This is a genomic window from Pseudomonas sp. PSB18 (assembly GCF_014596565.1).
Classification (GTDB): Bacteria; Pseudomonadota; Gammaproteobacteria; order Pseudomonadales; family Pseudomonadaceae; genus Aquipseudomonas.
The window spans coordinates 114,081-169,446 of sequence record NZ_NOIN01000003.1; the positions used below are offsets into that span (position 1 = coordinate 114,081).

At 60.9% G+C, this 55,366-nt stretch carries 56 protein-coding genes and 2 tRNA genes (1 of these 58 running past the window's edge); 33 read left to right on the forward strand and 25 right to left on the reverse strand.

The annotated features are described in order from the left end of the window. Positions 1 to 26: 26 nt before the first annotated feature. The 3 genes from CGA22_RS08195 to CGA22_RS08205 form a co-directional block, all read right to left on the reverse strand. The gene (locus tag CGA22_RS08195; RefSeq protein ID WP_041024508.1) at positions 27 to 785 is read right to left on the reverse strand and encodes a hypothetical protein; all 759 of its coding nucleotides are present in this window, start codon (positions 783 to 785) and stop codon (positions 27 to 29) included. After that, a complete protein-coding gene (locus CGA22_RS08200; RefSeq protein WP_041024509.1) occupies positions 778 to 1,050 on the reverse strand; it encodes a DUF1145 domain-containing protein in 273 nt (90 codons plus the stop codon). The genes CGA22_RS08195 and CGA22_RS08200 overlap by 8 nt, the downstream gene beginning before the upstream one ends. Before the next feature lie 172 nt (positions 1,051 to 1,222). After that, positions 1,223 to 1,918 carry an OmpA family protein gene (locus CGA22_RS08205; RefSeq protein ID WP_041024510.1) on the reverse strand — a complete coding sequence of 232 codons (696 nt, stop codon included), beginning with the start codon at positions 1,916 to 1,918 and terminating at the stop codon, positions 1,223 to 1,225. Between the two features lie 191 nt (positions 1,919 to 2,109). Here CGA22_RS08205 and CGA22_RS08210 point away from each other — a divergent pair, with 191 nt between their 5' ends. From CGA22_RS08210 to CGA22_RS08225, 4 genes are all read left to right on the forward strand, one after another. Then, positions 2,110 to 2,607 carry a DUF6231 family protein gene (locus CGA22_RS08210; protein ID WP_041024511.1) on the forward strand — a complete coding sequence of 166 codons (498 nt, stop codon included), beginning with the start codon at positions 2,110 to 2,112 and terminating at the stop codon, positions 2,605 to 2,607. A gap of 14 nt (positions 2,608 to 2,621) precedes the next feature. Continuing rightward, positions 2,622 to 3,098 carry a YchJ family protein gene (locus CGA22_RS08215; protein WP_041024518.1) on the forward strand — a complete coding sequence of 159 codons (477 nt, stop codon included), beginning with the start codon at positions 2,622 to 2,624 and terminating at the stop codon, positions 3,096 to 3,098. Positions 3,099 to 3,162: 64 nt separating this feature from the next. Then, a complete protein-coding gene (locus CGA22_RS08220; RefSeq protein ID WP_041024512.1) occupies positions 3,163 to 3,648 on the forward strand; it encodes an LEA type 2 family protein in 486 nt (161 codons plus the stop codon). Between the two features lie 5 nt (positions 3,649 to 3,653). Beyond that, complete coding sequence (locus CGA22_RS08225) at positions 3,654 to 3,857, forward strand: SEC-C metal-binding domain-containing protein (RefSeq protein WP_003198420.1); 204 nt, start codon at positions 3,654 to 3,656, stop codon at positions 3,855 to 3,857. Between the two features lie 156 nt (positions 3,858 to 4,013). On the opposite strand, the gene CGA22_RS08230 is transcribed toward CGA22_RS08225, so the two are convergent. Further along, positions 4,014 to 4,571, reverse strand: a complete 558-nt coding sequence (locus tag CGA22_RS08230; protein ID WP_041024513.1) for a cysteine hydrolase family protein — start codon at positions 4,569 to 4,571, stop codon at positions 4,014 to 4,016. A gap of 156 nt (positions 4,572 to 4,727) precedes the next feature. On the opposite strand from CGA22_RS08230, the gene CGA22_RS08235 reads away from it, so the two are divergent. From CGA22_RS08235 to pdeM, 11 genes are all read left to right on the forward strand, one after another. Next, the gene (locus tag CGA22_RS08235) at positions 4,728 to 5,372 is read left to right on the forward strand and encodes a glutathione binding-like protein (RefSeq protein WP_041024514.1); all 645 of its coding nucleotides are present in this window, start codon (positions 4,728 to 4,730) and stop codon (positions 5,370 to 5,372) included. A 172-nt stretch (positions 5,373 to 5,544) separates the two neighbouring features. Next, positions 5,545 to 7,995 (forward strand): penicillin acylase family protein, encoded by a 2,451-nt coding sequence (locus CGA22_RS08240; RefSeq protein ID WP_041024515.1) that lies wholly within the window; start codon positions 5,545 to 5,547, stop codon positions 7,993 to 7,995. Positions 7,996 to 8,141: 146 nt separating this feature from the next. Further along, positions 8,142 to 9,167: a ligase-associated DNA damage response exonuclease gene (locus CGA22_RS08245; RefSeq protein WP_041024516.1), complete on the forward strand. Its 1,026-nt coding sequence runs from the start codon at positions 8,142 to 8,144 to the stop codon at positions 9,165 to 9,167. Continuing rightward, positions 9,164 to 10,852: an ATP-dependent DNA ligase gene (locus CGA22_RS08250; protein ID WP_041024517.1), complete on the forward strand. Its 1,689-nt coding sequence runs from the start codon at positions 9,164 to 9,166 to the stop codon at positions 10,850 to 10,852. The genes CGA22_RS08245 and CGA22_RS08250 overlap by 4 nt, the downstream gene beginning before the upstream one ends. Positions 10,853 to 11,227: 375 nt before the next feature. Next, entirely contained in the window at positions 11,228 to 12,010 is a 783-nt protein-coding gene (locus tag CGA22_RS08255) for a transporter substrate-binding domain-containing protein (protein WP_041022873.1), read from the forward strand. A 57-nt stretch (positions 12,011 to 12,067) separates the two neighbouring features. Further along, the gene (locus CGA22_RS08260) at positions 12,068 to 12,796 is read left to right on the forward strand and encodes an ABC transporter permease (RefSeq protein ID WP_041022874.1); all 729 of its coding nucleotides are present in this window, start codon (positions 12,068 to 12,070) and stop codon (positions 12,794 to 12,796) included. Next, positions 12,793 to 13,503 carry an ABC transporter permease gene (locus CGA22_RS08265; RefSeq protein WP_024780118.1) on the forward strand — a complete coding sequence of 237 codons (711 nt, stop codon included), beginning with the start codon at positions 12,793 to 12,795 and terminating at the stop codon, positions 13,501 to 13,503. The genes CGA22_RS08260 and CGA22_RS08265 overlap by 4 nt, the downstream gene beginning before the upstream one ends. A gap of 18 nt (positions 13,504 to 13,521) precedes the next feature. Beyond that, positions 13,522 to 14,640 (forward strand): succinylglutamate desuccinylase/aspartoacylase family protein, encoded by a 1,119-nt coding sequence (locus CGA22_RS08270; protein WP_041022875.1) that lies wholly within the window; start codon positions 13,522 to 13,524, stop codon positions 14,638 to 14,640. Positions 14,641 to 14,653: 13 nt separating this feature from the next. Further along, positions 14,654 to 15,418: an ABC transporter ATP-binding protein gene (locus CGA22_RS08275; protein ID WP_041022876.1), complete on the forward strand. Its 765-nt coding sequence runs from the start codon at positions 14,654 to 14,656 to the stop codon at positions 15,416 to 15,418. Between the two features lie 119 nt (positions 15,419 to 15,537). Beyond that, the gene (locus CGA22_RS08280) at positions 15,538 to 18,024 is read left to right on the forward strand and encodes a ligase-associated DNA damage response DEXH box helicase (protein WP_041022877.1); all 2,487 of its coding nucleotides are present in this window, start codon (positions 15,538 to 15,540) and stop codon (positions 18,022 to 18,024) included. Beyond that, a complete protein-coding gene (gene pdeM, locus CGA22_RS08285) occupies positions 18,024 to 18,680 on the forward strand; it encodes a ligase-associated DNA damage response endonuclease PdeM (protein ID WP_188258541.1) in 657 nt (218 codons plus the stop codon). The genes CGA22_RS08280 and pdeM overlap by 1 nt, the downstream gene beginning before the upstream one ends. A 25-nt stretch (positions 18,681 to 18,705) precedes the next feature. On the opposite strand, the gene CGA22_RS08290 is transcribed toward pdeM, so the two are convergent. Together CGA22_RS08290 and dcd are read right to left on the reverse strand one after the other, a co-directional pair. Beyond that, positions 18,706 to 18,912, reverse strand: coding sequence for a hypothetical protein (locus CGA22_RS08290; protein WP_041022879.1), 207 nt, complete (start codon positions 18,910 to 18,912; stop codon positions 18,706 to 18,708). A 102-nt stretch (positions 18,913 to 19,014) separates the two neighbouring features. After that, on the reverse strand, positions 19,015 to 19,581 hold the full coding sequence (dcd, locus tag CGA22_RS08295) for a dCTP deaminase (RefSeq protein ID WP_017126297.1): 567 nt from the start codon (positions 19,579 to 19,581) through the stop codon (positions 19,015 to 19,017). Between the two features lie 342 nt (positions 19,582 to 19,923). On the opposite strand from dcd, the gene CGA22_RS08300 reads away from it, so the two are divergent. Beyond that, entirely contained in the window at positions 19,924 to 20,133 is a 210-nt protein-coding gene (locus CGA22_RS08300; protein ID WP_024780123.1) for a cold-shock protein, read from the forward strand. A gap of 139 nt (positions 20,134 to 20,272) precedes the next feature. Here the strand turns inward: CGA22_RS08300 and CGA22_RS08305 are convergent, their stop codons facing one another. Beyond that, the gene (locus CGA22_RS08305; protein ID WP_041022880.1) at positions 20,273 to 21,280 is read right to left on the reverse strand and encodes a DUF481 domain-containing protein; all 1,008 of its coding nucleotides are present in this window, start codon (positions 21,278 to 21,280) and stop codon (positions 20,273 to 20,275) included. A gap of 137 nt (positions 21,281 to 21,417) precedes the next feature. Here CGA22_RS08305 and CGA22_RS08310 point away from each other — a divergent pair, with 137 nt between their 5' ends. From CGA22_RS08310 to CGA22_RS08325, 4 genes are all read left to right on the forward strand, one after another. Beyond that, entirely contained in the window at positions 21,418 to 21,798 is a 381-nt protein-coding gene (locus CGA22_RS08310) for an MGMT family protein (protein WP_052435142.1), read from the forward strand. A gap of 44 nt (positions 21,799 to 21,842) precedes the next feature. Continuing rightward, positions 21,843 to 23,402 carry an AmpG family muropeptide MFS transporter gene (locus CGA22_RS08315; RefSeq protein WP_041022882.1) on the forward strand — a complete coding sequence of 520 codons (1,560 nt, stop codon included), beginning with the start codon at positions 21,843 to 21,845 and terminating at the stop codon, positions 23,400 to 23,402. Between the two features lie 129 nt (positions 23,403 to 23,531). Next, positions 23,532 to 25,247: a proline--tRNA ligase gene (locus CGA22_RS08320; protein ID WP_188258542.1), complete on the forward strand. Its 1,716-nt coding sequence runs from the start codon at positions 23,532 to 23,534 to the stop codon at positions 25,245 to 25,247. A gap of 17 nt (positions 25,248 to 25,264) precedes the next feature. Then, positions 25,265 to 26,218 carry a lipoprotein gene (locus tag CGA22_RS08325; protein WP_041023577.1) on the forward strand — a complete coding sequence of 318 codons (954 nt, stop codon included), beginning with the start codon at positions 25,265 to 25,267 and terminating at the stop codon, positions 26,216 to 26,218. Between the two features lie 42 nt (positions 26,219 to 26,260). Here CGA22_RS08325 and dinB read toward each other — a convergent pair whose 3' ends face one another. Beyond that, positions 26,261 to 27,322: a DNA polymerase IV gene (gene dinB / locus CGA22_RS08330; protein ID WP_041023578.1), complete on the reverse strand. Its 1,062-nt coding sequence runs from the start codon at positions 27,320 to 27,322 to the stop codon at positions 26,261 to 26,263. Between the two features lie 282 nt (positions 27,323 to 27,604). Between dinB and CGA22_RS08335 the strand changes: the two genes are divergently transcribed. From CGA22_RS08335 to CGA22_RS08350, 4 genes are all read left to right on the forward strand, one after another. Further along, a tRNA-Met gene (locus tag CGA22_RS08335) sits at positions 27,605 to 27,681 on the forward strand. Positions 27,682 to 27,942: 261 nt separating this feature from the next. Further along, a tRNA-Met gene (locus CGA22_RS08340) sits at positions 27,943 to 28,019 on the forward strand. A gap of 167 nt (positions 28,020 to 28,186) precedes the next feature. Then, positions 28,187 to 30,826, forward strand: a complete 2,640-nt coding sequence (gene mprF / locus CGA22_RS08345; RefSeq protein WP_041023579.1) for a bifunctional lysylphosphatidylglycerol flippase/synthetase MprF — start codon at positions 28,187 to 28,189, stop codon at positions 30,824 to 30,826. Further along, a complete protein-coding gene (locus tag CGA22_RS08350; protein ID WP_041023580.1) occupies positions 30,826 to 32,115 on the forward strand; it encodes a virulence factor family protein in 1,290 nt (429 codons plus the stop codon). The genes mprF and CGA22_RS08350 overlap by 1 nt, the downstream gene beginning before the upstream one ends. A gap of 113 nt (positions 32,116 to 32,228) precedes the next feature. On the opposite strand, the gene CGA22_RS08355 is transcribed toward CGA22_RS08350, so the two are convergent. The 4 genes from CGA22_RS08355 to CGA22_RS08370 form a co-directional block, all read right to left on the reverse strand. Further along, positions 32,229 to 33,989 (reverse strand): isocyanide synthase family protein, encoded by a 1,761-nt coding sequence (locus tag CGA22_RS08355; RefSeq protein ID WP_188258543.1) that lies wholly within the window; start codon positions 33,987 to 33,989, stop codon positions 32,229 to 32,231. Between the two features lie 27 nt (positions 33,990 to 34,016). Then, on the reverse strand, positions 34,017 to 34,721 hold the full coding sequence (locus CGA22_RS08360) for an HAD family hydrolase (protein ID WP_223194717.1): 705 nt from the start codon (positions 34,719 to 34,721) through the stop codon (positions 34,017 to 34,019). 11 nt (positions 34,722 to 34,732) lie between these two features. Continuing rightward, entirely contained in the window at positions 34,733 to 35,728 is a 996-nt protein-coding gene (locus tag CGA22_RS08365) for an isocyanide synthase family protein (RefSeq protein WP_041023582.1), read from the reverse strand. Positions 35,729 to 35,945: 217 nt separating this feature from the next. Next, positions 35,946 to 37,787: a potassium transporter Kup gene (locus tag CGA22_RS08370; RefSeq protein WP_370444529.1), complete on the reverse strand. Its 1,842-nt coding sequence runs from the start codon at positions 37,785 to 37,787 to the stop codon at positions 35,946 to 35,948. A gap of 333 nt (positions 37,788 to 38,120) precedes the next feature. Between CGA22_RS08370 and rimO the strand changes: the two genes are divergently transcribed. The 5 genes from rimO to tsaA all read left to right on the forward strand — a co-directional run bounded on the left by rimO (position 38,121) and on the right by tsaA (position 42,171). Continuing rightward, positions 38,121 to 39,461 carry a 30S ribosomal protein S12 methylthiotransferase RimO gene (gene rimO / locus CGA22_RS08375; RefSeq protein ID WP_041023584.1) on the forward strand — a complete coding sequence of 447 codons (1,341 nt, stop codon included), beginning with the start codon at positions 38,121 to 38,123 and terminating at the stop codon, positions 39,459 to 39,461. Positions 39,462 to 39,683: 222 nt separating this feature from the next. Further along, complete coding sequence (locus CGA22_RS08380) at positions 39,684 to 40,157, forward strand: GNAT family N-acetyltransferase (RefSeq protein WP_041023585.1); 474 nt, start codon at positions 39,684 to 39,686, stop codon at positions 40,155 to 40,157. 75 nt (positions 40,158 to 40,232) lie between these two features. Continuing rightward, positions 40,233 to 40,943: an rRNA pseudouridine synthase gene (locus CGA22_RS08385; RefSeq protein WP_041023586.1), complete on the forward strand. Its 711-nt coding sequence runs from the start codon at positions 40,233 to 40,235 to the stop codon at positions 40,941 to 40,943. A gap of 58 nt (positions 40,944 to 41,001) precedes the next feature. Beyond that, entirely contained in the window at positions 41,002 to 41,463 is a 462-nt protein-coding gene (locus tag CGA22_RS08390; protein WP_041023587.1) for a DUF1456 family protein, read from the forward strand. A gap of 9 nt (positions 41,464 to 41,472) precedes the next feature. Further along, positions 41,473 to 42,171: a tRNA (N6-threonylcarbamoyladenosine(37)-N6)-methyltransferase TrmO gene (gene tsaA, locus CGA22_RS08395; protein ID WP_041023588.1), complete on the forward strand. Its 699-nt coding sequence runs from the start codon at positions 41,473 to 41,475 to the stop codon at positions 42,169 to 42,171. 178 nt (positions 42,172 to 42,349) lie between these two features. Here the strand turns inward: tsaA and fpr are convergent, their stop codons facing one another. Next, the gene (gene fpr / locus CGA22_RS08400) at positions 42,350 to 43,129 is read right to left on the reverse strand and encodes a ferredoxin-NADP reductase (protein WP_003184787.1); all 780 of its coding nucleotides are present in this window, start codon (positions 43,127 to 43,129) and stop codon (positions 42,350 to 42,352) included. 121 nt (positions 43,130 to 43,250) lie between these two features. On the opposite strand from fpr, the gene CGA22_RS08405 reads away from it, so the two are divergent. Next, positions 43,251 to 44,177 carry a LysR family transcriptional regulator gene (locus CGA22_RS08405; protein ID WP_041023589.1) on the forward strand — a complete coding sequence of 309 codons (927 nt, stop codon included), beginning with the start codon at positions 43,251 to 43,253 and terminating at the stop codon, positions 44,175 to 44,177. Here the strand turns inward: CGA22_RS08405 and CGA22_RS08410 are convergent, their stop codons facing one another. The 3 genes from CGA22_RS08410 to CGA22_RS08420 all read right to left on the reverse strand — a co-directional run bounded on the left by CGA22_RS08410 (position 44,178) and on the right by CGA22_RS08420 (position 46,185). Then, complete coding sequence (locus CGA22_RS08410; protein ID WP_041023590.1) at positions 44,178 to 44,540, reverse strand: diacylglycerol kinase; 363 nt, start codon at positions 44,538 to 44,540, stop codon at positions 44,178 to 44,180. Positions 44,541 to 44,611: 71 nt separating this feature from the next. After that, positions 44,612 to 45,265, reverse strand: coding sequence for a response regulator transcription factor ErdR (gene erdR, locus CGA22_RS08415; RefSeq protein ID WP_041023591.1), 654 nt, complete (start codon positions 45,263 to 45,265; stop codon positions 44,612 to 44,614). 173 nt (positions 45,266 to 45,438) lie between these two features. Further along, positions 45,439 to 46,185 (reverse strand): tRNA-uridine aminocarboxypropyltransferase, encoded by a 747-nt coding sequence (locus CGA22_RS08420; RefSeq protein ID WP_041023592.1) that lies wholly within the window; start codon positions 46,183 to 46,185, stop codon positions 45,439 to 45,441. A gap of 184 nt (positions 46,186 to 46,369) precedes the next feature. Here CGA22_RS08420 and CGA22_RS08425 point away from each other — a divergent pair, with 184 nt between their 5' ends. Then, positions 46,370 to 46,792 (forward strand): quorum-sensing-regulated virulence factor family protein, encoded by a 423-nt coding sequence (locus CGA22_RS08425; protein ID WP_041023593.1) that lies wholly within the window; start codon positions 46,370 to 46,372, stop codon positions 46,790 to 46,792. 43 nt (positions 46,793 to 46,835) lie between these two features. Here CGA22_RS08425 and CGA22_RS08430 read toward each other — a convergent pair whose 3' ends face one another. After that, complete coding sequence (locus CGA22_RS08430) at positions 46,836 to 47,036, reverse strand: hypothetical protein (protein ID WP_024780146.1); 201 nt, start codon at positions 47,034 to 47,036, stop codon at positions 46,836 to 46,838. Between the two features lie 235 nt (positions 47,037 to 47,271). Between CGA22_RS08430 and CGA22_RS08435 the strand changes: the two genes are divergently transcribed. Then, complete coding sequence (locus tag CGA22_RS08435) at positions 47,272 to 48,390, forward strand: TIGR00730 family Rossman fold protein (protein WP_041023594.1); 1,119 nt, start codon at positions 47,272 to 47,274, stop codon at positions 48,388 to 48,390. 44 nt (positions 48,391 to 48,434) lie between these two features. Here the strand turns inward: CGA22_RS08435 and recX are convergent, their stop codons facing one another. The 5 genes from recX to CGA22_RS08460 form a co-directional block, all read right to left on the reverse strand. Then, entirely contained in the window at positions 48,435 to 48,902 is a 468-nt protein-coding gene (gene recX, locus CGA22_RS08440; RefSeq protein WP_041023595.1) for a recombination regulator RecX, read from the reverse strand. 8 nt (positions 48,903 to 48,910) lie between these two features. Continuing rightward, positions 48,911 to 49,963 carry a recombinase RecA gene (gene recA / locus CGA22_RS08445; protein ID WP_024780149.1) on the reverse strand — a complete coding sequence of 351 codons (1,053 nt, stop codon included), beginning with the start codon at positions 49,961 to 49,963 and terminating at the stop codon, positions 48,911 to 48,913. An 83-nt stretch (positions 49,964 to 50,046) separates the two neighbouring features. After that, complete coding sequence (locus tag CGA22_RS08450) at positions 50,047 to 50,547, reverse strand: CinA family protein (RefSeq protein WP_041023596.1); 501 nt, start codon at positions 50,545 to 50,547, stop codon at positions 50,047 to 50,049. Positions 50,548 to 50,618: 71 nt separating this feature from the next. Continuing rightward, positions 50,619 to 51,113 (reverse strand): lysis system i-spanin subunit Rz, encoded by a 495-nt coding sequence (locus CGA22_RS08455; protein WP_041023602.1) that lies wholly within the window; start codon positions 51,111 to 51,113, stop codon positions 50,619 to 50,621. Positions 51,114 to 51,124: 11 nt separating this feature from the next. After that, a complete protein-coding gene (locus CGA22_RS08460; RefSeq protein WP_041023597.1) occupies positions 51,125 to 51,547 on the reverse strand; it encodes a cell wall hydrolase in 423 nt (140 codons plus the stop codon). Positions 51,548 to 51,659: 112 nt separating this feature from the next. Here CGA22_RS08460 and CGA22_RS08465 point away from each other — a divergent pair, with 112 nt between their 5' ends. After that, entirely contained in the window at positions 51,660 to 53,633 is a 1,974-nt protein-coding gene (locus CGA22_RS08465) for an acyltransferase family protein (protein WP_052435163.1), read from the forward strand. Here CGA22_RS08465 and CGA22_RS08470 read toward each other — a convergent pair. The 3 genes in view from CGA22_RS08470 to CGA22_RS08480 are tightly spaced (at most 11 nt apart) and all read right to left on the reverse strand, a layout consistent with a single transcriptional unit that may run on beyond the window. Then, complete coding sequence (locus CGA22_RS08470; RefSeq protein WP_052435164.1) at positions 53,627 to 54,052, reverse strand: tail fiber assembly protein; 426 nt, start codon at positions 54,050 to 54,052, stop codon at positions 53,627 to 53,629. The genes CGA22_RS08465 and CGA22_RS08470 overlap by 7 nt on opposite strands. Next, positions 54,049 to 54,915, reverse strand: a complete 867-nt coding sequence (locus CGA22_RS08475; protein WP_052435165.1) for a hypothetical protein — start codon at positions 54,913 to 54,915, stop codon at positions 54,049 to 54,051. The genes CGA22_RS08470 and CGA22_RS08475 overlap by 4 nt, the downstream gene beginning before the upstream one ends. 11 nt (positions 54,916 to 54,926) lie before the next feature. Next, positions 54,927 to 55,366: the 3' portion of a YmfQ family protein gene (locus tag CGA22_RS08480; protein ID WP_041023598.1), read on the reverse strand. Its footprint extends 160 nt past the window's final position; 440 of the gene's 600 nt are visible here — the last part of the coding sequence; its start codon lies beyond the right edge, outside the window; the stop codon is at positions 54,927 to 54,929.

Below are 55,366 nucleotides of genomic sequence, written 5' to 3' on the forward strand. Positions count from 1 at the left end.
GCACCCACAGGGTTTATTTCCTGAATTCAGAACCGTTGCACCGTCACCGTCCCCGCCGCTCCGGCAGGCCCTGGTTGGCCAGCGGCTCCGGGGTGGCCACTTTTACCGCCGTCGGCGGTGTAGACGAAACAACCCTTGGCCTTGCCACCGGCCCCAGGCTTGCCACCGGGACCCGGCGCACCGCCGGCACCGCCATCGACCACGACCTTGATCCTCTCGGTGGGGTAATCACCGGGCAGTTCGAGGCGCACCAATGCACCGGCCGCCCCCGGCTGGCCATCACTGCCATTGCTGCCGTCGGCACCGCGCCCGGCCGAACCCCAGGTGCAACCCGGAGCCTGACCGTTGGCGCCATCGAGGCCCACATAACCTGGTGCACCCGTGCCGCCACGGGCATCCACCGACAGCACCGGCGCATTCAACGCATTGAAACGCAGGTTGAGATCTCGCCCCGGCCGCGCAGCCTTCGTATAGGTGCCCGGCGCGCCACGGGAAGTGATCTGGCTGCCATCAGCCAGTTCAGCCTGGGTAACACTCATCGCCAACGGCTGTTGCGAAGGCACGATGGCGATCCGCGCCTCGCGTCCCAGGTGCAATTGGCCGATGGACAATTGAGTGACGTTCGACGGCACCAGCAACGTGCCGTAATCGGCCACGTCCAGCCGCTCCAGGGTCAGGGTACTGGCGGTATTGGGCAGGCGCATCAACGAGTGGGTTTCCACCTGGAGCACTTGAGCACAAGCCCATGGGCACACGAGTGCAGCGAGCAGACACAATTTACGCATGGGAGGCCTCTGCGGCGGTCGGGAGGGTTTGCAGATGAAAGATGCCGAACAGCAGCACTCTGAGGCGTTCACGACCGGGAGAAGGCAAGCCACGAAAACTGGCCCTGAAGAGCAGCAGTTCGAGCAAATGGACCGCCAACAACAATACGCCGGCGAGGTTGACCAGCACATGCAGCGGATGGACGAACGGCACGACCAGATTGACCAGCACAACCAGCCAGAACAACAGGGTCAACAAGCGCCCCAACCCCCAAAACACCTTCATACGTCCCCCGGGTGAACATTATTCTTTGCACGCACAGTAACGGCATGCGCGCCGGTTAAGCCAGAGGGGGGAGCAAATTTAATCCAGGTGACAAGAGCAAGGGTAATGGCTGCAAAGCTTGCCGTGGCGAGAGCACTTCCCCCACCACGGCAAGCTCCCCATTACTGGAGGTTCAGCGGTTTATCTTGATTTCAGTGCGACGGTTCATGGCGCGTCCCTCGGCGGTTTTGTTGTCGGCCACCGGCTGACTCTCACCGGCACCGGCCACCGAAACGAAACTGGCGCGAGGCACGCCGCTTTCGACCAGGTATTGCACCACTGAATTGGCCCGTTTCTCCGACAGTCGCTGGTTGTAGGCATTGCTGCCAACACTGTCGGTATGACCGGTCACCCGAAGCTGAGCAGTGGACGACTCCTGTTTCAGGCGGGTTGCGACGCCACTCAGCACCTCTTTGTCGGCCGCCGTCAACGTGGACTTGTTGAATTCGAAATGCACATCGCGAACCACGATGGTTTCCTCTTTGACGACAACCGGCTCCTCTGCCATCGGCGCCGGGGCAGGCGGCGGGCAACCATCCGCGTCGACCTGCACACCTTTCGGTGTACCCGGGCACTTGTCGCGGCTGTCCGGCACACCATCGCCGTCTTCGTCACCGTCTCCGTGCACCCAGCAATAGGCGGCCGCCATGCTGCCGGCGAACAACGCACCGTAGCCTGCCCAGGAGGTGCTTTCAGTGGCGCCCAGTCCCGCACCGACCACGCCGCCGACGGCCGCACAGGTCGGCCAGTCGGTTTTTTGCAAACCTGCGCAACCAGTCAACACACCGGTTAGCAGAACCAGGGGTAACGCTGTCCGAACTATGCTCATTGGGTTTCTCCTTGAGGGATCGGCTTAGCACCGATTCAGGGGAGTAAAGACCCGAGTGCGGATCTGCGCCAGCACCGCGTTATCGCGGATATCGCCCAGTGTTTGCGGCCGTTCGGCACCTTTTAATGCAAACCGCTCTAGGCCACGTTGTCCAGGCAGGCTATCGTGGCGATTCTGATCGAGGAATTTCAATGACCGTTGCCATTTCATCGCGCACGCCCCAGCAAGCACTGGCCGCCGTGCTTGACCGTTACGCCCCGCGGAAACTGCTGTTGATCGGTGCCAGCAGCTTTCCCGCACTCGAGGCATTCCAGCAGGCGCACCCCGGTACCGAAGTGGTTCAGGTCGCTCCTGGCCCACTGCCGACGGAGGTGGCCGGACAGCGCTTCGACCTGGCCCTGGCACTCGATTGCCTGGAGCACGTGCCCAAGCGCGACGGTCTGAACCTGCTGGGCGGCATCCGTAATCTCAACGCCAGCCGTATCGCCGTGTTGGCGGACCTCGATGCCTGCGGCTGGCAGGAAACGGACTTCTTTTCCCTGGCCCTGCAAGCCAGTGAGCGGTTCCAGCGCGAAGAACAGGTGCTGACCCTGTTCACCTACGATCTGCTTGAATACAAACAAGTCCCCGATTGGCTCAATTCACGTTTTTGGGCCAACCCCGAAAACTTCGGAAAATACTGGTGGTAGCTGTGAACACAAGCCTGCACGCAACCATTTGTCCCTGCGGCAGTGGCAACCCGTTGAATGCCTGCTGCGGCCATTACCACGACGGCCACCCGGCCCCCTGCGCCGAGGCCCTGATGCGCTCGCGCTACAGCGCCTATGTGCTAGGGCTGGTGGATTACCTGGTGAACACCACCTTGCCAGCCCAGCAAGCGGGTCTCGATCGCCTGTCCATCACTGAGTGGAGCAGCAGAAGCACCTGGTTGGGACTGGAGGTGGAAAGCAGCGAGGTATTCGGCGGGCAGCCGGAGCATGCCTTTGTCACCTTCACCGCGCGTTGGCACGACGGCCAGGGGGAACACGCTCATCGCGAACAGTCGTCGTTTGTACAGAACAATGGGCGCTGGTATTTCATCGACCCCACCGTGCCGGTCAAGACCGGACGCAACGACAGTTGCCCGTGTGGCAGTGGGCACAAATTCAAGAAGTGCTGTGCAGGCTACTTCGCTCGCTGATTTCGGAAACGTCCGACGCTCGCCCCTGCATCAGCGGGCTAGACTGGAAGCAGAGGCGCGGACAATGACCCTTCCATTACACACGCTACGCATCACCTGCCTGCTGCTGTTCATCGGGCTAGGCGGCTGCTCGTCCTGGCAAACCGACGAGACCGCTGAACCGCAGGTGCACCTGGTCAAGGTCGAGGTGGTGCGAGCCCGGCTGCTGGAACAGCGGTTCATGCTGCATTTGCGAGTCGACAACCCCAGCGACAGCGATCTGACCGTGCGCGGCCTGACCTACCGGATCCACCTGGGCGACCTGCTGTTGACCGAAGGTGAGCATGAGCACTGGTTCACCGTCCCTCCCGGACAAAGTGGCTACTTCAAGATACCGATCCGCACCAACCTGTGGCCCCAGGTGCGAGAAGTGGTGAAGTTGCTCGAAAAACCCCGCCAACAGATCCCCTATCGTCTGGAAGGTGAGCTGGAAACCGGATTATTCATCGCCCACTACGTGCACCTGAACCGCAATGGCGTGATAATCGCCGCCGATTTTATTGCGGAGTAACCCCGATGACCCAACAACCCCACGTTCACGGCCCTGATTGCAACCACGATCACGACCATCATCACGACCATGACCACGGCCACGTCCACGGTCCGAACTGCGGCCATGCCCACCAGGAGCCGGTGCGCAACGCCTTGAAGGATGTCGGCCGCAACGACCCTTGCCCATGCGGCAACGGCAAGAAATTCAAGAAGTGCCACGGGGCTTAACGGCTGCGGCGGAGCGTATCTTCGCCGGTTGAATCGTCATCGCGAGCAGGCTCGCTCCCACAGGAATCAGGACAGGCGTCAGATGCGTGAACGCCGCAAATCCCCTGTGGGAGCGAGCCTGCTCGCGATGAGGCCGACACATCCAGCGCGGCCTTGTCAGCCCGCCTCCAGAACCCGCTTCACACTGACCACCGTCGCATACTCGCCGTGCAAGTTGCCCAGCGACATGGCGTGCACCTCATCGGCCGAACGGGCCCGGCCGAAATAATCGGCCTTGTCGAAGGTGAAACAGGCGTCCTCGGCCACCCAGGTGTCGAAGCCCAGGTTGCCTGCCGTACGCGCCGTGGACTCCACCGAGTTGTTCGTCGCCACGCCGACGATCACCAGTTGTCCGATCCCCGCCTGACGCAAGTCAGCCTCCAGGTGAGTGGCGCAGAACGCGTCCGGCACGTCCTTGTGGATCAGCCACTCCCCTTCCTGCGGTTCGAACCGCTCCTGGACTTCCACTCCCTGCTGCCCTGGCCAGAACACCGAATCCGGCGAGCGGGACAGGTGATGGACATGGATCACCGTCCGCGCCGAATCTCGCCAGAAAGCCAGCAGTTCGAGCATGCGCAGCTCTGCCTCGGGGTTGTTGCGAGGACCGAGCCTGGGATGCAGGATACCTTTCTGTTGATCGATGAGGACCAACGCTGCATTGCTTTCTAGCTCCATCTCTATCACTCCATTCCGTTTTTTCGCTTGCCCGGTCATTGAATTTCCCACACTGGAACATCACCTCTTTCCACAGGCAAGCCTTCGGGCAAAAGAGGACAACCTCCTGCCGTCGTTTGTTGTCCACCCATCACGCTGTCTCATCTGGAGCCTTCCATGATCGACTTGTATTACTGGACCACCCCCAACGGCCATAAAATCTCGCTGTTCCTCGAAGAGGCCGGCCTGCCCTACAAAGTACATCCGGTCAACATCGGCCAGGGCGAACAATTCAAACCGGATTTCCTGAAGATCGCCCCCAACAACCGCATTCCGGCCATCGTCGACCCTGAGCCCGCCGACGGTGGCGAGCCGATCTCGCTGTTCGAGTCAGGCGCGATCCTGCTGTACCTGGCAGAAAAAACCGGTCGTTTCATTCCACAGGACCTGCGCGGACGACAGGAAGCCCTGCAATGGCTGTTCTGGCAGATGGGCGGCCTGGGGCCGATGGCCGGACAGAATCACCACTTCAGCCGGTTCGCTCCGGAAAAGATTCCCTACGCGATCAAGCGCTATGTCGACGAAACCGCTCGCCTGTATGGCGTGCTGGATCGACGCCTGGCAGACCGCGATTTCGTGGCGGGCAGCGAGTACAGCATCGCCGACATGGCGATCTACCCCTGGACGGTGTCCCACCAATGGCAAAGCCAGCGCCTGGAGGACTTCCCGAACCTGCAGCGTTGGTTCAATCGCATCAAGGAGCGCCCGGCCACGGTAAGGGCCTATGCGCTGGTGGATAAGATCAATCCACCAAAGCCCTGAGCAACCTGTGGCGAGGGGATTTATCCCCTCGCCACAGATAACCAGGCGTACCGTCGAGTACGGGGTTTCATCGCCAAATCCACAAATAACCCCCGCGCCGGCTTGCGCGGCCCCCTCCTGCTCACTAACGTAGCGCCTTTATTTGCCGCCCCCCTCCCGCAGGAGCTTCGTCATGGCCTCGCCAGCCTCTAATTTCTTCTTTCCCCGGCTCGGCTGTGCTGCCGCCGTGGCCAGTGTGCTCGGTTTGAGCGGTTGCCAGGCCTGGAATACCCAGGACACTGTCCCACCGACTTCCGGCGTGCAACCACTCAAGGGGCTGGCGCAGAACGTCTCGGTTCGGCGCAATGCCATGGGCATGCCGCTGATCGAGAGCAACAGCTTCCATGATGCGTTGTTCGCCCTCGGCTATGTCCACGCCAGCGACCGCATCACCCAGATGGTGACCATGCGCCTGCTGGCCCAGGGCCGACTGGCGGAAATGTCCGGGGCCGAACGGCTGGACGTCGACCGCTACATGCGTGCGGTCAATCTGAAGAAAAGTGCCGATGAGCTGTACAAGGCCTCTTCGCCGCGGCTCAAGCGCTTCTTCGAAGTCTACGCCCGCGGCGTCAACGCCTACCTGTTCCGCTACCGCGACAAACTGCCGACGGACCTGGCCGCCACCGGTTACAAGCCCGAGTACTGGAAACCGGAAGATTCGGCGCTGATGTTCTGCCTGCTGAACTTCACCCAGTCGGCCAACCTGCCGGAAGAAATCGCGGCCCTGGTCATGGCCCAGACGGTCAGCCAGGACAAACTGGCCTGGCTGAACCCTTCCTACCCGGACGAACCCCTGCCCCAGGGCGAAGCCGACAAGTTCCAGGGTGTCCGGCTCAACGGCCAGATCCCGGGCCTGAACGAAATCAACAACGCCACCCGCCAGTTGACCGAACTGAACCTGTTGGGTGCCACGTCTTCGAACAGCTGGGCCATGGCCCCGCAACGCAGCCGCAACGGCAAGAGCCTGCTGGCGAGCGACAGCCATGGACCGCTGAGCGTGCCGTCGTTGTGGAGCGTGGTGCAGATCCGCGCGCCCAAGTATCAGGCGGCCGGGGTCTCCGTGGCCGGTATTCCCCTGATTCTGGCGGGCTACAACGGTGACGTGGCCTGGAGCATGAGCAGTGTGCAGGGGGACAACCAGGACCTGTTCCTGGAGAAAATCCGACGCCAGGGCAATGGCTTATCCTACGAGGTCAACGGCAAATGGCAGCCGGCGACGGTGCGCAACGAAACCTACTTCGTCAAAGGTCAGCGGTCGATTCGCGAAGCCGTGTACGAAACCCGTCATGGCCCACTGCTCAACAGCGTCCAGGGGCCGACCATGGCCAATGGCTTCGGCCTGGCCTTGCAGACGCCGGGCTTCACCGACGACAAGACCCTAGACGCGTTCTTCGACCTGTCCCGGGCTCAGAACGCCGAGAAAGCCTCCGATGCGAGCCGTGAAATCCGGGCCATGGCGGTGAACCTGGTGTTTGCCGACGCCAGCCACATCGGCTGGCAAGTCACCGGGCGCTATCCGAACCGCCGTGAAGGCGAAGGCCTGTTGCCGTCGCCGGGCTGGGACGGGCGCTACGACTGGGAGGGCTACGCCGATCCGATGGCGCACCCCTACGATCAGGATCCGAGCCAGGGCTGGCTGGGTAACGCCAACCAGCGGGTCATTCCCCACGGCTACGGCATGCAGTTGTCCAACTCCTGGGCCGCACCGGAACGTGGCGAGCGCCTGGCCGAACTGGCCGGCGCCAGCAAACACGACGTCCGCAGCCTGACCGCCATGCAATACGACCAGGTCACGACGTTCGCGGCCAAGCTCAAGAAAGTCTTTGAAGCCCCTGGCATGGCCCAGCCTCTCAAACAGGCCATCGAAGCCCTGCCAGTGGCTGACCGGGCCAAGGCCCGCGAAGCCTATACCCGCCTGATGGCGTTCGATGGCCGGCTCAACCCGACCTCCGCCGACGCGGCCCTCTATGAACTGTTCCTGCAAGAAAGCATGAAGCAGATTTTCCTCGACGAACTGGGCCCGGAAAGCAGCCCGGCGTGGAAAGCGCTGGTTGCCAACGGCCAACTGTCCTATTCGGCCCAGGCCGATCACTTGCTGGGTCGCGAAGACAGCCCGTTCTGGGATGACGTGCGTACCCCGCAAAAAGAAGACAAGGCCGTTATCCTCGCCCGCAGTCTTGCGGCGACCATCAGCGCCGGTGACAGCCAATTGGGCGGTGACCACAAGGCCTGGCAGTGGGGCAAATTGCACAGCTACGCGTGGAAAAACGGCAGCGGCCAGGTCGTACGTGGCCCGCTATCGGCCGGCGGCGATGCCACCACGCTCAACGTTGCGGCATTCGCCTGGGGCCAGGATTTCAACACCACACAGGCGCCGGACATGCGCTTTATCGTCGATTTCGGCCAACCCGAACCGTTGATGGTCCAGGGCGGTATCGGCCAGTCAGGCAACGCGGCCAGCCCCAACTACCTCATCGGCATCGATCCGTGGATCAAGGGGCAGTACCAGAACCTGCCGCTGCAACCGCAGAACTTTGACCGGGCGTATGGCAAGGCTCGGTTGACCCTGGTGCCGGGTAAGTAACAGCAATACTCCTCCCTGTGGCGAGGGGATTTATCCCCTCGCCACATTTGTCTATCTTGTCTCCTGATCTTGTCGTACCCAAACCCGATAGAACTTCTCTTCCCGCCATCGTCTCTACCTGACAAGCCCATCGCCCCGGTGATTGCATGGATCTTGTCATTGCCCGCCCCGAAGGCCTGTATTGCCCGCCCGGGGATTTTTACATTGACCCCTGGCGTCCGGTTGAGCGCTCAGTCATCACCCATGCCCACGGTGACCATGCCCGCGGCGGAAATCAACACTACCTGGCAGCCGCCCCGGGTGAAGGCATTCTGCGCTCGCGACTGGGCCACGATATCAATCTGCAGACCCTGCCCTACGGCGAGCGCCTGCGACATCACGGTGTGACCTTGAGTTTTCACCCCGCCGGCCACGTGCTGGGATCGGCCCAGGTACGGTTGGAACATGAAGGTGAGGTCTGGGTGGCATCCGGGGATTACAAAGTCGAACCCGACGGCACCTGCACGCCGTTCGAGCCGGTGAAGTGTCATACATTCATCACCGAATCCACGTTCGGCCTGCCCATCTATCGCTGGCAGCCCCAGGCGCAGATATTCGCTGAGATCAATCAGTGGTGGCGCGCAAACATCGCCGCCAACCGGGCCAGCGTGCTGTTCTGCTATTCCTTCGGCAAGGCCCAGCGGATTCTCCATGGCATCGACGCCAGCCTGGGCCCGATTCTGGCTCACGGGGCGGTGGAGCCGTTGAACCGGGTCTACCGTGAGGCAGGGGTTCATTTGCCGCCGACGATTTATGCCGGTGACATCAAGAAAAACGACCCGATCATGGGCCAGGCCCTGGTCATCGCCCCGCCGTCGGCCGGTGGCAGCACCTGGATGCGCCGTTTCGGCGACTACAGCGATGCTTTCGCCAGCGGCTGGATGCGCCTGCGGGGCACTCGACGGCGGCGTGGCGTGGATCGGGGCTTCGTGCTTTCCGATCACGCCGACTGGCCCGGCCTGCTCTGGGCCATCGAACAGACCGGCGCCGAGCGGGTCATGGTCACGCACGGGTCGGTGGGTGTGCTGGTGCGGCATTTGTGCGAGCTCGGCCTCGATGCCCAGGGTTTCAGCACCGAGTACGGCGACGATGAAGAAGACGTCATCGCCGCCACTGGCGAGGACGCATCGTGAAAGCCTTCGCCGAACTCTACGCCGACCTGGACGCCACCACCTCCAGCAATGCCAAGCTGGCCGCCATGCAACGCTACTTTACCCAGGCTCCGCCCCAAGACGCAGCGTGGGCCGTGTACTTCCTGTCCGGTGGCCGCCCCCGGCAACTGGTGCCGGTGAAAATCCTCCGGGACCTGGCCGTACAGGTGTCCGGTTTGTCGCCCTGGCTGTTCGAAGAAAGTTATCAGGCCGTGGGCGACCTCGCCGAAACCATTTCCCTGGTGTTGCCGGAGTCCCCCCACACCTCTGCCGACGGACTGGCGCTGTGGATAGAAGAGAAACTGCTGCCGCTGCGCGGCGAGACGCCTGAGGTATTGGCGCGACAGCTACCCACCTTGTGGGCCCAACTCGACCGCTCGAGCCTGATGCTCTGCATCAAGCTTATCACCGGCAGTTTCCGTGTCGGGGTGTCCAAGCTGCTGGTGACCCGGGCCCTGGCCGGAATGGCCGGGCTCGACAGCAAACGAGTCGCCCAGCGCCTGGTGGGTTACACCGACCTGTCCCATCGCCCGACGGCCGAGGGATATCTCAAGTTGATTGCCGCCGAATCCGAGGATGAGCATGCTCAGCGCGGCGGTCAGCCGTACCCGTTTTTCCTGGCCCACGCCTTGTCCGCCCCGGTAGAGCAGTTCGACACGCTGCTGGGGCCGGCCAGTGATTGGCAAGTGGAATGGAAGTGGGATGGCATCCGCTCCCAGGTGATCAAGCGCGATGGCCATCTATGGGTCTGGTCCCGGGGCGAAGAGCTGGTGACCGAGCGCTTCCCTGAATTGCACGCCCTGGCATCGGTGCTGCCCGACGGCACGGTGATCGACGGCGAAATCGTGGTCTGGAAAACCTCGCAACCGGTGACCGAGGAGACCTTCGATGCCGATGCACCGCTGCAACCGGCCGTACAACCGTTCGCCCTGCTGCAACAGCGCATCGGCCGCAAGACCCTGAGCAAAAAAGTCCTCGAAGACGCGCCCGTGGTGGTGATGGCCTACGACCTCCTGGAATGGCAAGGAGAGGATTGGCGCAGCCGTCCCCAGGCCGAGCGCCGTGAGCAATTGGAGGCGCTGATTGCAGACTCCCGAAGCCCGGTACTGCTGCCGTCGCCGATCGTCTCCGGCCAGGACTGGCTCGACCTCGCCCGGCAGCGCGAAGCGTCCCGTAGCCTCGGCGTCGAAGGCATGATGCTCAAGGCACGCAACGCGCTGTACGGCGTCGGCCGGACCAAAGACATGGGCGTGTGGTGGAAATGGAAAATCGATCCGTTCAGCGTCGACGCCGTGCTGATCTACGCCCAGCGCGGTCATGGCCGACGCGCCAGCCTGTACAGCGACTACACCTTCGCCGTATGGGACAACCCGCCGGGCAGCCGCGAGCGCAGCCTGGTGCCGTTCGCCAAGGCCTACTCGGGGCTGACCGATGAAGAAATGCGCCAGGTCGACAGCATCGTGCGCAAGACTACCGTGGAGAAGTTCGGTCCGGTCAGCAGTGTCACGCCCACCCTGGTCTTCGAGTTGGGTTTCGAAGGCATTGCCTTGTCCAAGCGCCACAAGAGCGGGATCGCGGTGCGCTTTCCGCGAATGCTGCGCTGGCGCCAGGACAAGACCGTTGACGAGGCCGATACCCTGGCAACGCTCCAGGATCTGCTGAAATAACCTCTCTGGCTGCACTATCAATTGTGGCGAGGGGATTTATCCCCGCTGGGCTGCGAAGCGGCCCCCCTCCAGACACAGGCTGGCACACCGAGTTGCTGGGGTTGGGGCCGCTACGCGCCCCAGCGGGGATAAATCCCCTCGCCACAGAACATGCTCCTGGCCGACCCTACAGAGCACCATCCCGGTGCACCTTTTGTTGTACGATCTCCTTCGCGCACCAACGCGTTCCGCAACCTGCCGACGAAGCTTTTTAAAACGCCTGTTCGGCACCTTGGTTCGGAAATTGCTATCTTTGTGCCGTCATACCGTTCTCACCTTCACCGGTAACAAAACTTCTGCGCCACAAGCGCCCATCATGGTTTTAGGGACTCGATAATGAAAAAAGCACTGCTGACCCTTTCTGCACTGGCATTGTGCATGGCCGCCGGCGCCGCCACGGCCAAGGAATACAAGGAACTGCGTTTTGGTGTCGACCCGTCCTATGCCCCATTTGAATCCAAGGCAGCCGATGGCAGCCTGGTAGGTTTCGATATCGACCTGGGCAATGCGATCTGCGAAGAACTGAAGGTCAAATGCAAGTGGGTCGAAAGCGATTTCGACGGCATGATCCCGGGCCTCAAGGCGAAGAAATTCGACGGCGTGATCTCGTCCATGACCGTGACCCCGGCCCGTGAGAAAGTCATCGACTTCTCCAGCGAGCTGTTCTCCGGCCCAACGGCTTATGTGTTCAAGAAAGGTTCGGGCCTGAGCGCAGACATCGCTTCGCTCAAAGGCAAGACCGTCGGCTATGAACAAGGCACAATCCAGGAAGCCTACGCCAAGGCCGTGCTGGACAAGGCCGGCGTCAAGACCCAGGCCTACGCCAACCAGGACCAGGTCTATGCCGACCTGACCTCCGGTCGCCTCGATGCGGCGATCCAGGACATGCTGCAAGCCGAGCTGGGCTTCATGAAGTCGCCGAAGGGCGCCGACTATGAAGTCAGCAAACCGGTGGACAGCGAACTGCTGCCGGCCAAGACGGCCATCGGTATCAACAAAGGTAACAAAGAGCTGAAGGCTCTTTTGGATAAAGGTATCAAAGCGTTACACGACGACGGCAAATACGCCGAAATCCAGAAAAAACACTTTGGCGATCTGAATCTGTACAGCGGCAAATAATGCGTGGCGCCCATCCGATTACGGATGGGCGCTTTTTGACTGCCAAAGGCCTCTTCCATGCTCGAACAACTCCTACAAAATCTGGGGCTCTCCGCCTTCAGCCTGCAGGGCTTTGGCCCGCTGCTGATGCAAGGCACCTGGATGACCATCAAATTGGCGGCCCTGTCGCTATTATTGAGCATCTTGCTCGGCCTGCTGGGCGCCAGCGCCAAGCTGTCCCCGGTCAAACTGCTGCGAATCCCGGCCCAGCTCTACACCACGCTGATTCGCGGCGTGCCGGACCTGGTGCTGATGCTGCTGATTTTCTACAGCCTGCAAACCTGGCTGACCTCTTTTACCGACTTCATGGAATGGGAATACATCGAGATCGACCCATTCGGCGCCGGGGTGATTACCCTGGGCTTCATCTATGGCGCGTACTTCACCGAGACCTTTCGCGGCGCGATCCTTGCGGTGCCAAGGGGCCAGGTCGAAGCCGCCACCGCGTATGGCCTCAAGCGTGGCCAGCGTTTCCGCTTCGTGGTGTTTCCGCAAATGATGCGCTTTGCCCTGCCGGGTATCGGCAATAACTGGATGGTGATGCTCAAGGCCACCGCGCTGGTGTCGATCATCGGCCTGGCCGATCTGGTCAAGGCGGCCCAGGATGCGGGCAAGAGCACCTATCAATTGTTTTACTTCCTGGTACTGGCCGCGCTGATCTACCTGCTGATTACCAGCGCCTCCAACTTCATTCTGCGCAGGCTTGAACGCCGCTACGCCGCCGGAGCACGGGAGGCGGTGCGATGATCGAGCTTCTACAAGAATACTGGCGGCCGTTCCTCTACAGCGACGGCGTCAACGTCACTGGCCTGGCGATGACCCTGTGGCTGCTCAGCGCTTCTCTGCTGATCGGCTTCCTGGTCTCGATCCCGCTGTCCATCGCCCGGGTTTCGCCCAAGCGCTCCGTGCGCTGGCCGGTGCAGTTCTACACGTACCTGTTCCGCGGCACACCGCTCTATATCCAGCTGCTGATTTGCTACACCGGTATCTACAGCATCGCGGCGGTGCGCGCCCAACCCCTGCTCGACAGTTTCTTTCGCGATGCGATGAACTGCACGATCCTGGCCTTCGCCCTGAACACCTGCGCCTACACCACGGAGATCTTTGCCGGGGCGATCCGCAGCATGAACCACGGCGAAGTCGAAGCGGCCAAAGCCTACGGCCTGACCGGCTGGAAGCTGTATGCCTATGTGATCATGCCTTCGGCACTGCGGCGTTCGCTGCCTTACTACAGCAACGAAGTGATCCTGATGCTGCACTCGACGACCGTGGCGTTCACCGCTACCGTTCCAGACGTGCTGAAAGTGGCCCGGGATGCCAACTCGGCTACCTTCCTGACCTTCCAGTCGTTCGGGATCGCCGCGTTGATCTACCTGACCGTCACCTTCGCACTGGTAGGCCTCTTCCGCCTCGCCGAGCGCCGCTGGCTGGCCTTTCTCGGGCCGACTCATTAGTCCAGGACACACAAGCAAATGCGCCACCAGATCCATGACTTGCTGGCCCCGCTGCCGGGGACCGCACGCAAGATCCACAGTTTTCACTTCGGCCCGGAAAAAGCCGTCGGAAAAATCTATATCCAGTCGTCCCTGCATGCCGATGAACTACCCGGCATGCTGGTGGCCTGGCATCTCAAGCAACGCCTGGCGGAGCTTGAAGCATCCGGCCACCTGCGACACGAAATCGTCCTGGTGCCCGTGGCCAACCCCATCGGCCTCGAACAAGTGTTGATGGACGTGCCACTGGGTCGCTACGAATTGGAAAGCGGGCAAAACTTCAACCGTCGCTTTCTCGACCTGAGCGAGGAAGTCGGCAACGAGATCGAAGACCTGCTCACCCAGGATCCGCAGCACAACGTGATGCTGATCCGCACCAGCCTGCGCGATGCCCTTGCCCGGCAGGCCGCTTCCACGCAACTGCAGTCCCAGCGCCTGGTCCTGCAACGGCTGGCCTGCGACGCCGACATGGTGCTGGACCTGCATTGCGATTTCGAAGCCGTGGCGCACCTCTACACCACGCCGGAAGCCTGGCCCCAGGTCGAGCCGCTGGCCCGCTACATCGGCGCCGAGGCCAGCCTGTTGGCCACCGACTCGGGTGGCCAGTCGTTCGATGAATGCTTCACCCTGCTCTGGTGGCAACTCAAGGAGCGTTTCGGCGAACGCTTCGAGATTCCCCTGGGCAGCTTTTCGGTCACCGTCGAATTGCGCGGCCAGGGCGACGTCAACCATGGGTTGGCGAGTCTCGACTGTCAGGCCCTGATCGAATACCTGATCCATTACGGCGCCATCGATGGCGAACCGGTGCCCCTGCCGGAGCTGCCTTATCCAGCCACACCGCTGGCCGGCGTCGAGCCGGTGGCGACCCCGGTGGGTGGGCTGCTGGTCTACAGTGCCCTGCCGGGCGAGTACCTGGAGGCCGGTCAATTGGTGGCGGAAATCATCGACCCGGTCAACGACACCGTTACCCCCGTTCACTGCTGCAATGCCGGGCTGATGTATGCCCGCTCGCTGCGCCGCATGGCCACCGCCGGGATGGTCATCGCCCACGTCGCCGGCGCCGAAGCCTATCGCAGCGGCTACCTACTTTCGCCTTGAGGATGCCTGTTCCATGTACAAACTGACCATCGAAGGCCTGCATAAAAGCTACGGCGAACATGAGGTGCTCAAGGGCGTTTCGCTCAAGGCCAAGACGGGCGATGTCATCAGCCTGATCGGCGCCAGCGGCTCGGGCAAGAGTACCTTCCTGCGCTGCATCAATTTCCTGGAACAACCCAACGACGGTGCCATGAGCCTGGACGGCCAGTCGGTCCAGATGATCAAGGACCGCCACGGCATGCACGTGGCCGACGCCGATGAACTGCAACGCATCCGCACGCGCCTGGCCATGGTGTTCCAGCACTTCAACCTGTGGAGCCACATGACCGTGCTGGAAAACATCACCATGGCGCCACGCCGGGTGCTGGGCATCAGCAAGCAGGAAGCCGATGAACGCGCCCGTCGCTACCTCGACAAGGTCGGCCTGGCGCCGCGCGTGGCCGAGCAGTACCCGGCGTTCCTGTCCGGCGGCCAGCAGCAACGCGTGGCCATCGCCCGTGCCCTGGCGATGGAACCGGAGGTGATGCTGTTCGACGAACCGACTTCGGCCCTTGACCCGGAACTGGTAGGGGAAGTCTTGAAGGTCATCCAGGGGCTGGCCGAAGAAGGCCGGACCATGATCATGGTGACCCACGAAATGAGCTTCGCCCGCAAAGTCTCGAACCAGGTGCTCTTTCTGCACCAGGGTCGGGTGGAAGAAGAAGGCGCGCCGGAAGACGTGCTGGGCAACCCGAAGAGCGAGCGGCTGAAGCAGTTTCTCAGTGGCAATCTGAAATAGAACCCTATACCGGAACAGGGTTCTGCAGGGCTATCTGCGGCAACTCTATTCGCCTATTTAAACCTTTCCCCTGCCGCCGTGGTCACTGAAAGAGGACTTCCAGGGCGCACGCGGCAGGCATGGCGACATCCAGCAACTTCGCAAACCAATGGTTCAGCGCCCGCGGCTGGAAGCCGTTCGCCTTTCAGAAACAGGTATGGGCCGCGGTCAAGCGTGGGGAGTCCGGGTTGCTGCACGCCAACACCGGAGCCGGCAAGACCTACGCGGTGTGGTTTGCCGCCCTCAACCGTTTCGCCCGCACCGCCCCGCCCCCGGATAAACCGCGCAAACGCAAACCTGCGGCCGAACCGCTGACCGTCCTGTGGATCACGCCGATGCGTGCGCTGGCCGCCGACACGGGCAAAGCCCTCGAAACACCGTTGGCGGAACTGCAGATTCCCTGGAGTGTTGGCCTGCGCACCGGCGATACCAGCGCCAACGAACGGGTCCGCCAGGGCCGGCGCTTACCCACGGCACTGATCACCACCCCCGAAAGCCTGACCCTGATGCTCGCCCGGGCCGATGCGCAAACGGCGACGGCGACACTGCGGATGGTCGTGGTGGACGAATGGCATGAACTGCTGGGCAACAAGCGAGGCGTGCAATTGCAGCTGGCGTTGGCGCGGCTGCGGCACTGGCATCCCGAGCTCATCGTCTGGGGCGTGTCCGCCACCTTGGGTAACCAGGCCCATGCCGAGCAGGTGCTGATCCCCCAGGGCAACGGGATCAGCGTCCAAGGGGCCAATGACAAAACGTTGCGGGTCGATACCCTGCTGCCCCCCGCCCTCGAACGTTTTCCGTGGGCCGGGCATATCGGCCTGAAAATGCTGCCCCAGGTCATCGCGCAAATCGACGCCAGCAGCAGTTGCCTGGTCTTTACCAACACCCGGGCGCAATCCGAAATCTGGTATCAGGCACTCCTTGAGGCTCGCCCGGACTGGGCCGGGCTGATCGCGCTGCATCACAGCTCGCTGTCCCGCGATACCCGGGATTGGGTCGAACGCGCGCTCAAGGACGGTCAACTCAAGGCGGTGGTGTGCACGTCCAGCCTGGACCTGGGCGTGGACTTTCTGCCCGTCGAGCGGGTGTTGCAGATCGGCTCGGCCAAGGGCGTGGCGCGATTGATGCAACGCGCCGGGCGCTCCGGTCACGCGCCGGGGCGAACCTCGCGGATCACCCTGGTGCCGACCCACAGCCTGGAACTGATCGAGGCCGCCGCTGCCCAGGATGCCGTGGCCCAGCGGCGCATCGAACCTCGCGAATCGCCTCACAAGCCTCTGGATGTGCTGGTGCAACATTTGGTCAGCATGGCCTTGGGTGGCGGCTTCGTACCCGCTGAGCTGTACCGGGAAGTGCGCGGCGCCTGGGCCTACCGTGACCTGAACGAAGCGGAGTGGGCTTGGGCCCTGGCCTTTGTGCGCCATGGTGGCCTGTCGTTGACCGCCTACCCCGATTACCGTCGGGTCGAGCCGGACGAGCACGGCATCTGGCGAGTCCCTGATGCACGCCTGGCCCGGCGTCACCGCATGAGCATCGGCACCATCGTCAGCGATGCCAGCCTGCAGTTGAAATTCTGGAGCAAGGGCGGTGGCGGCAAGACCCTGGGCAGCGTGGAGGAAGGCTTCATTGCCCGCCTGCGGCCGGGGGATGGCTTCCTGTTCGCCGGACGCTTGCTGGAGCTGGTCCGGGTCGAAGACATGACCGCCTACGTGCGCCGCAGCCAGGCGAAAAAAGCCGCCGTGCCGCGCTGGAACGGCGGGCGGATGCCGCTTTCCAACGAGCTGGCCGCCGCCGTCGTGGCACGCCTGAGCGAAGCCGCCAATGGCCGCTTCGAGGGCCCGGAGATGCAAGCCGTGCAGCCCTTGTTGCTGACCCAGCAGCGCTGGTCCGGCCTGCCCACGCAAACGTCATTGCTGGCCGAAGCCTTGAAATCCCGGGAAGGCTGGCACCTGTTCCTGTACCCGTTTGCCGGACGCCAGGTGCACCTGGGGTTGGCGAGCCTGTTGGCTTGGCGCGTCAGCCAGCGAGAACCGGTGACCTTTTCCATTGCGGTCAACGACTACGGTCTGGAGTTGCTCAGCGCCACGGCGCTGGATTGGTCGCACTACCTGAACCCCGCGCTCTTGAGCACCGACAACCTGCTGGCCGACGTACTCGCCAGCCTGAACGCCGGCGAGTTGGCCCTTCGACGCTTTCGCGAAATCGCCCGGATCGCCGGCCTGGTCTTCGCCGGCTACCCCGGCGCACCGAAAAGCACCCGGCAGGTCCAGGCCTCCAGCGGGTTGTTCTTTCAAGTGTTCAAGCAATACGACGCCGACAACCTCTTGCTGGCCCAGGCCGGGGAAGAAGTCTTGCGTGAAGAACTGGATATACGTCGCCTGGAGCAGACCTTGGAACGCCTCAATACCTTGAAGCTGGACCTGCACATCATCAAGCGCCCCACTCCGCTGGGCTTCCCGTTGCTGGTGGAGCGGTTCAGGGAAAGCATGAGCTCGGAAAAACTTGCCGATCGTATCCGGCGGATGGTCAGCGAGCTGGAAAAAACCGCCGATCGGGGTGACGCCTGATGCCCGCGCCTTATCCTGTCAATCTGGCCGGTGAAGAGCTCTGGTTGCTGCCGGAAAAAGCCCTCTACTGGCCCGCCCAGGAGACCCTGATGGTGGCAGATGTGCATTTCGGCAAGGCCGCCGCCTATCGCAGCCTCGGCCAACCGGTCCCCCACGGCACCACCGCCAGCAACATCACGATCCTGGACGGATTACTGGCGCACCTGCCATGTCGACAGCTGATCTTCCTCGGGGATTTTCTCCACGGCCCTGGCTCCCACGCGCCAGGCACCTTGAAGGCCCTTTCCGAATGGCGTGACAGGCATCCGCACCTGGCCATGACGCTGATTCGCGGCAACCACGACAAACACGCCGGCGACCCACCACCCTCGCTGAACATTCGCGTCGTACCAGAACCTCTGCTGCTCGGGCCCTTCGCGGTACAACACGAGCCTGACCCGCACCCGAGCCGCCATGTGCTGGCCGGTCATGTACACCCGGTGTATCACCTGAGCGGAAAGGGCCGGCAGCGCCTGCGCCTGGCGTGCTTCCGGCTGGGCAGCGACCTAAGCCTGCTACCGGCCTTCGGCGCCTTCACCGGCGGCTATCGGGTCGAGCAGGACAACGACTGCAGGATTTTTGTCATTGGCGATAACGAAATATGGCCCGTTAGCTGAAGATCGCTAACGGGCCATATTCTGATCAGGCAACGGGCGCAGGAGGCGGCTCGTCCGGCAGGGTCGGTTCGCCCGGCTCGGTGGGTTGTTCATTGGGGGTGTCGGGATCGGGCTGACCAGGAATACCGCCTGCCGCTTCGGCAGGGTGGGCCAGCAGGGACCAGGCCATGACGCCGATCTGATTGGGCTCAAGCCTTGCCAGTTCGGCACTGATTCGCGGATCGATCTTCATAGAGCAACTCCTGAGCGAAGGCCCGCTGCGCTGACGCAAAAAAACGGGCAGTACACGCAATAGAGTGTCTGCCCGCTCAGGAATTCCCACTGTTCGTCAGAATCAGGTGCGTGGAAGTGTCACACCACGCTGGCCCTGGTACTTGCCGCCTCGGTCCTTGTAGGACACTTCGCATTCTTCATCGGATTCGAGGAACAGCATCTGCGCCACACCTTCGTTGGCATAGATCTTCGCCGGCAGGGTCGTGGTGTTGGAGAATTCCAGGGTCACGTGGCCTTCCCACTCCGGTTCCAGCGGCGTGACGTTGACGATGATGCCGCAACGGGCATAGGTGCTCTTGCCCAGGCAGATGGTCAGCACGTTGCGCGGGATGCGGAAGTACTCGACGGTGCGGGCCAGGGCGAAAGAGTTCGGCGGGATGATGCAGACGTCGCTCTTGATGTCGACAAAACTCTTCTCGTCGAAATTCTTCGGGTCGACGGTGGCCGAGTTGATGTTGGTGAACACCTTGAATTCGTCGGCGCAGCGCACGTCGTAGCCATAGCTGGAGACGCCGAAGGAAATCAGTCGGTCGGCGCCTTCGCCACGCATCTGGCGCTCTACGAAGGGCTCGATCATGCCGTGCTCTTGCGCCATGCGGCGAATCCACTTGTCCGATTTGATGCTCATGGCGGGTGTCCTGAATAGCGAGGTGGAGAAAACTGTCCGGCATCTTACCGGGGCGAGCGGCAGGGTTCAAAGCGCGTGAAGCAATTCTCGCCGACCCACCCTATTTTCCTGCGCATGGCCGCCCGCCAGTCACCAAAATCGAGAAACCTTTGCAAAGACCATTGGCACGTTTCGGAAAAAGGGTTAAGGTGGCGTCACTGTGTTGCTTGTGTCACTGAGAATCTCTACACGATATGTTGAATTTCGATCCAACCATCTACAAGAATTTTTCCTGCTCTTTGCACTCAGTCTCGATCAGGGTTCTTCCTGAGTCGCAGTTATCTTTGTTCAAGGAGTTACACCATGTCTAATCGCCAAACCGGTACCGTTAAGTGGTTCAACGATGAAAAAGGCTTCGGCTTCATCACCCCACAATCCGGTGACGATCTGTTCGTACACTTCAAAGCTATCCAATCCGACGGCTTCAAAAGCCTGAAAGAAGGCCAACAGGTTTCTTTCGTCGCTACCCGCGGTCAGAAAGGCATGCAAGCTGAAGAAGTAACAGTTATCTAACTGTTCCTGCTTTAGTAAAGAGCCCCGCCCTCAAAAGCGGGGCTTTTTTGTGCCTGTAAGTTTTTGCCGGCACAAAAAAACTGTGGGAGCGAGCCTGCTCCGGGCTCGCTCCCACAGGGGCTATTTCTGCCCGGGGGGCTTACCAGGTCACGCCAAACCCGGCGGTGTAGCGCGTCTTGCTCAAGTCACTGTCCTCGGAACCTTCAATCACGTCCTTCTCGGCCTTGAGGTTGAGCGAGGCCCAATCGGTGACCTTGTAGCGCAAGCCCATCTCCGCGTCATAGGCGTACTCCGCAACGCCGGACAGCGGCTTGCCCACTTCGCCATTGGTGAAGAACTCGACACGCTTGCCGACGAGATAGCGGTTGTAATCCCACTTCATGGCGACGGAATAGAAGTTGTCCTTGCCCCCGTCCTGGTACTCGTAATCGGTGCGGTTCAACAGCGAACCCAGCGAGAACGCGCCCAATTCGTCATCCCAGAACTGGTAGCCAGGACCGGTACCCACCACTCGCTGGCGGGCCAGGTCTTCGACCTTGTCACGCTTGTAATTCAGGCGCCCCTGCCAGAACCATTTGTCCGTCAGGAAGCGATCAAGGGAATACTCCAGTTTCCAGTTGTCGGTGGAGACCACGTCGTCCTGGAATTCGCGGTTGTATTCGCCCTCGGCGGTGTGCCGCCAGCGACCGTGGCGGGCTGTCGTCTTGAAATCGATGTCGTAGTCGTCGACATCTTTTTCCGCGCGCTGGTAATCCATTGCGGCATCGACATTGCCTTTCCACACCAGATCCTCGACCACCGGCTTGGGCTTGAGGATCTGCTGGATACTGGCCAGCTCGACGGTCTTGGGCGCGTCACCGTTGGCCAGGGTCACCTTGCCGTCCTCGGCGGCGTGCAGGGCCTTGGCTTTCTCACCGGTGTAGGCGTCCTGCTTGACCAGCAACTGTTGGTCGCTTTCAAGGGTCTTGACCTGTTTCCAGTCGATGGGAACGGCGCCGGCATAGTCGGTCTGGATCAACAATTTGCCGCCATCGAAAACGGTAATCTTGCCGCTGAGTTTGTCACCGTTCTTCAACCAGACGGTATCGGCGAGCAAGGGCGTGGAGGCGCTGGCAACAGCCAGGCAGAGCAGGGTTCTGGACAACATAAGCGTATAAAGAGCTCAGGTTTGCGGTGAAAAGGCGGCATTATCCCCCAGGACGACACCTCAGCAAGGACTGACCCGAGGATGGGGGATGAGTTCATTTCTCAATCGGCTCTGCCAGAATAAACCTACGAACGGACATGTACTTTTCCTTAGGAACCCTACCCGTGACCGATATTCCAGTGGGCCCCGACGACGCCGCGCAGGTACGCCGCACCACGCTCTACCTGACCCTTGCGCAAGTACCGCCCGGAAAAGTCGTCACCTATGGCCAACTCGCCGAGATGGCCGGCCTGGGCCGGGCGGCACGCTGGGTGGGCCGCACGCTCAGTCAACTGCCCGACGACACCAGCCTGCCCTGGCATCGGGTATTGGGCGCCGGTGGTCGGATCAGCCTGCCGGCAGGCAGCGTCTCAGGGGACGAACAACGCGCACGCCTGCGCATGGAAGGGATCAGTATCCTGAATAATCGTGTTGATATTCGGTGCCATGGCTGGCGCCCGGTAGAGCACAGCGGTTAGAGTGCGCGCTTTGTTTTCGCAATTTTTGAGGCAGACTCCAGCCCATGCCCCGTAAAACCTGGCGCGCCGCCCTCGCCGCCTATGCCAGTCCTTCGACGCTCGTGCTGTTGCTGCTTGGCTTCGCTGCCGGCTTGCCCTACATGCTGGTGTTTTCCACGCTTTCGGTCTGGTTGCGCGAGGCCGGGGTGGCGCGTGAAACCATCGGCTACGCGAGTCTGATCGGCCTGGCCTACGCCTTCAAATGGGTCTGGTCACCGCTGCTCGACCAATGGCGCCTGCCGGTGCTGGGCAAACTCGGGCGTCGCCGATCATGGCTGGTGCTTTCCCAGGGCCTGGTGATCCTCGGCCTGGTCGGCATGGGTTTCTGCGACCCGCAGAAACATCTCTCATGGTTGATCGCCATTGCCGTGCTCGTGGCGTTCGCTTCGGCCACCCAGGACATCGCGGTCGATGCCTATCGCCTGGAAATCGTCGATGACACCCGCCAGGCCGCCCTTGCCGCCAGCTACATGTCCGGCTACCGGGTCGCCGCACTGCTGGCGACCGCCGGCGCACTGTTCTTCGCCGAGGGTTTCGGCTCCACCGGCTTCAGCTACAAGCACTCGGCCTGGGCCGGTACGTATCTGCTGTTCGGCGTGTTGATGGTCCCGGCATTGCTTACATCGCTGTTCATGCGCGAACCGCCGGTGCCGCTGCGTACGCAATTGCAGGCCGGGCGCTATACCTTCGTGCATCAACTGGCATCGGTGTTCGTGCTGATCGTGTTGCTGGTGTCAGTCCCGGCGATGTTCACCCAGCTCTATAACACCGACTTCGCCAGCGTGCTGTTCGAGGGGGTCAGCCTGCTCGACCTGTTGCTCGAAGACCGCGCCTTCCTGCGGGCCATTCTCTATATCCTCCTGACGGCCATGTGCCTGTCGGCCATGGGCCGTCGTGGCCTGGCGCCGGTGCTCACGCCGATCAACGACTTCATCCTGCGCTACCGCTGGCAGGCCTTGTTGCTGCTCGGGCTGATCGCCACGTACCGGATGTCCGACACGGTCATGGGTGTCATGGCCAACGTGTTCTACATCGACCAGGGCTTCACCAAAGACCAGATCGCCAGTGTCAGCAAGATTTTCGGGCTGATCATGACGCTCGTCGGCGCCGGCATGGGCGGCCTGTTGATCGTGCGTTTCGGCATCCTGCCGATTCTGCTCATTGGTGGCGTGGCCTCGGCCGCCACCAACATCCTGTTCCTGATGCTCGCCGACATGGGCCCCAACCTGAAGATGCTGGTGGTCACCATTTCCCTCGACAACTTCAGCTCCGGCCTGGCCACCTCGGCGTTCGTGGCGTACCTGTCGAGCCTGACCAACCTGAAGTTTTCCGCCACCCAATATGCCTTGCTCAGCTCGATCATGCTGCTGTTGCCACGCTTGATCGGTGGCTATTCCGGGGTGATGGTGGAGAAATTCGGCTATCACAACTTCTTCCTGATCACCGCCCTGCTCGGTGTCCCGACCCTGCTGCTGATCGCCCTGCACTGGTTCCAGGAGAACCGCCGCCAGGACCTACCCACCGCCCCGGAACCGACCCCCACCCGGCCAGCGGAAGAGTCGTAGGAAACTTCAGCAAGCGCCGGCGAAACCGGCATTCGCACCTGGCGACCGGCCACGCGCCTGTACGCCAGGGCATCTCGCCCGTACAATGCTCCGTCACTTCTCGTCATCAGCAACCGACAACGGCCAACCATGCGCACCAGTCAATTTTTGCTCGCCACACAGAAAGAAACGCCTTCCGACGCCGTCGTGATCAGCCATCAGTTGATGCTGCGTGCCGGCATGATCCGCAAGCTCGCCTCGGGCCTGTACACCTGGCTGCCGATGGGCCTGCGGGTCATGCGCAAAGTGGAAGCCATCGTGCGTGAAGAGATGGACGCCGCCGGCGCCCTGGAAGTGCTGATGCCAGGCACCCAACCGGCCGAGTTGTGGCAAGAGTCGGGACGCTGGGAAGAATACGGCCCTGAACTGCTGCGCCTCAAGGACCGTCACGGCCGTGATTTCTGCGCGGGCCCGACCCACGAGGAAGTGATCACCGATCTGATGCGCAACGAGTTGAGCAGCTATAAACAGCTGCCTATCAACCTGTACCAGATCCAGACCAAATTCCGTGACGAGATCCGTCCACGCTTCGGCCTGATGCGCGGTCGCGAGTTCATCATGAAGGACGCCTACTCCTTCCATGCCGACCTGGCCTCGCTGCAAGTCACCTACGACCGCATGCACCAGGCGTACTGCAACGTGTTCACCCGCCTGGGCCTGAAGTTCCGTCCGGTCGAAGCCGACAACGGCTCGATCGGCGGTGCCGGCTCCCACGAGTTCCACGTACTGGCCGAGTCCGGCGAAGACGACATTGTCTTCAGCAGCGGCTCCGATTACGCCGCCAATATCGAGAAAGCCGAAGCCGTGCCACGGGAAACTTCCCGTCCTGCGCCATCGGAAGAGCTGCGTCTGGTGGACACCCCGAACGCCAAGACCATTGCCCAGCTCGTGGAAGGCTACAACCTGCCGATCGAGCGCACGATCAAGACCCTGATCGTCCGCGCCGAAGAAGAAGGCAAGCTGATTGCGCTGATCGTCCGCGGCGATCATGAGCTGAACGAAATCAAGGCTGCCAACCAACCAGGCGTCGCCAGCCCGCTGGTCATGGCCACCGACGCCGAACTGCGCGACGCCATCGGTGCCGGCGCCGGCTCGCTCGGCCCGCTGAACCTGCCGCTGCCGATCATCATCGACCGCTCGGTGGCACTGATGAGCGACTTCGCCATCGGCGCCAACATCGACGACAAGCACTATTTCGGCGTGAACTGGGAACGCGACCTGCCGGTTCCGGCCATCGCCGACCTGCGCAACGTCGTGGCCGGCGACCCGAGCCCGGACGGCAAGGGCGTGCTTGAAATCAAGCGCGGCATCGAAGTCGGGCACATTTTCCAGCTGGGCAACAAGTACAGCAAGGCGATGAAGTGCGAAGTGCTGGGCGAGAACGGCAAGCCGGTCACCCTGGAAATGGGTTGCTACGGCATTGGCGTGTCCCGTGTGGTGGCAGCCGCCATCGAACAGAACAACGACGAGAAAGGGATCATCTGGAGCGACACCCTGGCGCCGTTCCAGATTGCCCTGGTGCCGCTGCGCTATGAGACCGACCTGGTTCGCGAAGCCACCGACAAGCTCTACGCCGAATTGACGGCCGCCGGCTTTGAAGTGCTGCTGGATGATCGCGACAAGAAAACCAGCCCCGGCATCAAGTTTGCGGACATGGAACTGATCGGCATCCCGCACCGGATCGTCGTCAGTGACCGTGGCCTGGCCGAAGGCAACCTGGAATACAAGAGCCGCACCGAGGCCGAGCCGCAAGCGCTGCCGGTCGCCGACGTGCTCGCCTTCCTCCAGGCCCGTATCCGCCGCTGACACCAGATAGAGACGTCATGTTCAAGCGAAACACCTTAGGCCTCGGTGGCGCCGCGCTCTGCGGCGCCCTGCTGGTCAGTGGCTGTGCCAACCAAATGTCGCAACGCAGCGAGCACGAAGAGCGGGTCGAGCGTAAATTGCTCGACCATAGCCTGCAGATCGATGTGGGCGAACCGAAGGTGCTCGACCTGCCGCAGCGCCGGGTACGGATCCATGAGCAGAAGACCTTCGAAGTCACCGAATTCGAAGTCACGCGTCGCTACGATCGCTACACACCGTACCAACCCTGGCGGGAAATCTACGAGATCCCGCTGGGCGCGGTGGCGGTGGTTGCCGGCATCGGCGCGAACGTGGTCAATGTGTTTGCCCTCGGCAACCTGCCGGAGACGGTGACCCATGACTGGCTCAGCTACGGTATCGCCGGGCTGAACCCGTTCATGAACGCCCCCTCCCATGGCCGCGCCCAACAGAACCTGGCGGGCATCGATGAAGTCCAGCGAGACAAACGCACGGAACACTCGAGCTTGCCCTGGAGCGAACGCCCGGTCGAGGTCAAGGCCGCCCGGCAGACGTTCGAGCTGAGCACCGACCGCAATGGCGTGCTGCGCCTCAATCTGCTGGAAAGCCCATTTGCCGAGCAGGACCTGAGCCAGCTCGGCAAGTTGCAGATCAGCGTGACCGATGCCCAGGACGAGGTGCATACCGATTCATCCCTGAGCATCAGCAGCACCCTGCGCAGCAAGCTGGTGGAAGCCCACGCATTGATCTACGACGACCTGGAAGACGACGAGGTGAGCCAGTGGGTTCATCGGGTCAAGCGCCTGTCGGAACTGGGCCTGGAAGAAGAAGCCAGCGAGCTGGAACAAAGCCTGATCGAACTGACCCGCAATGATCCGGAACTGCAGGCCGAGTTCATGAAGGCACTGACCAAGAGCGGTGGACGGTTGGTGGCGGATCCGGGCGCTCACTGAAATACATCTATCCAAAAGCTCTGTGGGCATCCCCTCAGGGCTTCACCGCTCAAACAACTCCAACTGCTCGAACCCACCGCGTAAATCCTCCAGCCGTACCCCGATCCCCAGCAACCGCACCGGCTTCGCGCCGCGGTTAAACGCCTGGGTCAACAGCGACTGGTAACTGCCCAGGTCCCGCCCTGCCCCTGCCTGCTCCAGGGTGGTCTGGGTGAAGTCGTGGAATTTCACTTTGACGAATGGCTTGCCGGGCCGGTAGCTACTGTCGATGCGCGCCATGCGCCCGCTCAGGGTCTCCATCAGCTCCGGCAGTTTATCGAGACAGCTCACCAGATCGGGCAGGTCGATATCGTAGGTGTTTTCCACACTGATGGACTGACGTCGACTGTCATTGTGCACCAGACGCTCATCGATCCCACGGGCCAGACTCCAGAGTCGCTCACCGAAACTGCCGAATTCGCGCACCAGCGCCAGCTTGTCCCACTGCCGCAATTGCAGGCAATCGACAATTCCAAGCCTGTTCAGCTTGTCAGCCGTCACCTTGCCGACGCCGTGGAGCTTGCTGACCGGCAGGGCCGAGACGAAGTCCTCGACCTGGTCCGGGGTGATGACGAACAGGCCATTGGGTTTTTTCCAGTCACTGGCAATCTTGGCCAGGAACTTGTTCGGGGCGACACCGGCGGACACCGTGATATGCAACTGGTTGGATACCCGCCGACGAATGTCCTGGGCGATGCGGGTGGCGCTCCCGCCGAAATGGGCGCTGGCGGAAACGTCCAGGTAGGCCTCGTCCAGGGACAGCGGTTCGATCAGGTCCGTGTAGTCGCGGAAGATTCCCTGGATTTCCTTCGACGCCTCGCGATAGGCATCCATTCTGGGCTTGACGATGATCAGGTCCGGGCAAAGTTTCAACGCGTGCCCGGAGGACATGGCCGAGCGCACACCGTAGGCCCGCGCCTCATAATTGCAGGTCGCGATCACGCCCCGCCGATCCGCCGAACCGCCGACCGCCATGGGTTTGCCGGCCAGCCGCGGGTCATCGCGCATCTCGATGGCGGCATAGAAGCAATCGCAGTCGACGTGGATGATTTTGCGTTGCGTCATAAAGAAGCGGGATGCGGGACAAATCGGACCGCCAGTATCGCATCCGCAACTGTATATAGCACCAGTAGTTTGAAAGATCCGACGCTTAGCCTGGAAAAGGGCTACGTAAAATGTATTTTTTCAATCGCATCGAACCGCCCAATAGAGCCGCAGCCCTTGCCCCGCCTGCGTCACAGCACAGTCACAATGCTTTTTGAGTGGCTAAGCGCTTGAAGCGGAACAGTTTTTTCTAGCGCAAGGGTTGACAGCCTGGCGATCCTCTGTAGAATGCCGCCTCACAGACGCGGGATGGAGCAGCCTGGTAGCTCGTCGGGCTCATAACCCGAAGGTCGTCGGTTCAAATCCGGCTCCCGCAACCAACATCAAGAAAGGCCATTCGAAAGAATGGCCTTTTTTGTGCGCGTGTCTTTTTCACAACGTCCTCGCTGCGTTCCCTTGCCACACCTGGGGAGCAATCATCCGTCACGCTGGCCAACGCCAACGCCCCCGGAGTTGTAGGACAATTTCCCTTTTAATTTCTGGCATTTAGCAGGGAAGGGAAGTGTCAGTCATTAATTTGCCTCCGCTCCCTTTTAACAGTTGACACTCAAGCGTTCGCCTGTAGAATGCCGCCTCACAGACGCGGGATGGAGCAGCCTGGTAGCTCGTCGGGCTCATAACCCGAAGGTCGTCGGTTCAAATCCGGCTCCCGCAACCAAACATCAAGAAAGGCTACTCGAAAGGGTGGCCTTTTTTGTGCGTGTTATTTTTGGGCTTGTCTACAATCGGCCTCATTACAAAAGTTTTGTAATTATTTTCTGCCGAAGGGATTGGTAACTTGGCTGGATACCCCCATCCTGTCGCGCATAGCTCAAGAGGTGATTGATGCGCGCAAATTCTGACCCGCAAGACACTGTTACCGCGACACAACCGATCAAGGCCGAACGACTGCGCTGGCTGGATCGAATCAGCCAGTACCGCCAGCCCATTGGCCTCGCCGTCACGCTGTTGCTGTTTGCGATTGCGCTGATTGCCTGTCGCCATCTTCTGAGTGAACTCGATCTTTACGCGCTGCACGACTCGATTCTCGACGTGCCCCGACCGGCCCTGCTCGGTGCGGTCGCCGCCACGGTCGCAGGTTTCATCATTCTGCTGGGCTACGAATGGTCGGCGAGCCGCTATGCCGGCGTGACACTGCCGCCGCAGACCCTGGTCCTGGGCGGGTTCACCGCGTTTGCCATCGGCAATGCCATCGGGCTGTCGCTGCTGTCAGGCGGTTCGGTTCGCTATCGCCTGTATGCTCGTCATGGCCTCGGGGCTTCGGACGTTGCCCACATGACCTTGTTCGCCAGCCTGTCCCTGGGCTGCGCGCTGCCGCCACTGGCCGCCCTGGCCACCCTCAGCGACCTGCCTGCCGCATCCGCCGCGCTGCACCTGCCCGTGACCTTACTGGCGGCTGTTTCCCTGGCGGTGCTGCTGCTCATGGGGGTACTGGCCATCGGCATCTATCGCCGACGCCTGCCGGAGCAACCTCATCGGGACAGCCTGCTGGTCAAGGCCGGGCGTCGCACCCTGCGCCTGCCGGGCCGACGCCTGACCTTCCTGCAACTGGTCATCACGGCGCTGGATGTCGCGGCCGCCGCCACGGTGCTGTATCTGTTGCTGCCCGAGGCTCCGCCATTCGGCGCGTTCCTGCTGGTCTACCTGTTGGCGCTGGCCGCTGGTGTGCTCAGCCATGTCCCTGGTGGCGTCGGGGTGTTCGAAGCGATCCTGCTGGCGGCTTTTGCCGACAAACTGGGCGCCGCGCCGCTGGCCGCCGCCCTGCTGCTGTATCGCCTGATCTACGTGCTGTTGCCGATGCTGGTCGCCTGCGTGCTGCTGTTGATCAATGAGGCCCAGCGACTGTTCCAGACGCGCCAGACCCTGCGGGCGGCGTCAGGCTTCGCGGCGCCGATCCTGGCGGTACTGGTGTTCCTGTCCGGCGTGGTGCTGCTGTTTTCCGGCGTGACCCCCGAGATCGATACACGCCTGGAGCACATCGGTTTCCTGATTCCCCATCGACTGGTGGACGCTTCGCACTTCGGCGCCAGCCTGGTGGGCGTGTTGTGCCTCTTGCTCGCCCAGGGCCTGCGCCGTCGCCTGTCGGCCGCCTGGATGCTGACCACCGTTTTACTGTTGGTAGGCGCCCTGCTCTCCCTGCTCAAGGGTTTCGACTGGGAGGAAGCCACGCTGCTGACCTCGACGGCCGCCCTGCTGGCGGTCTTCCGGCGTTCCTTCTACCGTCCGAGTCGCCTGACCGAACTGCCTTTTTCCCCGCTGTTTCTGATCGCCAGCCTCTGCGTGCTCGGCGCGTCGATCTGGCTGCTGCTGTTTGCCTACCAGGACGTGCCCTACAGCCATCAACTGTGGTGGCAGTTCACCCTCGATGCCGACGCTCCCCGTGGCCTGCGCTCGCTGCTGGGGGCCGCCGTGCTGCTGGTGGTGGTGTCCCTGACCTGGCTGCTGCGCACCGCGCGACCAGTGATCCATCTGCCCACGACAGAAGAACTGGAGCGGGCCAGGACGATCCTCATGGCGTCTTCGCAGCCTGACGGCGGCCTGGCCCTGACCGGTGACAAGGCGTTGCTGTTCCACCCCAACGACGAAGCGTTCCTGATGTACGCGCGCCGTGGTCGCAGCCTGGTGGCCCTGTATGACCCGATCGGACCGACCCAGCAACGGGCCGAGATGATCTGGCAGTTCCGCGACCTGTGCGACATCCACCACGCCCGCCCGGTGTTCTATCAGGTGCGCGCCGAGAACCTGCCGTACTACATGGATATCGGCCTGACGGCGATCAAGCTGGGCGAAGAAGCCCGGGTCGATCTCAAGCGTTTCGACCTCGAGGCCAAGGGCAAGGAGATGAAGGACCTGCGCTACACTTGGAACCGCGGCACCCGGGACGGGCTGTCGCTGGAGATCCATGAACCAGGGCATGCGCCAATGGATGAGCTCAAGGTCATCTCCGATGCCTGGCTGACCGGCAAGAACGTACGCGAGAAAGGCTTTTCCCTGGGCCGCTTCAGCGATGACTACCTCAAGCACTTCCGCATCGCCGTGATTCGCTTCGAAGGCCGTCCCGTGGCGTTCGCCAACCTGCTGGAAACCCATAGCCATGAGCTGGCCAGCCTGGACCTGATGCGCGCCCACCCCGAAGCGCCCAAGCTGACCATGGAGTTCATGATGGTCGGCTTGATCCAGCATTATAAGAACCATGATTACGCCCGCTTCAGCCTCGGCATGGTTCCGCTGTCGGGCCTGCAACCGCGTCGCGGGGCGCCATTGACCCAGCGCCTGGGTTCGATGGTATTTCGCCGTGGCGAGCAGCTCTACAACTTCCAGGGGCTGCGCCGCTTCAAAGACAAATTCCAGCCTGACTGGGAACCTCGTTACATGGCCGTGCCCGCCGGACTCGATCCGCTGGTGGCGCTGGCCGATACTGCCGCCTTGATTGCAGGCGGCCTGACTGGACTGGTGAAACGCTGATGATGCAACGCTCCTGGCGATACGTAGTGGCCGCCCTGCTGGTGCTGGCGGTGATTCTCGGTGGCGGTTATTGGTATTGGAACCGCCCGGCCCCGCAACCTACCCTTGAACAACTGACACCCGCCGACGGCGCGCCGATGACCCGTGTCATCCCTGGCACCAAGCCTCGCGCCCAGGTGCTGGTGGCGGTCAATGAGGACCAGAAGCTCAGTGACACCCAATTGACGACCCTCAGCCGCGCCGGCTCGGCGCAAATCGTCCAGGTGATCCTGCCCAAGGACTGCATGCTGCAGGGTCGTGCCTTGCAGGCAGGCCTGAGAGAGCTGCAAGGACCGGCGACGCTGGTCAGCGGCATCGGTCCGGGCGCCGTGCTCGCCTGGCGTTGGCTGGCCGAGCAGAAGGATGACAAGGCCAAGGCCATTTCGGTGGACCTGGCCCTGGAGAAACCCGGCTGCACGCACCTGCTGCCCAAAACCGCGGCCCACGGCCACTGGCTGGTCGCCTGGAACGACAACCCCGACGACACCAGCGCCGCTTTCGTGCGGGATCAGAAGAATGCCGAAACCAGCATCAGCGACTACGACATCAACCTGCCGCAAGTGCTGAACAACGAATTGCGCAAGATCCTCGTAGGCACCGACAAGGCCAAGGGTGGCCTGGCCATTCCGGTGGTCGAGGTGCCGGCGAGCCAGGCCCGGGATACCGTGACCCTGTTCCTCTCCGGCGACGGCGGCTGGCGTGACCTGGACCGCGACGTAGCCGATGAAATGGCCAAGATCGGCTACCCGGTGGTTGGCATCGACACCCTGCGCTACTACTGGCAGCACAAGAGTCCGGAGCAGAGCGCGGTGGACCTTGCCGAACTGATGCAACACTACCGCCAGGTCTGGGGCACCAAGCGCTTCATCCTGACCGGCTATTCCTTTGGCGCCGATGTGTTGCCGGCGATCTACAACCGCTTGCCGGCCACCGAACAGCAGCGGATCGACGCAATCATCCTGCTGGCCTTCGCCCGCACCGGCAGCTTCGAGATCGAAGTCGAAGGTTGGCTTGGCAACGCCGGCACCGAAGCCGCCACCGGCCCGGAAATGGCCAAGTTGCCGGCCGAGAAAGTGGTGTGTATCTACGGCGGTGAAGAAGCCGACGAAAGCGGCTGCACCGACAAGACTGCCGTGGGTGAAGCCATCAAGTTGCCGGGCGGCCACCACTTCGACGAAAACTACCCGGCCCTCGCCAAGCGCCTGATCGATGAGATCAACAAGCGCCAGCCCAAGCCTGCCGATCAGTAATCCGATGCCGGCTTAACAAGAAGCCCCTGCCGCTTTGCAGCGTGCAGGGGCTTTTTGTTGTGGCGGTGCCGGCGTCTTCGCGAGCAAGCTCACCCCCACTGAGGGGATGAGTCTTAGTAGACCTGCACTCGCCACAGCTCCCGCGAAGCGGACCCCGCCGACATCGGCAGCCGCCCATGCAGTGTTCGGTAGTTGTCGACCAACACCAGATCACCTTCGCTCCATGGATGGGCGATCAGGCACTCCGGGTCGTAGACCAGGCTGTTGACCTGCTCCAGCAACGCCTGTTGAGCCGCCTCGTCATGATCCTGCACGGACTGGCTGAGGGTCTGCAGTGTCGAATCGGTACCTTCCTGGTAACGCAGGATGAGTTCGCCGCTGCGGGGGTGACGATCCACCAGGCTGTACATGCGCGGCGAACCGCCGAAGTAGGTCATCTTGGTGTAGTAGGTGATGTTCACCGCCTGCCATTGCCGAGCGACCTGCAAGCCGACCTTGCGCAACACGTTCCGGCTGTCGACGACGGTGGTCTGGCCTTCGCCCGGTAGCGGCGCCGTCTTGCAATACAACATGAACTTGCTGGCGCAGAATTTCGGGTTGCGCTGCACCTGGGCATCGCTGTCGGGCAGCATGTTCAAGTCCCAGTGCAGAGGCGTTTTTTCCAGCGAATGCACCACGCCTTGCGGCTTGTCCGCCGGCTTGACCACGTGCACCGCGCCGAAGGCCCATTCGTACACCGTGCCAAAGCGTTCGCAACTACGGGCGAAACTGTCCTGGTCATCGAAATGACAGCCCTTGAGGCAAACAAAGCCGAAGGTTTCCACCAGTGCTTCCAGCAGTCCCGTGGACAGTCGCTCGAAACCCAACCCCAGCGGATCCCGCACCACCAGGCCAAAGAGCGGGAGCTTTTGCAGCTCGTACTCGAAGCCTTGTGCCTGGGGCCCCTCTGTCTGGTGATAAAGCCACGGTTGCCCCTGCCAAGTGACCAGCACATGCTGGTCAAGGTCGACCTGGGCCCGCGCGCGCAGGCCCTGGCTCCCATCGAGGTTGCACACAGGCACGGCGTGCCAGGGACTGTCGACGCGACTCAGCCCTTCGGCCAGCCCGACGGTAAACTTGGGCCCGGCATTGCTGTACTGATGGACCGACAGTCGAATGTCATCGGGGAAGAAGCGATCCACTGCCGCGTTCAAGGCCTGCCCGCGCAGCATCATCTGGTAGGCCTTGTAGTTGATCTGCTGCAGGTACTCGTCCTCGCTCTGCCCGTCCTCGCGGCACAGGCGCAGGTCGTTGTAGAGATGACTGCAGAGATTGTCATGGGTCCGGCCGAGGGCTTCATCATGCCGGCTCTGCTCGATCAGATCCCCCAGGTTTTTCCAGGGCAACCGGGCCTGCTTGACCAGGCTGGCACGTACCGCCTCGGCACTCTGGGCCTGCGGGAACAAATCCTCCATGCTGACCCACTCGATCGTGTGGGTCGTACACAGCTCACGCAGCGCCCGGTTATAGGCCGCACGAACATCGTCGGTCACCCCGACGATGTCATTGAACGTCGTTCCATCGCTGAGGATCGATACCACGCACCCAGGCTCATGTAACGCGGCAATCGCCTGGCCCATCTGATCGAGACGCTCGATGGCCATGAACTCGCCATAGTCCGGCAGCACGCCGAAGGTCTGGTCGATGGCATTGGGCGATTTGCAGGGAAAACCCGGCAGAATCAAGCGCACCGGACGGCGCTGATCGAAGCATTGCCCCAGGCGGTATGCCAAATGCTCCCGGCCCTGTGTTTCGAAACGATCATCCGTACCCTTGAACAGATAGCCGGACAGCAAATCGCTGACGGCCGTGATCCAGGCATCTCTATGTTCCATGGAACAGCTTCCTTGAGAGTGGGTGTATCAACAGGATTTGACGGTATCGCCATGCTCGGTGAATGCCTGCGCGGCGCCACGGTGTTGCTGAAGGATGTGTAACAGCCCGGCCGGCTGCTCACAGTAGAAGTCCGGGACCTGGGCCTCCCAGGCGCACCACGGGCCATAACCCCAGGCGACCATTGCCGAGGGCATGCCCGCAGCGCGGGCGGTCTGCAGGTCGATCTCGGTATCACCGACGAACAGGCAGTGGCGGGGCTCGACCGACAACCGCCGGGCGGCTTCCCACGCCACCTCCGGCTGGGGTTTGAGCGACCGGCCGGCGCGGTGCCCCAGGACCGCCTTGAAGGCCGTGCGGGGGAGCAGCGCATCAGCGACCCGGCAGGCCATGGCTTCGGCTTTGTTGGTCACGATCGCCAGCGGCAGTTGTAGCGCTCGGCAGCCTTCGAGCACTGCCAACACACCTTTGAAGGGTTTGGAAAACTGCACCAGATGATCTTGGTACATCGCTACATAACGTTGATGCAGCATGGCTGCATCGGCGATGCCAAACTGCGCGGCCACCGCCTCGATCATCGCCGTGGTGCCGCCGCCGATATAGCCCCGCACCGCATCCTCGGTCAGCACCGGACACCGGTGTTCCAGCAACACCTGATTCAGGCTCCAGGTGATGTCCGGCAAGGTGTCCACCAGGGTACCGTCCAGATCGAAGAGCACGGCATCGATTCGCAACCGAGGCGTCTTCATTGGGCACTGGCGTAGTGACAAGGACGCCCCTTGCGAAAGACCAGTCGATGGAAACGCTCGTCAACATTGCTGCGTTTTTCGAGGGTGACCACGCCCCGTCGCTTGATTGCCACCGAGTGCCAGGGTGTACGCCACAGGTCACTGGTCGGGACGAGGCGGATGCCGATTTTCGTCGACACGGCCAGTTGCGGGTGGATCGACAGACGCAGGCAATCCGGATAGCGCGCCTGCAGCAACGCGCTCCAGGCCTCGCTGCGCTGGATCACCCGCTGCGAGGCCGGCTTGGCGATCTTCTTCACCGCGTTGAGGCTCATGCCAGCGAACGCCTCAAGCCCCGAATAGTCCTCGGAGAGGAAGCGATGGATGCCGCAGTACATCAACATCATGTGCGGGTCATCCTTGAAGCGCTGTTGCAACAGGATCAATGACTGACCGTGCTCGATCATCATTTCTTCGCGCATGGCGTCCAGGCAGTCGAGCTGAGGGTAGGCATTTCTGAGGTCGAAATGGGCGAACATGCCGCCGTAGTGCTGATCGGCGTAGGCCTGGATCGAGTCGGTGTACGCCTTGACGTCCGCATCGGGAACACGCACCAGATCGGCAAACACATAACCATCGGAGCAGATGTGGATCAGCGCGCCCGGCGCGTAGATCGCCTGGATTTCCGCACACAGGCGATGGAGCTCGTCGATGGCATGGTATTCAGCCAGGTCAGGCAAGTGACTCAGGGTCTTCTTGCGGCTGGGGGATTTTCCGGGAAAGGCCGGCAAGACCATTTCAACTTTGCGACCGCTCTCGACCGCCCGCATGACTTTCGTCAGATGGGGTTCCAGCACCTGCAAGGAAAGTTCGTCGCTTTCCCCGGGGGCGAGGCTGCGACGGCGAAACAGGCATTCGAGAATCTGGTGGGCAATGTTCTGAGGCGAGACGGGCTGATGCTCGTGCACGCGCTGACCGCCCACCTGTTGAGCAACGGTAGTTGAACCCTGCATAGACAATCCCTTGTTTGATAGTGACGGTAGCCAAATCCTTGGCCACCGGCAGATACTCCCTGATCTGCGGGCGGGTAAAAATCCTACAGAAAGCAAGCACTTGTCAAACTTTCCGAAGCGCCACAAGAAAATGCTGTCACGGAATACCGGGACAGATGCCGTAAAAAAGCCCCCGCTGCCGCAAGGCAACGGGGGCTTTTGATTGACCGTTCCGACGCTACATCTCGACCTGCGTCCCCAATTCAATCACCCGGTTCACCGGCAGATTGAAGAAGCGCAGGTTGCCGTTGGCATTTTTCAGCAGGAAGGCAAACAGCAACTCGCGCCAGCGGGCCATGCCCTCGAGCTTGGAAGCAATGACCGTCTCGCGGCTGAGGAAGTACGTCGTGCGCATCGGGCTGAAGTCCAGATCATCCAGATGACAGAGCTTGAGTGCCTGGGGCACGTCCGGCTCGTCGGTGAAACCAAAATGCAGGATGACCCGGAAGAAGCCTTCGCCATAGGAGTCGACCTCGAAGCGGCGCTGGGGCGGAACCCGTGGGATGTCTTCGTACACCACCGTCAACAGGACGACTTGTTCGTGCAGTACCTGATTGTGCAGCAGATTGTGCAACAGCGCGTGAGGCACGGCGTCGGAGCGCGCGGTCAGGAACACGGCAGTGCCCTGCACGCGATGGGGCGGCTGCACACGAATGCTGCTGATGAAGATCGGCAGCGGCAGCGCGCCTTCGTCCAGGCGCTCCACCAACAGCTGCTTGCCGCGCTTCCAGGTGGTCATCAACACGAACAGGGCAATACCGGCGATGACCGGGAATGCGCCGCCCTGAATGATCTTCGGCACGTTGGCGGCAAAATACAGGCCGTCCACCAGGAGGAAACCAAGCAGCACCGGCACCGCCAGCAGTGGCGGCCATTTCCACAACAGCAGCATCACGGCCGACACCAGAATAGTGGTCATCAGCATGGTCCCAGTCACCGCCACGCCGTAGGCCGAAGCCAGCGCACCGGAGGACTCGAAGCCCAGCACCAGCAGCACCACGCCGACCATCAGCGACCAGTTCACCGCGCCGATGTAGATCTGGCCCTGTTCGGCGCTGGAGGTGTGCTGGATGTACATGCGCGGGATATAACCCAGTTGGATCGCCTGGCGGGTCAGGGAAAACGCGCCGGAAATCACCGCTTGCGAAGCGATCACCGTGGCCAGGGTCGACAGACCCACCAGCGGAATCAATGCCCAGCTTGGCGCCAGCAGATAGAACGGGTTACGCGCCGCTTCCGGGTCGCCCAGCAGCAACGCACCCTGGCCGAAGTAATTGAGCACCAGCGCCGGCAGCACCAGGATGAACCAGGCACGGGCAATGGGTTTACGGCCGAAGTGGCCCATGTCGGCGTACAGCGCTTCGGCGCCGGTCAGCGCCAACACCACGGCGCCGAGAATCGCCACGCCCATGCCGGGATGCACGAGGAAGAAACGCACGGCCCAGACCGGGTTCACCGCTTGCAGTACTTCCGGGTGCTGGCTGATGCCATAGACACCGAGGGCGCCGAGCACCAGGAACCAGGTCACCATGATCGGGCCAAAGAGGATGCCGATCCGTGCCGTGCCGTGGCGCTGGATGATGAAGAGCCCCACCAGCACCACCAGCGACAGCGGCACCACCCAATGGTCGATGCCCTCGAACGCCAGGCCAAGGCCTTCGATCGCCGACAGTACCGAGATCGCCGGGGTGATCATGCTATCGCCGTAGAACAACGCCGCGCCGATCAAGCCGCAGATCACCAGGAACGTCCGCAACCGTGCCCGCCCCGCCGCGGCCCGCCGCGCCAGTGCGGTGAGCGCCATGATCCCGCCCTCGCCCTGGTTGTCGGCCCGCAGGACGAACATCATGTACTTGATCGACACGACCCAGATCAGCGACCAGAAGATCAACGACAGGATGCCCAGCACCCCGTCATGGTTGACGGGTACGCCATAGCCGCCGGAAAACACTTCTTTGAGGGTGTACAAGGGGCTTGTGCCGATGTCGCCGTAAACCACTCCGACCGCCGCGACCAGCATGCTCAGCGGCTTCGCTGCCGAATGCTCGGCACCCGCCACCTGACTACTTGCATGACCCATCCAACACTCCCAATTCCCAGACCTGTCTGCTTGAACGAAGCACTATGCTTGATGATGCAGCATGCACCGTTTTACATCTCGTAACAGGTGTTTTATTGACTATAAAAACCGGTAAAGCACAAAGGCGCGAAGCATAGCGCAGCACTCGTCGTTTTTCCCGGTATAAAGCTGGTCAACTGCCTCGTCCACCGCTAGAATTGCGCACTTTTTGATCAGAGGCGCGTCAGGCGCCCTGTCTCGGCAAGAGACGATCCCCCTACACCGAGGTTAGACATGTCCACCACTACTACGCCAGCCAATCCCAAGGTCGGCTTCGTATCCCTGGGTTGCCCGAAGGCTCTGGTCGACTCCGAGCGCATCCTGACCCAGCTGCGCATGGAAGGCTATGACGTCGTGTCCACGTACCAGGACGCCGACGTGGTAGTGGTCAATACCTGTGGCTTCATCGATTCGGCCAAGGCCGAGTCCCTGGAAGTCATCGGCGAAGCCATCAAGGAAAACGGCAAGGTCATCGTCACCGGCTGCATGGGCGTGGAAGAAGGCAACATCCGCGACGTGCACCCAAGCGTGCTGGCCGTGACCGGTCCGCAGCAGTACGAGCAGGTGGTCAACGCGGTGCACGACGTGGTGCCACCGAAGCAGGACCACAACCCGCTGATCGACCTGGTGCCACCACAAGGTATCAAGCTGACCCCGCGCCACTATGCCTACCTGAAGATTTCCGAAGGCTGCAATCACAGCTGCAGCTTCTGCATCATCCCGTCGATGCGCGGCAAGCTGGTGAGTCGCCCAGTGGGCGATGTGCTCGACGAGGCCCAGCGCCTGGTCAAGGCCGGTGTCAAGGAACTGCTGGTGATCTCCCAGGACACCAGCGCCTACGGCGTCGACGTGAAATACCGCACCGGCTTCTGGAACGGCGCGCCGGTGAAGACCCGCATGACCGAACTGTGCGAAGCCCTCAGTACCCTGGGCGTCTGGGTCCGCCTGCATTACGTCTACCCGTATCCGCATGTCGATGAACTGATTCCGCTGATGGCCGCCGGCAAGATCCTGCCCTACCTGGACATCCCGTTCCAGCACGCCAGCCCGAAAGTCCTCAAGGCCATGAAACGCCCGGCGTTCGAAGACAAGACCCTGGCGCGCATCAAGAACTGGCGCGAAATCTGCCCGGACCTGATCATCCGCTCGACCTTCATCGTCGGTTTCCCCGGCGAAACCGAAGAAGATTTCCAGTACCTGCTGGACTGGCTGACCGAAGCCCAGCTCGACCGCGTCGGCTGCTTCCAGTATTCGCCGGTCGACGGCGCACCGGCCAACGACCTGGATCTGGACGTGGTACCGGACGACGTCAAGCAGGACCGCTGGGAGCGCTTCATGGCGCACCAGCAGGCCATCAGCTCGGCGCGCCTGCAAATGCGCATCGGCCGTGAAATCGAAGTACTGGTGGATGAAGTGGACGAGCAAGGCGCCGTCGGCCGCTGCTTCTTCGATGCCCCGGAGATCGATGGCAACGTCTTCATCGACAACGGCAGCAACCTCAAGCCAGGCGACAAGGTCTGGTGCAAGGTGACCGATGCCGACGAGTATGACTTGTGGGCTGAACAGATCGGTTGATCTGCCATCCCCCCTGTGGGAGCGAGCCTGCTCGCGATAGCGGTGGGTCAGCCGAATGAGAGGCCAACTGATCCGACGCTATCGCGAGCAAGCTCGGCTCCCACAGGCTTCTCATATTCAGGCAAAAAATTGACAAGCCCCGCCCTAGCAACAAGATGCGGGGCTTTTTTACGGCTATCGTATGGATAAACCCAGGACATCCAGCACAAGGAACAGGCGGGCATGCGTCAACATTCGGTCATCCACACACCGAAACCCAGCGATTACCAGGAACTGACCCAGGTCTGGGAGGCATCGGTACGCGCTACCCATGATTTTCTGCCGGACAGCTACATCGAGCTGCTGAAGAACCTGGTGCTCACCCGCTACCTGGATGCCGTGATGTTGATCTGCACCCGGGACACCCGCCAGCGCATCACCGGTTTCGCCGGTGTCGCGGCCGGCAAGGTCGAGATGCTGTTCATCGACCCGCAACATCGCGGCCAGGGCCTGGGCAAGCAATTGCTGCGCTATGCCATGGAGCACTTGAATGCCGACCAACTGGACGTCAACGAACAGAACCCGCAAGCCCTGGGCTTCTATCTCAAGCAAGGCTTCGAAGTGGTCGGCCGTTCGGCGCGGGACGGCATGAACCAGCCCTACCCGTTGCTGCATATGCGCTACAGGCAGCCCGACCTGAAGGCCCGACGCGTCTAGACGAGACAAATGGACACGCGATTAACCGGCGCCAGGCAGGTACAATGTCCACCCTCTTTTTGTAACGGCCCTGTCATGACTGACCCGATTCGCCTCTCCAAACGCCTCATCGAACTTGTCGGCTGTTCCCGTCGGGAGGCTGAGTTGTTCATCGAAGGTGGCTGGGTCACCGTGGACGGTGAGGTCGTCGACGAGCCGCAATTCAAGGTCGGTGCCCAGCGCGTCGAGCTCGACCCTGAGGCCAAGACCACCGCGCCGGAGCCGGTGACGATCCTGATGAACGTCCCGGCCGGCATGGATACCGATACGGCGATGGCTACCCTCAAACCGGAGACGCTGAGCGAAGAACATCGTTTCGGCAAACGCCCGCTCAAGGGGCATTTCCTGCGCCTGACCGCCAGCGCCGACTTGCAGGCCAACGCCAGCGGCCTGCTGGTGTTCACCCAGGACTGGAAAATCCTGCGCAAGCTCACCGCCGACGCCGCCAAGATCGAGCAGGAATATGTGGTGGAAGTCGAAGGCGAGATGGTCGCCCATGGCCTGAATCGCCTGAACCATGGCCTGACCTACAAGGGCAAGGAACTGCCAGCGGTCAAGGCCAGTTGGCAGAACGAGAACCGCCTGCGCTTCGCCATGAAAAACCCGCAACCGGGTATCCTCGCCCTGCTCTGCCAGGCCGTCGGCCTCAAGGTAGTCGCCATTCGCCGTATCCGCATCGGTGGCGTGTCCATTGGCAAGGTTCCGCCGGGCCAGTGGCGCTACCTGTCCGCCAAAGAGAAGTTCTAATTTTTTCGGCGCCACAGCTGGCTGGGGCGCCCATTGCCGATCGATCAGGATTGCACACATGATTCACAACGACGTACTGCGCAGCGTGCGCTACATGCTCGACATCAGCGACAAGAAAGTCATCGAGATCATCAAGCTGGGCGGCCTGGAAGTGTCCCTCGCGGACCTGGTGGGCTATCTCAAGAAAGACGAAGAGGAAGGCTTTGTGTTCTGCCCTGACGAAGTCATGGCGCACTTTCTCGATGGCCTGGTGATCTTCAAGCGTGGCAAGGACGAAAGTCGCCCGCCACAGCCCATCGAAGTGCCGGTGACCAACAACATCATCCTCAAGAAGCTGAGGGTGGCCTTCGAGCTGAAAGAGGACGATCTGCATGCGATCCTCAAGGCCGCCGAGTTCCCGGTGTCCAAACCGGAACTGAGCGCCCTGTTCCGCAAGTTCGGCCACACCAACTACCGCCCTTGTGGCGACCAGTTGCTGCGCAACTTCCTCAAGGGGCTGACGCTGCGCGTTCGCGGCTGACTCCGACCCATGACCTACACAGTGTCCCCCATCGGCTTCGTCCGCTCCTGCTTCAAGGAGAAGTTCGCCATCCCCCGCCAACCGCAGCTGGCCCCGGCCGCACGGGGCGTGCTGGAACTGGTGGCGCCATTCGACCAGGGTGACGCGGTGCAGGGCCTGGAGCAAGTCAGTCACGTCTGGCTGTTGTTCCTCTTTCACCAGGCCCTGGAAGACAAGCCGCGCTTGAAGGTGCGCCCGCCGCGCCTGGGCGGCAACAAGTCCATGGGGGTGTTTGCCACTCGCGCCACCCATCGCCCCAATGGCATAGGCCAGTCCGTGGTCAAGCTGGAACGGGTCGAAGCCGGCCGGCTGTGGCTCTCGGGCATCGACCTGCTGGACGGCACGCCGGTGTTGGACATCAAGCCCTACGTGCCCTATGCCGATATCATCGGCTCGGCGACCAACGACATCGCCAGTGCGGCGCCCGGGTTGATTCCAGTGCAGTGGATGGACTCGGCGCTGCTTCAGGCGCGAGACCACGCCATGCGCCTGGAAGAGCCCTTGGTGGAGCTGGTCGAGCAGTGCCTGGCGCAAGACCCACGTCCGGCATACCAGACTCCCACAGCAGAACGGGAATATGGTGCGCAGTTCTGGGACCTGGATGTTCGTTGGCATTACCCGCAACCGGGGTTGATCCGGGTGCTGGAAGTCGTTCCCGCCCGGCCATGACTGCCGGAAACGAAAAAGCCCGCGTTGCCTTCATCAGGCAACGCGGGCTTCTTTATGGGGCCTTGGGATCGTGCCCACGCTCTGCGTGGGCATGCCGCAACGGACGCTCTGCGTTCGGCTCTTTGGGACGCGGAGCGTCCTTGGCTGCGTTCCCACGCAGAGCGTGGGCACGATCCGCTTACTTCTCTACGAACGCCCGCTCGATCAGGTAGTCACCCGGCTCGCGCATACGCGGGGAAACGGTCAGACCGAAGCTGTTGAGCACTTCGCTGGTTTCATCCAGCATGCTCGGGCTGCCGCACAGCATGGCGCGGTCGTCCTGCGGGTTGATCGGCGGCAGGCCGATGTCGCGGAACAGCTTGCCGCTGCGCATCAGGTCGGTCAGGCGCCCTTCGTTCTCGAACGGCTCGCGGGTCACGGTCGGGTAGTAGATCAGCTTGTCACGCAGTGCTTCGCCGAAGAACTCGTTCTGCGGCAGATGTTCGGTGATGAACTCGCGGTAGGCGACTTCATTGACGTAGCGTACGCCGTGGCACAGGATCACTTTTTCGAAACGCTCGTAGGTTTCCGGATCCTGGATGACACTCATGAATGGCGCCAGACCTGTGCCGGTGCTGAGCAGGTACAGATGCTTGCCCGGCTTGAGGTCGTCCAGCACCAAGGTGCCGGTGGGTTTCTTGCTGATGATGATCTCGTCGCCTTCCTTCAGATGCTGCAATTGGGAAGTCAGCGGGCCATCAGGCACCTTGATGCTGAAGAACTCGAGATGCTCTTCCCAGTTCGGGCTGGCAATCGAGTAAGCACGCATGAGCGGGCGGCCATTGGGCTGTTGCAGGCCGATCATCACGAACTGACCGTTCTCGAAGCGCAGGCCCGGATCGCGGGTGCACTTGAAGCTGAACAGAGTGTCGTTCCAGTGATGAACACTGAGGACACGCTCGTGGTTCATGTTGCTCATGTACGTGGGACTCCTGGGAATGATGCCTGCGTCGTTATATGCGCATTTGCATCGCATTCTAATGGCAGCGACAATATCTGTTAACTGAATTATTAAGATAAGGGTTATCGGTTATATCGATATGCGATTTACTCTACGTCAACTCCAGGTCTTCGTCGCCGTCGCCCAGCAAGAGAGCGTTTCCCGTGCCGCGGGCCAGCTCAATCTGTCGCAATCGGCCGCCAGCACTTCCATTACCGAACTGGAACGTCAATCCAGCTGCCAGTTGTTCGACCGCGCCGGCAAGCGCCTGAGCCTCAATGCCTTGGGTAAACAGCTGCTGCCCCAGGCGGTGGCGCTGCTGGACCAGGCCAAGGAGATCGAAGACCTGCTCAACGGCAAGTCCGGCTTCGGCTCACTGGCAGTCGGCGCGACCCTGACCATCGGCAATTACCTGGCGACCCTGCTGATCGGCGGCTTCATGCAGCGCCATCCGGAAAGCCAGGTGAAGCTGCATGTACAGAACACTGCCAATATCGTGCACCAGGTCGCCCACTATGAAATTGATCTGGGTCTGATCGAGGGCGATTGCAGCCACCCGGACATCGAGGTACAGAGCTGGGTCGAGGACGAACTGGTGGTGTTCTGCGCCCCTCAGCATCCGCTGGCCAAGCGCGGCCAGGCAACCATGGAGGAGTTGACGCACGAAGCCTGGATTCTGCGGGAACAGGGCTCCGGCACCCGCCTGACATTCGATCAAGCCATGCGCCACCACCGCAACGCGTTGAACATCCGCCTGGAGCTGGAACACACCGAAGCCATCAAGCGCGCCGTGGAATCCGGTTTGGGGATTGGCTGCATCTCACGCCTGGCGCTGCGCGATGCATTCCGGCGCGGCAGCCTGGTGCCGGTGGAAACGCCGGACATGGACCTGGCGCGGCAATTCTATTTCATCTGGCACAAACAGAAATACCAGACCTCGGCGATGCGCGAATTCCTCGAGCTGTGTCGGGCATTCACCGCCGGGGCACAGCGCAGCGACGAAATCGTGCTGCCAACCATTGCCTGATCAAAGCAGCACCAGGCCCCACACCAAGGCAATCATGGTCAAGGCGACAAGCTGGGCGGCACTGCCCATGTCCTTGGCGTTTTTCGACAAGGGGTGCAGCTCCAGGGAAATCCGATCGATGGCCGCTTCCACTGCCGAGTTCAGCAACTCCACGATCAAGGCCAGCAGGCAGACCGCGATCAGCAGCGCCTGTTCGACACGGCTGACGTTCAGGAAGAACGACAACGGAATGAGGATGACATTGAGCAGCACCAGTTGACGGAATGCCGCTTCACCGGTGAAGGCGGCACGCAGGCCGTCCAGGGAGTAGCCGGAAGCATTCAGGATGCGTTTCAGGCCGGTTTGGCCTTTAAAAGGAGACATAGGATGGGCAACTGATTGAAAGAAGTGGGAAAGCTAATTCAACCCTAGTCAAAAAAGCGTGAATAAAGACGCTATGACTGCGGTGAAATTGACTCAAGTTGTTGCAGCAACAAGGCCGCCTGGGTCCGGGTGCGCACATTCAGTTTACGAAAGATCGCCGTCACGTGCGCCTTGATAGTGGCCTCCGATACGTTCAATTCATAAGCGATCTGCTTGTTCAACAGGCCTTCGCAGACCATGGTCAGCACTCGGAACTGCTGCGGCGTGAGACTGGCCAGGCCTTCGCTGGCCGCCCTGGCCTCCTCGGACACACTCACGGCTTCGAATGCCTGCGGTGGCCAGGCGGCGTCGCCGTCCAGGACTTTCCTCACGGCCTGCTGAATCATCTCCAGGGAGCTCGACTTGGGTATGAACCCACTGGCACCGAACTCCCGGGCCTTGACCATCACCGCGGCCTCTTCCTGGGCGGACACCATCACCACCGGTATCTGCGGATATTGCCCCCGCAACAGCACCAGCCCGGAAAAACCGTACGCGCCAGGCATGTTCAGGTCCAGCAGGACCAGATCCCAGTCGGCCTTTTCGGTCAACCGAGTCTCCAACTCCGCAATACTGGCCACCTCCGTCAGCCGGACAGCCGGGCCAAGGCCCAGGGTCACTGCCTGATGCAACGCGCTGCGAAAGAGCGGATGGTCATCGGCGATCAGGATTTCGTATGTGGCCATTTTTCAAATGATCCTGTTTTTATGGGAGACCCGATGCAATCGCGTCTCGCCAAAACAACTCAAGACACCGCGCAGCGTTTCGAACCTCGGCCGCACCCTGGTCGGCGCCAAGCATGCCCAGCGAAGCCGGGGTGGTCAAGCAGCACGGCCATCACAGCCCTGAGTATGGGCCACTATGGAGCCGATACCGCTTGGGATACACGAATGAAGGGCTGCAGCTCGGCATGAGCCGGAGTCGACACATCCATCTCCTGCTGCCGTTTGGCGCCCAGGTAATGCTGGCTGAACACATCGAAATAAGCGTCCAGGGCCGACGCGGCGTCGTTGTCCCCGGCCAATTCGAGGCACAGCGCCGCCACTTCGGCGGTGCACAAATGCTCGCTGCGGGTCGAGCGGCGCAAACGGTAGCGTGACAGTTTGTCGGGCTGCAGGCTGAGGATCGGCAAGCGGTCGAAGTACGGACTCTTGCGGAAGATCTTGCGTGCCTCCGTCCAGGTGGCATCCAGCAGAATAAACAGCGGGCGCCTGGAGCGATCGAGATCCACCGTCTGGGTGACGCGCGATGGCTCGACGTATTCGCCGGGAAATACCAGGTAGGGTTGCCATTGCGGGTCGTCGAGCAGCGCCAGCAGTTGTTTGTCGACTTCGGTGCGCGACCAGATGAAGGCATGATTGTCACGCACCACATCGGCGATCAGCCAGCCGGTGTTGCTCGGCTTGAACACTTCCTTGTTGGTCATGATCAGGCAGACCCCGGAACGGGTTTCGACGCTCGGACGCCAGGCGCACAGGCAGTGGCTCTCGATCACCCGGCAGGCGCTGCAGCGGGGGGCGCGCCAGCCTCGGGCCTGTAGCGGCTTGATGCCTTCATCGATACGCTGGTCGCGCAGGCGGGCGACCGCGTTAGGGGCATGATTCATCGTGGGCAACGCCGACGGACAAAAGAACTCGACACGAACAACACTCGGCAGGCAATAAAGGCCGGCAGTCTATCAGAGCGCGTAAACCTGTACCGTCCCACCCAGCCTCCCCTATAATTCGCCGCCACTGAACGCACAGTCACGTGACCGGTCGAAATAGCCGTCACTGAACCAGGAGAGTTTCATGCTGCGCCTTATCGTCCCTACCGTTGCCGTTCTGCTGGCTACGTCTTTCAGCGCCCAGGCTGCCTCGCTGAAAGAACTCGAACTGAACAAGATGCTGCAGAACGTCGCCGCGGAAAGCAGCGTCGGCACCCCGCGAGCAATCAACGAAGACATTCTTGATCAAGGCTATACCGTCGAAGGCACCGAGTTGATCAACCACCTCAGTGTGCAAAGCAGCCATGCCCAGCAAATGCGCGCTGACCCCAAGGCTGTGTATTTCCAGTTGGGTGCCAAAGTCTGCACCAACCCGGGGTTCCGCAAACTGATGGCCAAGGGCGCAACGATGCGCTACGAATTCACCGAGGTTAAGACCAATCGCCCGGTCGCTACCGAACGCTTCCAGGAATCGGATTGCCCGAAACCGACCAAGACCAAGAAATAATCAACCCAAGCCAGTGGTCTGCCCGCTTGATTCGACTCAGGAATCAGCCACACAGACCACTGTCGCGCCGCTGTTCATCGTCGGCGCGCAGCTCAGCCACCAGTGCCTGTAGATAGCGCGAGCGCCAAGCCCGGCCTTCCAGACGGCGGCAACATTCCTCCTCGAGACTGACTCGATTGGCCTGGGCCGCTTCCAACAGCGCCAGATACAACTGCCTGTCGAGTTCCAGAGTTACCCTGGTCATCTTTCCCGCCTCCTTGCCCGCTCTACCTCAATCCATCGCGTGGCCCAGCCGTGGGCATCGAATTGCATGGCACGCCTGTTATCAGTAAATCAGAGCGGCACGTACCCGGTCGGTAATCTGACGAGCGGCGTGCCCGACCACTGCTGGTTGCCAACTGTCACTTTCGAGGGCCATGATCAAGGCAGCGAAGATCAACGCGAGGGTCTAGGATTCAGAAGGAAGAAGGAGTAGCTGAATGCCTTATAAACCGAATGACCAACTCAGTCGTCATTTTGAAAACCATGGCCACGACCTCACCCGCAAGGTCGAAGAGCAACTCAACCTGGTATCGCCCGACAGCCCGAACCTTCCCATCTACCGCGACATGATCCTGACCGTGCTGCGCATGGCACAGGAAGACCACAACCGCTGGAACGCCAAGATCACCCTGCAGGCACTGCGAGAGCTGGAACATGCGTTTCGCACGCTCGAACAGTTCAAGGGCCGACGCAAGGTCACCGTCTTCGGCTCGGCCCGAACGCCCGTCGAACATCCACTGTATAGCTTGGCTCGTGAACTGGGTGCGGCGCTGGCCCGTTCGGACATGATGGTCATCACCGGTGCTGGCGGCGGCATCATGGCCGCCGCTCATGAAGGTGCGGGCCGGGAGCACAGCCTGGGGTTCAACATCACCCTGCCTTTCGAACAGCATGCAAACCCGACAGTCGAAGGCACGCCGAACCTGCTGCCGTTCCACTTTTTCTTCACGCGCAAACTGTTCTTCGTCAAGGAGGCAGACGCACTGGTGCTCTGCCCGGGCGGCTTCGGCACCCTCGATGAAGCCCTGGAAGTCCTGACGCTGGTGCAGACGGGGAAAAGTCCCCTGGTGCCGGTGGTGTTGCTGGACGCACCGGGGGGCAAGTTCTGGCAAAGCGCCCTGGACTTCATCCACGAACAACTGGAAGAAAATCGCTACATCCTGCCCACCGACATGAAACTGATGCGGCTGGTGCACAGCGCCGAAGACGCCGTGGAAGAAATCAACCAGTTCTACCGCAACTTCCACTCCAGCCGCTGGCTCAAGCATCAGTTCGTGATCCGCATGAACCACAAGCTCAACGAACAGGCCATGGCCCGGATACAGATCGAGTTCGCCGACCTGTGCCTGAATGACTGTTTTTATCAACAAGGCTACAGTGGCGAAGAACAGGACGAGGCCCGGTTCAGCCATCTAACGCGACTGGCTTTCAACTTCAACGCCCGCAACCAGGGGCGATTAAGAGAACTGGTGGACTACATCAACCTGCCGGAAAACTGGGCGGTGCCCTCCACCGAGGTGCACCCACTGACGTGGGAGCCCATCAAGGTAACCTGAATCCATAAAAAAACGGCCCGCTATCGAAATAGCGGGCCGTTTTATCAATCATCCAGGCCACGACCGCTGAACAGGCGGTTGATCATTTCCATGGAATAGCCTCTATACGCCAGGAAACGCCCTTGCTTGGCCCGTTCTCGCGCATCGGAGGGTAAATGCCCAGAGAATTTCCGACGCCAGGTATCCATTAACTGGTCCTGCCAATCGATACCACTTTCACGCAAGGCCTGTTCGATATCCGAACGTTGCAAACCACGCTGACCCAATTCTTCACGAATGCGTAACGGACCGTAGCCGGAGCGCGCGCGATAAGAGACAAAACTTTCGAGGTATCGACTTTCCGATAACAGGCCCTCTTCCGTCAAGCGGTCGAGGGCCGTTTCGATCAAGTCATCGGGAGCGCCGCGTTGACGCAGTTTTCGCGTCAGCTCGACCCGACCGTGCTCGCGTCTGGCGAGCAGGTCCATCGCGGTTCGCCGCACCGCGACGAGGTTATCGAGTACGGCGGTCATCGAATCGATCAGATATCAGCGTCGGCCATGTCGTCAGCGGTTTCGCGACTGGCCACTGCCTTGACGTCGGCAACCGGGCTCAGCAGCTTGTCACGCAGTTGCTTCTCGAGCGCGGCGGCAACCTCCGGGTTATCCGCCAGGAACTTGGCCGAGTTGGCTTTGCCCTGACCGATCTTGGTACCGTTATAGGCATACCAGGCGCCGGACTTCTCGACAAAACCGTGCAACACACCCAGGTCGATCATCTCGCCATTGAGGTAGATGCCCTTGCCGTAAAGAATCTGGAATTCAGCCTGACGGAACGGCGAAGCCACCTTGTTCTTCACGACCTTGACGCGGGTTTCGCTGCCGACCACCTCGTCGCCTTCCTTCACCGCGCCGGTACGGCGGATGTCCAGGCGAACCGAGGCGTAGAACTTCAGCGCGTTACCACCGGTGGTGGTTTCCGGGCTACCGAACATCACACCGATCTTCATGCGGATCTGGTTGATGAAGATCACCAGGCAATTGGCGTTCTTGATGTTACCGGTGATCTTGCGCAGGGCCTGGGACATCAGACGAGCCTGGAGGCCCACGTGCATGTCGCCCATTTCACCTTCGATTTCAGCCTTGGGTACCAATGCGGCCACGGAGTCGACGATGATCACGTCAACCGCGTTGGAACGCACCAGCATGTCGGTGATTTCCAGGGCCTGCTCGCCGGTATCCGGCTGGGAAACCAGCAGGTCGTCGACGTTGACGCCCAGCTTGCCGGCGTACTCAGGGTCCAGGGCGTGTTCGGCGTCGACGAAGGCGCAGGTCGCACCGGCTTTCTGGGCCTGGGCGATCACGGACAGGGTCAGTGTGGTTTTACCGGAGGATTCAGGACCGTAGATCTCGACGATACGACCTTTTGGCAGGCCGCCGATGCCGAGCGCAATGTCCAGGCCCAGGGAGCCGGTGGAGATGGAAGGAATAGCCTGACGGTCCTGATCGCCCATACGCATTACGGCACCCTTGCCGAATTGACGTTCGATCTGACCCAAGGCCGCAGCCAAGGCTTTCTTCTTGTTGTCGTCCATTAAAGTCCTCACGTAATCAATAAGGCCTGGCGGCCAACACCTGTATAAGTAGCCAGTATTATTCCACAGGGATTCAGGATCGCCTACCCCTGATTTGAGATTTCTACGGCGGCATGTTGCAGCAGCCCCTCTAGCGCGGCCTTCACCGTCTGTCGGCGGACCTCATCACGGTTGCCCGGGAAGAATCGCTGCTCACTGAAGACCCTGTCGCCGACGCCCCAGGCGAGCCACACGGTGCCCACCGGCTTGTTCGGCGAACCACCGTCCGGCCCGGCCACGCCGCTGACCGCGACGGCGAACCGCGCCAGGCTTTTCTGCTGTGCCCCCCGCGCCATGGCCTCGACCACCTCACGGCTGACCGCCCCGACCCGTTCGAATAGCTCGCCCGGTACATTCAATTGCTGGGTTTTCTGGCGATTGGAATAGGTCACGTAGCCCGCCTCGAACCAGGCCGAACTCCCGGGAATCCGGGTAATCGCCTCGGCAATCCCGCCACCGGTGCAGGACTCGGCCGTGGTCACATGGGCATTGAGCAATTGCAGGCGCCTGCCCAGCTCAGCCGCCAGTTCGGTGATGTCATCCATGATGCTCTCCTGATTCGACGCAATTGGAGCCTACCGTACACGAGCATTCGCCGCTTGCAAGGCTCGACGGACTACTGACCCAACGCCTTGACGTAAGCCTGGCAGGCTTGCAAGGCGATCAATCCACGGTCGCCTTCGTCGGTGATGGCGATAATTCGTTGAGCATGCGCCGGGTCAAGTCGGGCTCTTGCTCCTCCATGAACCACGCCGCCGGCGACGGCACCGGTAGGCACTGAGCTGCAACTGCCTGCATTCTCGAGGAGGACTGACAGCCGCAAATCAGAAGTGGCAAGGCGATCACGCAGGCGAGCTTGATTTGATTGAGCATCGCTCAGGTCCTTGTAGTGGGTTTGTTCGCTGGCCGATAACCGTTGCTCGAGCACAAGGTGCTTGGCCTGCTCCGCCTGTACCTGGGCGGCTGCCGTGTTGCTGATGGCGGTCAGGTCATCCTTGTGCAGGCCGGCCAACTGCGCCAGCCTCGCCTCATAGCGCCAGCCCTGGACCTTCCACGCGATGCCGAAGGCCAGCAGCACGGCCACTGACACACCGACGGCCCAGACCTTCATGTTCACCGCGTTCACGGCACATCCTTGAAGAACAGGTGATTGCCCAGGCGCAGGGTTTGCGTAGCTCTGGCAGCCCAGGCCGGCGCCGGAATACTCGTCGCGTAGTAGTGGGTCGCGCCCTTCGTCATGTCAGGCTCGGCACCGGAGATCACCAGGTCTGCCGCGCGCTTGGCTTGCTCGAACTGCTTCGGCGGGATCTCCTTGGCGCCGCTCAGGTACGGATAGTTCGGGTCGTTCTTGTTCCAGCAACTGAACTGGTACGGCGCCTGACAGACACCGACGTAGCCCTCGCCCCACCACGAACGGCCCTTGCCAGCGTTGACGCGGTTGCGAATGACGCAGGCCACGGCAATTTGGCCGACCAGACTTTCGCCCCTTGCTTCCCCCCAAAGCGTGCGCGCAAGAATGTCACGGCCCTTATCGGAAACAGTCATAGCTTTTCTCCAGGCAAAAAAAAAACCGCGCAATGGCGGGAATCGTTTGTGGGGCTGGTACGATGTTCAGCGCCCAAGTACGGCGGATTTATGAAATGGATCAGTAGGATCAATGACCTCACAATCTGAAGCATCGCAACTCGCAACAGACAAGCATCTCAGTCACCCAACATATCGACCGGACATCGACGGGCTACGTGCAATTGCGGTTCTATCCGTTGTCGCTTTTCACGCCTTTCCAACCCTGATCACCGGCGGCTTCGTTGGCGTTGACGTTTTTTTTGTTATCTCCGGTTTCCTGATTTCCAGCATCATTTTCGGAAGCCTGAAGAAAAACAGCTTCAGCTTTGTTGACTTCTATAGTCGCCGCATTAATCGTATATTTCCCGCACTGCTGCTTATGCTCGTCGCTACATGGGCATTCGGCTGGTTCAGCCTACTGGCGGATGAATACACCCAGCTCGGCAAACACATAGCCGGCGGCGCGGCGTTCGTCTCGAATTTTGTTCTTTGGGGTGAGTCTGGTTACTTCGACAACAGCGCCGAGACCAAACTGCTGTTGCACTTGTGGTCTCTCGGCATCGAGGAACAGTTTTACCTGGTCTGGCCTCTCCTTGTTTGGGCGGCTTGGAAAGCCCGGCTTAACGCACTGGTTTTGATTGTTCTGGTAGGTGGCGTATCGTTCGCGCTGAACGTAATGAATGTGCAAACCGATCCAGTGAGCACGTTCTATTCCCCCCAGACTCGTTTCTGGGAATTATTGGTAGGCTCGTTACTGGCATACGTAGCGTTAAACAAGTGCTATTTCTTTCCAAAGTGGCGTGAGTCCAGCGGCCCGACGGTTCGCAACACTCAAGCGTTGATAGGTATCACGCTCCTTGTTTCGGCTTTCTCCTTGACCACGAAAAGCAACCAATTCCCTGGCTGGTGGGCCGCGCTGCCAACCGCTGGTACGGCATTGATAATCTCCGCGGGCCCCTTCGCTTGGCTAAACCGAACAATTTTGTCCCATCGGTTGCTGGTCTGGTTCGGCCTGATAAGCTTTCCACTCTACTTGTGGCACTGGCCGATATTAACGTTTCAGAGAATATTGGACAGCGAACCACCAAGTGTTCCCGCGAGAGGACTTGCCATAGCTGCAAGCATCCTATTGGCGTGGCTCACATATCGGTACATCGAAAAGTATATCCGGCTCAGAACCAATCTACGGAAAACAGCAGTCATTCTGGCGTTAGCAATGGCCGCGACAGCTACCGTAGGATTAACGACATTAAAGCTGGATGGATTACCGTCTCGATTCCCCAGTGAAATAAAAGAAATTGCAAATTTCAAATATGAATTTTTAAAAGATGCGCGCAACCCCGACTGCTGGATATCAATTACGGCACCGTATAATGGTTTTGCGCCTAAATGCTTAGACGCCGGCGACAGCAGCAAAGGGAAAACAATACTCATCTGGGGTGACTCACACGCAGCGAGACTATATCCAGGATTAGCATTGATGGTTGATCAGCACGCTACCTTACTCCAAGCGACAAGAAGTTCGTGCCCCCCAATGCTTGATTTCGCGGGCCAGATCTGCTCGGACAGCAACAACTATGTACTTTCCAGAGTTAAAGATTCGCCCCCCAGCACCGTAATACTGTTCGGCGCCTGGGGTCGTTACGGCGTAGATTGGCTTCCCGGATCCGAAGCCCGGAAAAAGCTCCTGCACACGATTGAGGCTATATCGGATGCCGGAGTGAATAATATAATTGTTCTTGGCCCTTCGCCGGAATGGACGCTTCCACTACCCAAGCTCGTTTTCAACAATTGGAGGGGCGACTTTAGCCACCGAATTCCTCGCAAAATGTTAGTGGGATTGAACCCGGCAACAAAGACCATCGACAATCAGTTTAGAGATTTCATCCCCCAATCCAAAGCCTCGCTAATCCCGGTTTATGATGCACTTTGCGATAGTAGCGGTTGCATTACATATACCGGAGACACGCCGTCTAATCTAACAAGCTGGGATTATGGCCATTTGACAACTGAGGGCGCTAAGGTCGTAGCAAAGAAAATACTGGATTCAGGGCTGATTCAATAACCAGGGGGCTCCGGCCAGCTTATTGCGACCGGAAACCCAGGTTGCTGATCGATTTTGTTCAGCGCAAGCTTATACGCTGCAAACAATTTGAATTTAGCCGTGTCGGCCTCGTTCAAAATCCCGGCAATATAGGCGTCGGCCATTCCATTTGTAGCTTCATTGGCCAGCGCCATATCAGCGTCACGCTGGACCAGAGCCTCTGCTTTTAATTGCGCGTCAGTAAGCGGCGGAGATACATACTCCGAGAATGCCCAAGCCCCATCATTATCAATAGCCAACCATCCGTACTCTGGTGTTACATCAAAATCCGTAACATCTATCCACACGAAGGACGGATGAAACATTTCGCCGATATCGCCTGCTGTAGCAAACAGCTCTGCGACACGTCCATTAGAAACTCTTGCATAAGTTTTCATCATGAGTACTCGTATACAATAACAACGCCAGATTGACCAGCAACACCCGCCTGGGCAGCGGTGCTTGCTCCTGCGAATGTGCCGGATGGACCTGAGCCGTATCCCGATCCGGAAACGGCTCCTGGCACAGCAGACGTAGCCCTTACTCCACCACTCCCTAACGGGTTCCCTCCGCCGGATGACGGCCTGAAGATCGCAGGGGGCAAAATGGTCGAAGTATCCGACCCCGCGCCGCTGAAGCCGACGATGTTCGCTCCCACAGGAGGATCGCTAGCTCCGCTGCCGCCGATGCCGGTATTGGTTGAAAACGCCGCCGATCCATTACCGGGCTTACCCCCTGGCACCGAAATAATAGAGCCGAAGCTGGAGGTGCCTCCCGCTCCGCCATTGTTATTCCCAGCTGCGCCACCAGCGCCACCGGCGCCGACAACGACCTGTACGCCAGAAATCCCTGAGTTGATTAACGCCTTTGCGTACGCAGCGGAGCCTCCACCAGAAGAGGCTCCAACCGTGCCAGCCGCAGTAGCTACAACACCTCCGCTGCCACCGCCCCCGCCAACCATCTCAACCACTATCGATTTTGTACCGGGCGTAGGGGTGTATGGGAAGGTTCCGGCCACCTTGAAAATTTGGGTATTGATCAATCTCCCCGGTCCGACCACGCCTTTGATTGCCGTCAGAAGTTGGGCATTATTGTCTTCGTCCGGAGTAAGCCCAGCGGCCTGTATTACGTTGAGAACTTCCAACGTCAAGCCATTGCCCCATTGAGCGGGAATCAAAGACCCAGGCGTACCCGCGATCGCATCCTCATCGACAAACTTGCCATCCACCAGCCCGATGCTGGGGACACTTTTTGGAAAATCCATCCATCTACTCCTTAGTCATAATTGATATGCACCTGCGTATGCGCCGGCGCATTACGATGAATCTGGCATTCCAATACCGATCCCGGGTTAACGCCAAAACGCTCCCCCCAATAGCTGGCGCCAAAACGCCGCCCGAGCAACAAACGCCGCCCGGTATTGAGGGTCCACATGAATTGCGCCTGCCAAGTGCCGAAATGCGCCTCTCCAAAACGGGCACGGCCCATGCGAGGTGCCCTGTGTTCCGTGACGGAGGCGTTGGGGTAGCCCTGGCCCCTGGCAATGTCCACGTAGTACGCAACGGTCTGGCTACCCACCGCCAACAACCGCCGACGCACCGCCAACCTCCGATCGTCATACAGCGGCGTGTCCCCCAGGCACGGATCCGGCAGGTTCATCACCCGCTCCCAATCCGGCACCAGTTCACTCACCCCCGCCGGGTCCATTTCATTGA

Excerpts from the sequence above, each read along its gene's own strand:
- CGA22_RS08195 (WP_041024508.1), bottom strand. The coding sequence starts at position 785 with ATGCGTAAATTGTGTCTGCTCGCTGCACTCGTGTGCCCATGGGCTTGT.
- CGA22_RS08200 (WP_041024509.1), bottom strand. The coding sequence starts at position 1,050 with ATGAAGGTGTTTTGGGGGTTGGGGCGCTTGTTGACCCTGTTGTTCTGG.
- CGA22_RS08205 (WP_041024510.1), bottom strand. The coding sequence starts at position 1,918 with ATGAGCATAGTTCGGACAGCGTTACCCCTGGTTCTGCTAACCGGTGTG.
- CGA22_RS08210 (WP_041024511.1), top strand. The coding sequence starts at position 2,110 with ATGACCGTTGCCATTTCATCGCGCACGCCCCAGCAAGCACTGGCCGCC.
- CGA22_RS08220 (WP_041024512.1), top strand. The coding sequence starts at position 3,163 with ATGACCCTTCCATTACACACGCTACGCATCACCTGCCTGCTGCTGTTC.
- CGA22_RS08225 (WP_003198420.1), top strand. The coding sequence starts at position 3,654 with ATGACCCAACAACCCCACGTTCACGGCCCTGATTGCAACCACGATCAC.
- CGA22_RS08230 (WP_041024513.1), bottom strand. The coding sequence starts at position 4,571 with ATGGAGCTAGAAAGCAATGCAGCGTTGGTCCTCATCGATCAACAGAAA.
- CGA22_RS08235 (WP_041024514.1), top strand. The coding sequence starts at position 4,728 with ATGATCGACTTGTATTACTGGACCACCCCCAACGGCCATAAAATCTCG.
- CGA22_RS08240 (WP_041024515.1), top strand. The coding sequence starts at position 5,545 with ATGGCCTCGCCAGCCTCTAATTTCTTCTTTCCCCGGCTCGGCTGTGCT.
- CGA22_RS08245 (WP_041024516.1), top strand. The coding sequence starts at position 8,142 with ATGGATCTTGTCATTGCCCGCCCCGAAGGCCTGTATTGCCCGCCCGGG.
- CGA22_RS08255 (WP_041022873.1), top strand. The coding sequence starts at position 11,228 with ATGAAAAAAGCACTGCTGACCCTTTCTGCACTGGCATTGTGCATGGCC.
- CGA22_RS08260 (WP_041022874.1), top strand. The coding sequence starts at position 12,068 with ATGCTCGAACAACTCCTACAAAATCTGGGGCTCTCCGCCTTCAGCCTG.
- CGA22_RS08265 (WP_024780118.1), top strand. The coding sequence starts at position 12,793 with ATGATCGAGCTTCTACAAGAATACTGGCGGCCGTTCCTCTACAGCGAC.
- CGA22_RS08270 (WP_041022875.1), top strand. The coding sequence starts at position 13,522 with ATGCGCCACCAGATCCATGACTTGCTGGCCCCGCTGCCGGGGACCGCA.
- CGA22_RS08275 (WP_041022876.1), top strand. The coding sequence starts at position 14,654 with ATGTACAAACTGACCATCGAAGGCCTGCATAAAAGCTACGGCGAACAT.
- CGA22_RS08280 (WP_041022877.1), top strand. The coding sequence starts at position 15,538 with ATGGCGACATCCAGCAACTTCGCAAACCAATGGTTCAGCGCCCGCGGC.
- pdeM (WP_188258541.1), top strand. The coding sequence starts at position 18,024 with ATGCCCGCGCCTTATCCTGTCAATCTGGCCGGTGAAGAGCTCTGGTTG.
- CGA22_RS08290 (WP_041022879.1), bottom strand. The coding sequence starts at position 18,912 with ATGAAGATCGATCCGCGAATCAGTGCCGAACTGGCAAGGCTTGAGCCC.
- dcd (WP_017126297.1), bottom strand. The coding sequence starts at position 19,581 with ATGAGCATCAAATCGGACAAGTGGATTCGCCGCATGGCGCAAGAGCAC.
- CGA22_RS08300 (WP_024780123.1), top strand. The coding sequence starts at position 19,924 with ATGTCTAATCGCCAAACCGGTACCGTTAAGTGGTTCAACGATGAAAAA.
- CGA22_RS08305 (WP_041022880.1), bottom strand. The coding sequence starts at position 21,280 with ATGTTGTCCAGAACCCTGCTCTGCCTGGCTGTTGCCAGCGCCTCCACG.
- CGA22_RS08310 (WP_052435142.1), top strand. The coding sequence starts at position 21,418 with ATGTACTTTTCCTTAGGAACCCTACCCGTGACCGATATTCCAGTGGGC.
- CGA22_RS08315 (WP_041022882.1), top strand. The coding sequence starts at position 21,843 with ATGCCCCGTAAAACCTGGCGCGCCGCCCTCGCCGCCTATGCCAGTCCT.
- CGA22_RS08320 (WP_188258542.1), top strand. The coding sequence starts at position 23,532 with ATGCGCACCAGTCAATTTTTGCTCGCCACACAGAAAGAAACGCCTTCC.
- CGA22_RS08325 (WP_041023577.1), top strand. The coding sequence starts at position 25,265 with ATGTTCAAGCGAAACACCTTAGGCCTCGGTGGCGCCGCGCTCTGCGGC.
- dinB (WP_041023578.1), bottom strand. The coding sequence starts at position 27,322 with ATGACGCAACGCAAAATCATCCACGTCGACTGCGATTGCTTCTATGCC.
- mprF (WP_041023579.1), top strand. The coding sequence starts at position 28,187 with ATGCGCGCAAATTCTGACCCGCAAGACACTGTTACCGCGACACAACCG.
- CGA22_RS08350 (WP_041023580.1), top strand. The coding sequence starts at position 30,826 with ATGATGCAACGCTCCTGGCGATACGTAGTGGCCGCCCTGCTGGTGCTG.
- CGA22_RS08355 (WP_188258543.1), bottom strand. The coding sequence starts at position 33,989 with ATGGAACATAGAGATGCCTGGATCACGGCCGTCAGCGATTTGCTGTCC.
- CGA22_RS08365 (WP_041023582.1), bottom strand. The coding sequence starts at position 35,728 with ATGCAGGGTTCAACTACCGTTGCTCAACAGGTGGGCGGTCAGCGCGTG.
- CGA22_RS08370 (WP_370444529.1), bottom strand. The coding sequence starts at position 37,787 with ATGCTGGTCGCGGCGGTCGGAGTGGTTTACGGCGACATCGGCACAAGC.
- rimO (WP_041023584.1), top strand. The coding sequence starts at position 38,121 with ATGTCCACCACTACTACGCCAGCCAATCCCAAGGTCGGCTTCGTATCC.
- CGA22_RS08380 (WP_041023585.1), top strand. The coding sequence starts at position 39,684 with ATGCGTCAACATTCGGTCATCCACACACCGAAACCCAGCGATTACCAG.
- CGA22_RS08385 (WP_041023586.1), top strand. The coding sequence starts at position 40,233 with ATGACTGACCCGATTCGCCTCTCCAAACGCCTCATCGAACTTGTCGGC.
- CGA22_RS08390 (WP_041023587.1), top strand. The coding sequence starts at position 41,002 with ATGATTCACAACGACGTACTGCGCAGCGTGCGCTACATGCTCGACATC.
- tsaA (WP_041023588.1), top strand. The coding sequence starts at position 41,473 with ATGACCTACACAGTGTCCCCCATCGGCTTCGTCCGCTCCTGCTTCAAG.
- fpr (WP_003184787.1), bottom strand. The coding sequence starts at position 43,129 with ATGAGCAACATGAACCACGAGCGTGTCCTCAGTGTTCATCACTGGAAC.
- CGA22_RS08405 (WP_041023589.1), top strand. The coding sequence starts at position 43,251 with ATGCGATTTACTCTACGTCAACTCCAGGTCTTCGTCGCCGTCGCCCAG.
- CGA22_RS08410 (WP_041023590.1), bottom strand. The coding sequence starts at position 44,540 with ATGTCTCCTTTTAAAGGCCAAACCGGCCTGAAACGCATCCTGAATGCT.
- erdR (WP_041023591.1), bottom strand. The coding sequence starts at position 45,265 with ATGGCCACATACGAAATCCTGATCGCCGATGACCATCCGCTCTTTCGC.
- CGA22_RS08420 (WP_041023592.1), bottom strand. The coding sequence starts at position 46,185 with ATGAATCATGCCCCTAACGCGGTCGCCCGCCTGCGCGACCAGCGTATC.
- CGA22_RS08425 (WP_041023593.1), top strand. The coding sequence starts at position 46,370 with ATGCTGCGCCTTATCGTCCCTACCGTTGCCGTTCTGCTGGCTACGTCT.
- CGA22_RS08430 (WP_024780146.1), bottom strand. The coding sequence starts at position 47,036 with ATGACCAGGGTAACTCTGGAACTCGACAGGCAGTTGTATCTGGCGCTG.
- CGA22_RS08435 (WP_041023594.1), top strand. The coding sequence starts at position 47,272 with ATGCCTTATAAACCGAATGACCAACTCAGTCGTCATTTTGAAAACCAT.
- recX (WP_041023595.1), bottom strand. The coding sequence starts at position 48,902 with ATGACCGCCGTACTCGATAACCTCGTCGCGGTGCGGCGAACCGCGATG.
- recA (WP_024780149.1), bottom strand. The coding sequence starts at position 49,963 with ATGGACGACAACAAGAAGAAAGCCTTGGCTGCGGCCTTGGGTCAGATC.
- CGA22_RS08450 (WP_041023596.1), bottom strand. The coding sequence starts at position 50,547 with ATGGATGACATCACCGAACTGGCGGCTGAGCTGGGCAGGCGCCTGCAA.
- CGA22_RS08455 (WP_041023602.1), bottom strand. The coding sequence starts at position 51,113 with ATGAAGGTCTGGGCCGTCGGTGTGTCAGTGGCCGTGCTGCTGGCCTTC.
- CGA22_RS08460 (WP_041023597.1), bottom strand. The coding sequence starts at position 51,547 with ATGACTGTTTCCGATAAGGGCCGTGACATTCTTGCGCGCACGCTTTGG.
- CGA22_RS08465 (WP_052435163.1), top strand. The coding sequence starts at position 51,660 with ATGACCTCACAATCTGAAGCATCGCAACTCGCAACAGACAAGCATCTC.
- CGA22_RS08470 (WP_052435164.1), bottom strand. The coding sequence starts at position 54,052 with ATGATGAAAACTTATGCAAGAGTTTCTAATGGACGTGTCGCAGAGCTG.
- CGA22_RS08475 (WP_052435165.1), bottom strand. The coding sequence starts at position 54,915 with ATGGATTTTCCAAAAAGTGTCCCCAGCATCGGGCTGGTGGATGGCAAG.